Origin of the sequence: Aeromonas sp. 11P, assembly GCF_051920165.1 — a bacterium.
Lineage (GTDB): Bacteria > Pseudomonadota > Gammaproteobacteria > Enterobacterales > Aeromonadaceae > Aeromonas > Aeromonas veronii.
Map to the genome: position 1 here is coordinate 3,142,501 of NZ_JBQBDJ010000004.1, position 57,192 is coordinate 3,199,692.

At 60.6% G+C, this 57,192-nt stretch carries 46 protein-coding genes, 1 tRNA gene, 2 rRNA genes, 1 pseudogene and 1 riboswitch (2 of these 51 cut by a window edge); of the genes and pseudogenes, 32 read left to right on the top strand and 18 right to left on the bottom strand.

All coding sequences use genetic code 11. The features are described from left to right. The 4 genes from ACTG1P_RS14525 to ACTG1P_RS14540 all read left to right on the top strand — a co-directional run. Positions 1 to 1,732, top strand: a 23S ribosomal RNA gene (locus ACTG1P_RS14525) (it extends 1,158 nt beyond the left edge of the window). A 78-nt stretch (positions 1,733 to 1,810) separates the two neighbouring features. Next, positions 1,811 to 1,925, top strand: a 5S ribosomal RNA gene (gene rrf, locus ACTG1P_RS14530). A gap of 96 nt (positions 1,926 to 2,021) precedes the next feature. Beyond that, positions 2,022 to 2,098 (top strand) — tRNA-Asp (locus ACTG1P_RS14535). A gap of 585 nt (positions 2,099 to 2,683) precedes the next feature. Beyond that, on the top strand, positions 2,684 to 4,636 hold the full coding sequence (locus tag ACTG1P_RS14540) for a ligand-gated channel protein (RefSeq protein WP_440001560.1): 1,953 nt from the start codon (positions 2,684 to 2,686) through the stop codon (positions 4,634 to 4,636). A 66-nt stretch (positions 4,637 to 4,702) separates the two neighbouring features. Here the strand turns inward: ACTG1P_RS14540 and ACTG1P_RS14545 are convergent, their stop codons facing one another. The 3 genes and pseudogenes from ACTG1P_RS14545 to ACTG1P_RS14555 all read right to left on the bottom strand — a co-directional run bounded on the left by ACTG1P_RS14545 (position 4,703) and on the right by ACTG1P_RS14555 (position 8,348). After that, positions 4,703 to 6,091, bottom strand: coding sequence for a transporter substrate-binding domain-containing diguanylate cyclase (locus tag ACTG1P_RS14545; protein ID WP_440001561.1), 1,389 nt, complete (start codon positions 6,089 to 6,091; stop codon positions 4,703 to 4,705). Between the two features lie 140 nt (positions 6,092 to 6,231). Then, positions 6,232 to 7,592 (bottom strand): annotated as a pseudogene (locus tag ACTG1P_RS14550) (ATP-binding protein). Positions 7,593 to 7,625: 33 nt separating this feature from the next. Further along, positions 7,626 to 8,348, bottom strand: coding sequence for a response regulator (locus tag ACTG1P_RS14555; protein WP_005336534.1), 723 nt, complete (start codon positions 8,346 to 8,348; stop codon positions 7,626 to 7,628). Positions 8,349 to 8,547: 199 nt separating this feature from the next. On the opposite strand from ACTG1P_RS14555, the gene ACTG1P_RS14560 reads away from it, so the two are divergent. After that, positions 8,548 to 8,898, top strand: coding sequence for a hypothetical protein (locus tag ACTG1P_RS14560; protein WP_201996556.1), 351 nt, complete (start codon positions 8,548 to 8,550; stop codon positions 8,896 to 8,898). Between the two features lie 180 nt (positions 8,899 to 9,078). Here the strand turns inward: ACTG1P_RS14560 and ACTG1P_RS14565 are convergent, their stop codons facing one another. Both ACTG1P_RS14565 and ACTG1P_RS14570 read right to left on the bottom strand, forming a co-directional pair. Continuing rightward, positions 9,079 to 9,498, bottom strand: a complete 420-nt coding sequence (locus ACTG1P_RS14565) for a hypothetical protein (RefSeq protein WP_278171115.1) — start codon at positions 9,496 to 9,498, stop codon at positions 9,079 to 9,081. 99 nt (positions 9,499 to 9,597) lie between these two features. Next, a complete protein-coding gene (locus ACTG1P_RS14570) occupies positions 9,598 to 10,512 on the bottom strand; it encodes a LysR family transcriptional regulator (protein ID WP_440001562.1) in 915 nt (304 codons plus the stop codon). Positions 10,513 to 10,770: 258 nt separating this feature from the next. Between ACTG1P_RS14570 and ACTG1P_RS14575 the strand changes: the two genes are divergently transcribed. From ACTG1P_RS14575 to ACTG1P_RS14615, 9 genes are all read left to right on the top strand, one after another. Further along, positions 10,771 to 11,103, top strand: a complete 333-nt coding sequence (locus ACTG1P_RS14575) for a hypothetical protein (RefSeq protein ID WP_013723379.1) — start codon at positions 10,771 to 10,773, stop codon at positions 11,101 to 11,103. Between the two features lie 30 nt (positions 11,104 to 11,133). Continuing rightward, the gene (locus tag ACTG1P_RS14580; protein ID WP_440001563.1) at positions 11,134 to 11,820 is read left to right on the top strand and encodes a pirin family protein; all 687 of its coding nucleotides are present in this window, start codon (positions 11,134 to 11,136) and stop codon (positions 11,818 to 11,820) included. A gap of 39 nt (positions 11,821 to 11,859) precedes the next feature. Then, complete coding sequence (locus ACTG1P_RS14585) at positions 11,860 to 12,252, top strand: DoxX family protein (protein ID WP_440001564.1); 393 nt, start codon at positions 11,860 to 11,862, stop codon at positions 12,250 to 12,252. A 257-nt stretch (positions 12,253 to 12,509) separates the two neighbouring features. Next, positions 12,510 to 15,863 (top strand): exodeoxyribonuclease V subunit gamma, encoded by a 3,354-nt coding sequence (gene recC / locus ACTG1P_RS14590; protein WP_440001565.1) that lies wholly within the window; start codon positions 12,510 to 12,512, stop codon positions 15,861 to 15,863. Then, complete coding sequence (gene recB / locus ACTG1P_RS14595; RefSeq protein WP_440001566.1) at positions 15,863 to 19,483, top strand: exodeoxyribonuclease V subunit beta; 3,621 nt, start codon at positions 15,863 to 15,865, stop codon at positions 19,481 to 19,483. Before recC ends, recB begins: the two co-directional genes overlap by 1 nt. Beyond that, positions 19,480 to 21,558 (top strand): exodeoxyribonuclease V subunit alpha, encoded by a 2,079-nt coding sequence (gene recD / locus ACTG1P_RS14600; RefSeq protein ID WP_440001567.1) that lies wholly within the window; start codon positions 19,480 to 19,482, stop codon positions 21,556 to 21,558. The genes recB and recD overlap by 4 nt, the downstream gene beginning before the upstream one ends. Beyond that, complete coding sequence (locus tag ACTG1P_RS14605) at positions 21,555 to 22,340, top strand: hypothetical protein (RefSeq protein ID WP_440001568.1); 786 nt, start codon at positions 21,555 to 21,557, stop codon at positions 22,338 to 22,340. The genes recD and ACTG1P_RS14605 overlap by 4 nt, the downstream gene beginning before the upstream one ends. Before the next feature lie 458 nt (positions 22,341 to 22,798). Next, positions 22,799 to 23,425, top strand: a complete 627-nt coding sequence (locus ACTG1P_RS14610) for a hypothetical protein (RefSeq protein ID WP_440001569.1) — start codon at positions 22,799 to 22,801, stop codon at positions 23,423 to 23,425. 393 nt (positions 23,426 to 23,818) lie between these two features. Next, the gene (locus ACTG1P_RS14615) at positions 23,819 to 24,817 is read left to right on the top strand and encodes a sensor domain-containing diguanylate cyclase (protein WP_440001570.1); all 999 of its coding nucleotides are present in this window, start codon (positions 23,819 to 23,821) and stop codon (positions 24,815 to 24,817) included. Between the two features lie 84 nt (positions 24,818 to 24,901). Here the strand turns inward: ACTG1P_RS14615 and ACTG1P_RS14620 are convergent, their stop codons facing one another. After that, positions 24,902 to 25,528 carry a porin family protein gene (locus tag ACTG1P_RS14620; protein WP_201983759.1) on the bottom strand — a complete coding sequence of 209 codons (627 nt, stop codon included), beginning with the start codon at positions 25,526 to 25,528 and terminating at the stop codon, positions 24,902 to 24,904. 1,275 nt (positions 25,529 to 26,803) lie between these two features. Here ACTG1P_RS14620 and ACTG1P_RS14625 point away from each other — a divergent pair. Further along, positions 26,804 to 27,568: a helix-turn-helix domain-containing protein gene (locus ACTG1P_RS14625; protein WP_440001571.1), complete on the top strand. Its 765-nt coding sequence runs from the start codon at positions 26,804 to 26,806 to the stop codon at positions 27,566 to 27,568. A 49-nt stretch (positions 27,569 to 27,617) separates the two neighbouring features. Here the strand turns inward: ACTG1P_RS14625 and ACTG1P_RS14630 are convergent, their stop codons facing one another. Continuing rightward, complete coding sequence (locus ACTG1P_RS14630) at positions 27,618 to 28,382, bottom strand: UTRA domain-containing protein (protein ID WP_440002309.1); 765 nt, start codon at positions 28,380 to 28,382, stop codon at positions 27,618 to 27,620. A gap of 264 nt (positions 28,383 to 28,646) precedes the next feature. Between ACTG1P_RS14630 and ACTG1P_RS14635 the strand changes: the two genes are divergently transcribed. The 6 genes from ACTG1P_RS14635 to ACTG1P_RS14660 are packed head-to-tail and all read left to right on the top strand — an operon-like array spanning position 28,647 to position 33,911. Beyond that, on the top strand, positions 28,647 to 29,693 hold the full coding sequence (locus ACTG1P_RS14635) for an ABC transporter substrate-binding protein (RefSeq protein ID WP_069554147.1): 1,047 nt from the start codon (positions 28,647 to 28,649) through the stop codon (positions 29,691 to 29,693). A gap of 9 nt (positions 29,694 to 29,702) precedes the next feature. Then, complete coding sequence (locus tag ACTG1P_RS14640) at positions 29,703 to 30,536, top strand: alkaline phosphatase family protein (RefSeq protein ID WP_440001572.1); 834 nt, start codon at positions 29,703 to 29,705, stop codon at positions 30,534 to 30,536. Beyond that, on the top strand, positions 30,536 to 31,435 hold the full coding sequence (locus ACTG1P_RS14645) for an ABC transporter permease (protein ID WP_440001573.1): 900 nt from the start codon (positions 30,536 to 30,538) through the stop codon (positions 31,433 to 31,435). Before ACTG1P_RS14640 ends, ACTG1P_RS14645 begins: the two co-directional genes overlap by 1 nt. Beyond that, entirely contained in the window at positions 31,428 to 32,204 is a 777-nt protein-coding gene (locus ACTG1P_RS14650) for an ABC transporter permease (protein WP_005355251.1), read from the top strand. The genes ACTG1P_RS14645 and ACTG1P_RS14650 overlap by 8 nt, the downstream gene beginning before the upstream one ends. A 6-nt stretch (positions 32,205 to 32,210) precedes the next feature. Further along, entirely contained in the window at positions 32,211 to 33,218 is a 1,008-nt protein-coding gene (locus tag ACTG1P_RS14655; RefSeq protein ID WP_440001574.1) for an ABC transporter ATP-binding protein, read from the top strand. A 39-nt stretch (positions 33,219 to 33,257) separates the two neighbouring features. After that, on the top strand, positions 33,258 to 33,911 hold the full coding sequence (locus ACTG1P_RS14660; protein ID WP_440001575.1) for an HAD family hydrolase: 654 nt from the start codon (positions 33,258 to 33,260) through the stop codon (positions 33,909 to 33,911). A gap of 115 nt (positions 33,912 to 34,026) precedes the next feature. Here ACTG1P_RS14660 and ACTG1P_RS14665 read toward each other — a convergent pair whose 3' ends face one another. Next, positions 34,027 to 35,661 carry a sensor domain-containing diguanylate cyclase gene (locus tag ACTG1P_RS14665; RefSeq protein WP_440001576.1) on the bottom strand — a complete coding sequence of 545 codons (1,635 nt, stop codon included), beginning with the start codon at positions 35,659 to 35,661 and terminating at the stop codon, positions 34,027 to 34,029. 83 nt (positions 35,662 to 35,744) lie between these two features. On the opposite strand from ACTG1P_RS14665, the gene ACTG1P_RS14670 reads away from it, so the two are divergent. After that, complete coding sequence (locus tag ACTG1P_RS14670) at positions 35,745 to 36,185, top strand: DUF2214 family protein (protein ID WP_440001577.1); 441 nt, start codon at positions 35,745 to 35,747, stop codon at positions 36,183 to 36,185. 137 nt (positions 36,186 to 36,322) lie between these two features. Next, the gene (locus ACTG1P_RS14675; protein WP_440001578.1) at positions 36,323 to 37,222 is read left to right on the top strand and encodes a DMT family transporter; all 900 of its coding nucleotides are present in this window, start codon (positions 36,323 to 36,325) and stop codon (positions 37,220 to 37,222) included. A 64-nt stretch (positions 37,223 to 37,286) separates the two neighbouring features. Here the strand turns inward: ACTG1P_RS14675 and ACTG1P_RS14680 are convergent, their stop codons facing one another. The 3 genes from ACTG1P_RS14680 to ACTG1P_RS14690 form a co-directional block, all read right to left on the bottom strand. After that, positions 37,287 to 37,913, bottom strand: coding sequence for a glutathione S-transferase family protein (locus ACTG1P_RS14680; RefSeq protein WP_440001579.1), 627 nt, complete (start codon positions 37,911 to 37,913; stop codon positions 37,287 to 37,289). 107 nt (positions 37,914 to 38,020) lie between these two features. Then, positions 38,021 to 39,289 (bottom strand): O-acetylhomoserine aminocarboxypropyltransferase/cysteine synthase family protein, encoded by a 1,269-nt coding sequence (locus tag ACTG1P_RS14685; protein ID WP_064339193.1) that lies wholly within the window; start codon positions 39,287 to 39,289, stop codon positions 38,021 to 38,023. A 150-nt stretch (positions 39,290 to 39,439) separates the two neighbouring features. Then, on the bottom strand, positions 39,440 to 39,616 hold the full coding sequence (locus tag ACTG1P_RS14690) for a hypothetical protein (protein WP_005336463.1): 177 nt from the start codon (positions 39,614 to 39,616) through the stop codon (positions 39,440 to 39,442). A gap of 100 nt (positions 39,617 to 39,716) precedes the next feature. Between ACTG1P_RS14690 and sgrR the strand changes: the two genes are divergently transcribed. From sgrR to ACTG1P_RS14710, 4 genes are all read left to right on the top strand, one after another. Continuing rightward, complete coding sequence (gene sgrR, locus ACTG1P_RS14695; protein WP_440001580.1) at positions 39,717 to 41,393, top strand: HTH-type transcriptional regulator SgrR; 1,677 nt, start codon at positions 39,717 to 39,719, stop codon at positions 41,391 to 41,393. A gap of 181 nt (positions 41,394 to 41,574) precedes the next feature. Further along, positions 41,575 to 43,752, top strand: a complete 2,178-nt coding sequence (katG, locus tag ACTG1P_RS14700) for a catalase/peroxidase HPI (protein WP_440001581.1) — start codon at positions 41,575 to 41,577, stop codon at positions 43,750 to 43,752. A 263-nt stretch (positions 43,753 to 44,015) separates the two neighbouring features. Further along, on the top strand, positions 44,016 to 44,411 hold the full coding sequence (locus tag ACTG1P_RS14705) for an acyl-CoA thioesterase (RefSeq protein WP_005336457.1): 396 nt from the start codon (positions 44,016 to 44,018) through the stop codon (positions 44,409 to 44,411). Positions 44,412 to 44,455: 44 nt separating this feature from the next. Continuing rightward, positions 44,456 to 45,157, top strand: coding sequence for a hypothetical protein (locus ACTG1P_RS14710; RefSeq protein WP_440002310.1), 702 nt, complete (start codon positions 44,456 to 44,458; stop codon positions 45,155 to 45,157). A 36-nt stretch (positions 45,158 to 45,193) separates the two neighbouring features. Here ACTG1P_RS14710 and ACTG1P_RS14715 read toward each other — a convergent pair whose 3' ends face one another. The 3 genes from ACTG1P_RS14715 to tyrS form a co-directional block, all read right to left on the bottom strand. Then, the gene (locus tag ACTG1P_RS14715) at positions 45,194 to 45,943 is read right to left on the bottom strand and encodes a lipase secretion chaperone (RefSeq protein ID WP_440001582.1); all 750 of its coding nucleotides are present in this window, start codon (positions 45,941 to 45,943) and stop codon (positions 45,194 to 45,196) included. Beyond that, positions 45,940 to 46,851: a lipase family alpha/beta hydrolase gene (locus tag ACTG1P_RS14720; protein ID WP_440001583.1), complete on the bottom strand. Its 912-nt coding sequence runs from the start codon at positions 46,849 to 46,851 to the stop codon at positions 45,940 to 45,942. Before ACTG1P_RS14720 ends, ACTG1P_RS14715 begins: the two co-directional genes overlap by 4 nt. Positions 46,852 to 47,019: 168 nt before the next feature. Continuing rightward, a complete protein-coding gene (gene tyrS, locus ACTG1P_RS14725; RefSeq protein WP_440001584.1) occupies positions 47,020 to 48,285 on the bottom strand; it encodes a tyrosine--tRNA ligase in 1,266 nt (421 codons plus the stop codon). 146 nt (positions 48,286 to 48,431) lie between these two features. Between tyrS and ACTG1P_RS14730 the strand changes: the two genes are divergently transcribed. After that, positions 48,432 to 49,280, top strand: a complete 849-nt coding sequence (locus tag ACTG1P_RS14730) for a helix-turn-helix transcriptional regulator (RefSeq protein ID WP_440001585.1) — start codon at positions 48,432 to 48,434, stop codon at positions 49,278 to 49,280. A 12-nt stretch (positions 49,281 to 49,292) separates the two neighbouring features. Here ACTG1P_RS14730 and ACTG1P_RS14735 read toward each other — a convergent pair whose 3' ends face one another. Next, entirely contained in the window at positions 49,293 to 50,069 is a 777-nt protein-coding gene (locus tag ACTG1P_RS14735) for a substrate-binding periplasmic protein (RefSeq protein ID WP_224969295.1), read from the bottom strand. A 109-nt stretch (positions 50,070 to 50,178) separates the two neighbouring features. Continuing rightward, positions 50,179 to 51,426, bottom strand: coding sequence for a hypothetical protein (locus ACTG1P_RS14740; RefSeq protein ID WP_440001586.1), 1,248 nt, complete (start codon positions 51,424 to 51,426; stop codon positions 50,179 to 50,181). Between the two features lie 223 nt (positions 51,427 to 51,649). Here ACTG1P_RS14740 and ACTG1P_RS14745 point away from each other — a divergent pair, with 223 nt between their 5' ends. Beyond that, positions 51,650 to 51,967 carry a YnjH family protein gene (locus tag ACTG1P_RS14745; protein ID WP_236356118.1) on the top strand — a complete coding sequence of 106 codons (318 nt, stop codon included), beginning with the start codon at positions 51,650 to 51,652 and terminating at the stop codon, positions 51,965 to 51,967. 309 nt (positions 51,968 to 52,276) lie between these two features. On the opposite strand, the gene ACTG1P_RS14750 is transcribed toward ACTG1P_RS14745, so the two are convergent. Further along, positions 52,277 to 53,725, bottom strand: coding sequence for a catalase (locus ACTG1P_RS14750; protein ID WP_005355226.1), 1,449 nt, complete (start codon positions 53,723 to 53,725; stop codon positions 52,277 to 52,279). 161 nt (positions 53,726 to 53,886) lie between these two features. Between ACTG1P_RS14750 and ACTG1P_RS14755 the strand changes: the two genes are divergently transcribed. Both ACTG1P_RS14755 and ACTG1P_RS14760 read left to right on the top strand, forming a co-directional pair. Continuing rightward, complete coding sequence (locus ACTG1P_RS14755) at positions 53,887 to 54,393, top strand: GNAT family N-acetyltransferase (RefSeq protein ID WP_440001587.1); 507 nt, start codon at positions 53,887 to 53,889, stop codon at positions 54,391 to 54,393. 4 nt (positions 54,394 to 54,397) lie between these two features. Next, the gene (locus ACTG1P_RS14760) at positions 54,398 to 55,252 is read left to right on the top strand and encodes an AraC family transcriptional regulator (RefSeq protein WP_440001588.1); all 855 of its coding nucleotides are present in this window, start codon (positions 54,398 to 54,400) and stop codon (positions 55,250 to 55,252) included. A 79-nt stretch (positions 55,253 to 55,331) separates the two neighbouring features. On the opposite strand, the gene ACTG1P_RS14765 is transcribed toward ACTG1P_RS14760, so the two are convergent. Beyond that, positions 55,332 to 55,919: a superinfection exclusion B family protein gene (locus tag ACTG1P_RS14765; RefSeq protein WP_005336432.1), complete on the bottom strand. Its 588-nt coding sequence runs from the start codon at positions 55,917 to 55,919 to the stop codon at positions 55,332 to 55,334. A gap of 172 nt (positions 55,920 to 56,091) precedes the next feature. Continuing rightward, positions 56,092 to 56,199, top strand: a riboswitch (yybP-ykoY riboswitch). 87 nt (positions 56,200 to 56,286) lie between these two features. Here ACTG1P_RS14765 and ACTG1P_RS14770 point away from each other — a divergent pair. Further along, positions 56,287 to 57,192, top strand: the 5' portion of a protein-coding gene (locus ACTG1P_RS14770) for a sodium:calcium antiporter (protein ID WP_440001589.1). Its footprint extends 81 nt past the window's final position; the window shows 906 of its 987 coding nt (coding positions 1-906); its start codon is at positions 56,287 to 56,289; its stop codon lies off the right edge, out of view.

Genomic DNA, 57,192 nt, shown 5'->3' on the forward strand with positions numbered 1-57,192 from the left:
ACTTATGTGTGAGTGGTAGGGGAGCGTTCTGTAAGTCTGCGAAGGTGTATCGAGAGGTATGCTGGAGATATCAGAAGTGCGAATGCTGACGTAAGTAACGATAAAGGGGGTGAAAAGCCTCCTCGCCGGAAGACCAAGGGTTCCTGTCCAACGTTAATCGGGGCAGGGTGAGTCGACCCCTAAGGCGAGGCCGAAAGGCGTAGTCGATGGGAAGCAGGTTAATATTCCTGCACGACTTGTAATTGCGATGGGGGGACGGAGAAGGCTAGGTGGGCCAGGCGACGGTTGTCCTGGTGAAAGTGCGTAGGTGGTGTTTGTAGGCAAATCCGCAGACACAACACTGAGACACGAGACGAACACACTACGGTGTGGAAGCCATTGATGCCCTGCTTCCAGGAAAAGCCTCTAAGCTTCAGATTACAAGTCATCGTACCCCAAACCGACACAGGTGGTCGGGTAGAGAATACCAAGGCGCTTGAGAGAACTCGGGTGAAGGAACTAGGCAAAATAGAACCGTAACTTCGGGAGAAGGTTCGCTCTTGACAGTGAAGTCCCTTGCGGATGGAGCAGTTGGGAGTCGCAGTGACCAGATGGCTGGGACTGTTTATCAAAAACACAGCACTCTGCAAACACGAAAGTGGACGTATAGGGTGTGACACCTGCCCGGTGCCGGAAGGTTAATTGATGGGGTTAGCGCAAGCGAAGCTCTTGATCGAAGCCCCGGTAAACGGCGGCCGTAACTATAACGGTCCTAAGGTAGCGAAATTCCTTGTCGGGTAAGTTCCGACCTGCACGAATGGTGTAACCATGGCCATGCTGTCTCCACCCGAGACTCAGTGAAATCGAATTCGCCGTGAAGATGCGGTGTACCCGCGGCTAGACGGAAAGACCCCGTGAACCTTTACTACAGCTTGGCACTGAACATTGAACCTACATGTGTAGGATAGGTGGGAGGCTTTGAAGGCGTGACGCCAGTTGCGCTGGAGCCGTCCTTGAAATACCACCCTTGTATGTTTGATGTTCTAACGCAGGGCCCTGAATCGGGCTCGCGGACAGTGCCTGGTGGGTAGTTTGACTGGGGCGGTCTCCTCCCAAAGAGTAACGGAGGAGCACGAAGGTTGGCTAATCCTGGTCGGACATCAGGAGGTTAGTGCAATGGCATAAGCCAGCTTAACTGCGAGACGGACAGGTCGAGCAGGTACGAAAGTAGGTCATAGTGATCCGGTGGTTCTGAATGGAAGGGCCATCGCTCAACGGATAAAAGGTACTCCGGGGATAACAGGCTGATACCGCCCAAGAGTTCATATCGACGGCGGTGTTTGGCACCTCGATGTCGGCTCATCACATCCTGGGGCTGAAGTCGGTCCCAAGGGTATGGCTGTTCGCCATTTAAAGTGGTACGCGAGCTGGGTTCAGAACGTCGTGAGACAGTTCGGTCCCTATCTGCCGTGGGCGTTGGATGATTGAAGGGAGTTGCTCCTAGTACGAGAGGACCGGAGTGAACGAACCTCTGGTGTTCGGGTTGTCACGCCAGTGGCACTGCCCGGTAGCTAAGTTCGGAATCGATAACCGCTGAAAGCATCTAAGCGGGAAGCGAGCCCTGAGATGAGTCATCCCTGACCCCTTGAGGGTCCTAAAGGGCCGTTGGAGACCACAACGTTGATAGGTGGGGTGTGTAAGCGCAGTGATGTGTTGAGCTAACCCATACTAATTACCCGTGAGGCTTAACCATACAACACCCAAGAAGTGTTTCGAGCCTTGTAACGAATACGAAACTACTTACATCAGCTTTCACAGATTGAAGAATTTGCCTGGCGGCCATAGCGCCGTGGAACCACCTGATCCCATGCCGAACTCAGAAGTGAAACGCGGTAGCGCCGATGGTAGTGTGGCATTCGCCATGCGAGAGTAGGACACTGCCAGGCACCCAATTAAACAGCGATGTGAAGAATCACGTCACTGGCTGCGAGGATGACACCTCAACGAAGCGGCACAAGATTTAGCGCAAGCTAACCGAATGCGGAGCGGTAGTTCAGTCGGTTAGAATACCGGCCTGTCACGCCGGGGGTCGCGGGTTCGAGTCCCGTCCGCTCCGCCACTAATTTGAAAGGCCTTCCTGAATGGGAAGGCCTTTTTGCTATGTGCGATCTTGCCCATAAGTCCCACAGATTTGTACGCAAGAACCAACACAAAGCCCAGTCTCACGACCGGGCTTTGATGTTTTTAGCCTGCTGGTGAGCGGCCGACATCCCATCGCGATCACAATACCTTCCCCTGTTGGCGATCTTGCTACTATTTCCACCTCTGTATCGCAGCACATCCCATCTTGGCCATATTGTTCCGCAGCGAACTGATAGCGCTTGAGGATTAAATCAGGCCATCTTGCAACGGTACGTCATCGCTTCCACTTGTTTGTGTAATCCCTTTTTTGCCTATGGATTTATTCCATTAAAACAGTCTCTTATCAAGAATGAGCGATCCTGCTGCAGGAATACCACACAAATCAAATGATAATGATTATTGTTTGAATGATCGGGGCGGGGTCGTTACAATGCGGGCTGATTAATAAAGTGCTTTTCAAATGAGCCTTTTCTAATACTGCGTCTGGCCGGATGCCAGGGCGTTGTAACGAATGAAGTAAGGGAATACGCCACCTTCCTACTAAAAACGTTCAGGCTAAAACATGACAACAGTGAAACCGAACAAGCTTGCCTTGTTGATCTGCTCCCTTCTTGCGACCCAGGCCTATGCTGCCGAACAAGAGGTGATGGTCGTCACCGCTTCCGGCTTCCAGCAGAAGATTGAAGACTCTGCCGCCTCCATCTCCGTGATTACCCGTGAGCAGCTGGAGAAGCGGGCATATCGTGATGTGACTGATGCCCTGAAGGATGTTCCCGGTGTTGTGGTGACCGGCGGTGGCAGCAGCAGTGATATCAGCATTCGCGGTATGGGGTCGAAATACACCCTGATGCTGGTTGATGGCAAGAAGGTGGATAGCCGTGGCACTCGCCCGAACAGCGATGGTCCGGGTATCGAGCAGGGCTGGCTGCCGCCACTGCAGGCGATTGAGCGCATTGAGGTCGTCCGTGGTCCTATGTCATCCCGTTATGGTTCCGATGCCATGGGGGGCGTGATTAACGTGATTACCCGCAAGACCACCGGCCTGGCCTGGCAGGGATCGGTTCATGCTGATTCGACCTTCCAGGAGAACAAGGATGCTGGCAACAGCTTCCAGACCGATGCCTATACCGCAGGTTCACTGATCGATGGCGTGTTGGGGCTGCGTTTCAACGGTCAGCTCGCCCATCGTGGTGAAGACAAATTTACCCAGGGTTTTGCCGAGCAGGAGACTCGCAGTGGCACGGCGGTGCTCAGCTTCAAGCCTGACGACCATAACCGCTTCGATCTGGAAGCCAGTCGCAGTCTGCAGGATCGGGAGCGCACGGCCGGCAATTCACTGGCTGCGAAGGCTAAAGATAGCCTTAACCGCTACGAGCGCACCAACTATGCGCTGACCCATGATGGCCAGTATGATTTCGGCTCTTCCAGCAGCTATTTGCAGCAGGAGACCAACACCAACCCCGGCCGCAAGATGGAGCTTACCAACACCATCGCCGATACCCATACCCAGTTTATTCTGGGGGATCACTACCTGAGTGTCGGTGGTCAGTACCGCTATGAAGATTTGCACGACCAGGGCAATAACTTGAAAGTAGCCAACCCTGCCGAGCAGTTGACCCGCTGGAGCTGGGCGATGTTTGTCGAGGATGAGTGGTCACTCACTGACAGCTTTGCCCTGACAGGGGGCGCACGCATGGATCGGGATCAGAATTACGGCTCTCACTGGAGCCCACGTCTCTACGGTGTCTGGCATCTGGATGAGAGCTGGACCCTGAAAGGGGGCGTCTCGACCGGTTACCGCTCCCCTGACTTGCGGATGTCTGCGGCCAACTGGGGTCAGGTCACCGGTGGTGGCAGCCTGGATGGCATGCTGGTCGGCAACCCGGATCTCAAACCCGAGACCAGCGTGAGTGAAGAGATCGGCCTGCTGTGGAACGGCCATCAGGGCTTCAATGCCGGGGTGACTCTGTTCAACACCGACTTCAAGAACAAAATCTCCGAAGTGCGCCGCTGTACCGACAAGACGCAGCCAGCCTGTACGCTCAATGGTCACAGCTATGACTTCATCAGCGATCGGGTCAACGTCGACAAGGCGAATATGCGCGGGGTCGAGGGGATGATGGATTGGGCCATCAACGAGGATTGGTCGGTCAGCTCCAGCTACACCTTTACCCAGTCCGAGCAGAAGAGTGGCCCACTGGCGGACCATGCTCTCAACCAGATGCCCCGTCACATGTTCAACGGCAGCGTAGACTGGCAGACCACCGAGGATCTCAGCCTCTGGTCACGGGTCAACTTCCGTGGCGAGACTTCCGAGTACCTGAGTCGGGTGAAGATGGCGGAGGGGACCCCGTCCTACACCTTCTTTGACATGGGTCTGGTCTACAAGGCCAACAAGCATCTGGATCTGACTGCCGGGGTCTACAACCTGTTCGACAAGACGGTGGATTACAGCAGCTATGGTACTGTGCTGGATGGTCGCCGCTACAACCTGGGCGTGACCTACAACTTCTGATTGGGAACCTGTCATGCGGCCGCCATCTTCTGATGGCGGCCGTTTTTATTGCGCGTCCGTCAGGGGCTATGCCTGATAGGGAGCGGCTTGCCAGGTATTGCGCCCCAGTCCCTTGGCCTGATACATGAGGGCGTCAGCCTGCCGTAGTAGCTGGTCGGCATCAGCCTCTCTCTCTGCGGCTACCCAGACTGCCCCGGTGCTGATGGAGAGGGTCACCTCGCCGCTGCTGGTGTGCAGGGTTTGCCGGTTGCTCTCCAGGCAGATGCGCTTGGCCCATTGCTCTGTCTCTGCCAATGTGGCCAGCGGCAGCAGCAGGCAAAACTCTTCGCCGCCGATGCGGGCCAGCAGGGCCTCTTCGGGCAACAGGTTGCTCACAGTCGTGGCCAGCTTTTCCAGCAACAGATCCCCGATGCCATGACCAAAGCGGTCATTGGTCTCCTTGAAGTGATCCACATCGAACAGCAGCAGGGCACAGGGATCCCCGTTTGCCAGTCGTTGCTCCATGGCGGGCATAAATGCCCGTCGATTGAGCAGGCCGGTCAGGGGATCGGTACTGGCTTGTTTCTCCAGTCTGGCATTGGCGCGACTCAGCTCTGCCGTGCGATTGGCGACAGCCCGGCGCAGTTGCACGATATAGGCCACCATGATGAGTCCCGCGGCCAGCAGTAGCCAGGGACCGAGGTGGATGGGATAGACGGTTTCGACATGCATCCATTTGCGGATGATCCGCTCCCGATCGCTCTCTTTGAGCTGGGCGAACCCCTCTTCCAGCCGGTTTAACAGGGCAAGGTCGCCCTTTTTCACCGCAAAGCGGATCTGGTCGGTATAAAGGTGGCGAACCGGAATAAAGCGGGTGGGATCGTCCGAGGTATAGATGTAGAAGTTGGCGACCTGCAGATCGGCGATAAAAGCCTTCAATTCCCCTTTGAAGGCCGCAGCCAGCATGGTGTCATTGTCATTGAAGGTCTGCAGTCTGGTGCCGGGGAAGTAGCGCCTGGCGTAATACTCCTCGTAGCCACCGGCCACCACGCCGACCGTTTCATTGAGCAGGTAGTAATGTACATCGGTGCCGCGCAGTTCGCTCGAGAAGAAGAGTTGGGAGTCGAGCTGGGCGAGGGGTTGACCATAGTCGAACAGCTTGTCTCGCTCCGGCGACCAGAGCAGCCCGGCGTGAACGTCTGCTTTCCCCTCATGGAGCAGGTCGAGGGAGCCCTGCCAGTCGACCAGCCTGAACTCGATCTTCTGGCCGGTCACCCGGGCATATTCACGCCACAAATCGATCAGCAGGCCATCCGGCTGGCCCGACTCATTGATATAGGAGAAGGGCTGCCAGGCTTTGGAGTTGGTAATGATGATCGGTTCTTCCGGGGCTTTGGCCCAGGCAGGCAGGGAAAGGGCGAGCAGCAGGAGCCCCCATCTGATACTGACTATGACTCCTGTCCTGGAAGAGGCCATCCTTGCTCCAATCCGCTGCCGTATACCGTTCCGTGGTCACCGATTATCACCGCCTTTCTGATCGAAGAACAAGCGCTCAAATGATGAAGTTTGCATGATGCAAATGGCGCCATGAAAAGGCTGGCGTATAGAGTAACTACTTACAGCGGCAGGCTGATCCGCGCCTCCAATCCCCCTTGTGGCCGATTGAGCAGGGTCAGTTCGCCACCATGCTGATGGACCAGAGTACGGGCAATAGAGAGCCCCAGCCCCACGCTGCCGGACTCGGTGTTACGCGCTTCGTCCAGCCGCACGAAGGGTTTGAACACATCCTCGAGCCGCGCCGGATCGATCCCCGGCCCGTTGTCGCAGACCCGGATCAACAGCTCCTCCTTGCGCCGCTCCAGCGACACTTCGGCGCTGCCGGCATATTTGATGGCGTTGCCGATCAGGTTCTGCAGCACCCGGCGCAGGGTGTTGGCCCGGCAGGCGTAGACCTCTTTGCCCTCCGCCAGACAAGTGACCGGCTGGCCGGTATCGGCATAGTCATCGCACAGGCTGACCAGCAGGCTGACCAGATCCAGCTCGCGGGTAGCCTCCTGCTGCCCCTCCTCGCGAGCAAAGCTGAGGGTCGCCGCCAGCATCTGCTCCATCTGTTGCAGGGTTTGCTGGATGCGCTCCTTGTCCTCGCCATCGGCCAGAAACTCGGTGCGCAGCCGCAGGCTGGTGATGGGGGTGCGCAGATCGTGGGAGATGGCCGCCAGCATCCGGGTTCTATCCTGCACGAAGCGGTCGAGCCGGGTGTGCATCCGGTTGAAGGCCTGAATCGATTCGCGGATCTCGGTCGGCCCCTCCTCTTTCAAGGGCTCAATATCCTCGCCCCGTCCGAGCCGCTCCGCATTGCCTGCCAGCTGCTTGAGCGGGCGGGTGGCACGGCGAAACAGCAGCACCATCAGTCCGATCACCAGACTGGCGACCAGCATCAGGTTGAAGGTGGTCTGCCACGACCAGCTGCCCGCCTCCTTGTCGACCAGCGAGCTGAACTGCAGCCAGCCCCCCTGCGGCAGTTCGATGGAGCCATAGAGCCGCATATCCCGCGGCGGGGGCGGCCCCTTGCGATCCCGCATCATGCGGGCATGATGTTCCCACGCCTTGCTGCGCTGAGTATCCTCTTTCAGCTCGGCGCTGATCTCGACCGTGAGGCCGGGGGGATAGTTGAGGCGCGAGCGCACCAGCTGCTCGAAGCGGGGGCTGCGGTTATCCGGTTGCAGCGGTTCGTCGGAGAGGCGCAGCAGCAGGGTCTCGCTGCGGCTCGCTTTGAGGATCTCGTCATAGAGGGACGGGGGGAGAGGGAGAGCAGCCTGACCACAGAAATTATCCGCTGCATGGCGTTGCGGCTGTTGACGAAGCCGAGCGCCTCCTCTCGATCCGTGCGGTAGATCTGGATACTGAGCAGCTGGATCAGGATCAACCCCGCCAGCGCCACCAGAATGATCTGGCCGGTCAGCCCCTTGGGCCACATCCGTGCCCACAGTCGTCGCAAGGTGCCCACTGCTTAAACCTGCGTCACGTCGGCGGAGAACATATAGCCGCCACCCCAGATGGTCTTGATCAGCTCCGGATTCTTGGGATCCCGCTCCAGCTTGCGGCGCAGGCGGCTCACCAGGGTATCGATGGCGCGATCGAAGGCCACCGCCTCGCGGCCACGGGCCAGATCCAGCAGTTGATCCCGGCTCAGCACCCGTTGCGGGCGTTCCAGAAACACCTTGAGCAGATCGAACTCGGCAGTGGAGAGGCTTAAGCCCACCCCATCCTCATCGACCAGCTCCCGACGATTGACGTCGAGCAGCCAGCGATCGAAGCGCAGATCACGGGTCAGGGTCTCGGCGGCGGGCTGGGTCTCGGCCTGGGTGCGGCGCATCACCGCCTTGATGCGCGCCAGCAGCTCGCGCGGATTGAAAGGCTTGGCCAGATAGTCGTCAGCCCCCATCTCCAGCCCGATGATGCGGTCGGTCTCTTCCCCCATGGCGGTCAGCATGATGATGGGCAGGTTCGATTTGACCCGCAGCTCACGGCAGAGGGTGAGACCATCTTCACCCGGCATCATCAGGTCCAGCACCAGCAGGTCGAACTCCCGCTCCTCCAGCAGTCGCTTCATCTCCTTGCCATCCCGGGCGCAGCTGACCCGCAGGCCGTGCTGTTCCAGAAAGCGCTTCAAGAGATCACGGATCTCGCTGTGGTCGTCGACCACCAGAATGTGGGTGTTGCCCTGGTTCATGAATACCTCCCCTGCTTGGCGTTGGCCCGAGTATACGAAAATCCGGCCGGCGGTTTGTGTCAAAGTGTGCCAGATCCGCACGATGCCACACTCTGCTACAAAAAAGGGCGATGCTGGCAAAGTTCAGACACCGGTCGGGTGTTTACTTGAGGGCAAGGCAAGAGCGCCGAACCAGAATCATCCCTACAGGAGATAGACCATGAAAAAGCTGACCAAAACCCTGCTGACCGCCACCCTGATCCTTGGCCTGCCGCTGGGTGCCTATGCTGCCAGTGAAGCGGCCCCCACCGGCCAGCCCGGTGCCATGGTGGACTGCCCGATGGATGGCGGCGGCATGATGGGTGGCAAACACCACGGTGGCCGCCACGACAAGATGGCTCGTCTGCAGAACATGACCCCGGAGCAGATCCAGGCCAATCTGCAAAAACGTTATGACCGCATTGAAGATCCGGCCAAGAAGGCGGAGTTCATCAAGAACCTCAACGAGCGTGCCACCGGCATGACCAAGCACGCCGAAGCGATGAAGCAGTTTGCCGAAGCGAACCAGTAACAGCACCAGCTGTTATCAACCCAAGGGTGGCCGAGGCCACCCTTTTTGTGTCTACTGGGTTGAGCAGCAGAGCTTGCTTGAACGCTGGTGATTGCCAATAAAAGAGGGGGAGCCTGATGCTCCCCCTCTTGCTATCTGTGTCGGTGCGGGTGTGCAGCCCACTCCACCGGACGAGCGGACTTAGCCCTGAGCCTTGTCGGTCAGCTCTACTTTCTTGACGGTTTCGCCTTCGAACTTGATGACCACGTTTTTCTTGGCGGCGTCGGTATCTTTCAGCAGGGTGGTGGTGGTTTCTGCCAGCAGCGGAGAGGCCTTCTTCAGGGCATCCAGATCATAGCTCCACACTTCCAGACCGGCTTCGGTTTTGGTAGAGGCAGGGGCGCCCAGCTTCTCTTTGACTGCCTGCTTGTTGGAGCCGCCTTCCTTGATATCCAGAGCCTTTTTGATGGCTTCGTTGGATGCGCTGTCCATGGCACCGGATACAGCAGTGCTGGCCGCATCCTTGACGCTGCTGGTGACGCTGTCGGTCAGCGAATCCATCAGGCCGGCATTGGCAAACAGGGGCAGGGTGGTGAGGGCAACCAGCAAACTCTTTTTCATTTTCTACAGCTTCCATGGGTTCAATGAGGCGGCTATGAAATCAGCAAAGATATTGGGCGTCAAGTGAGGCATGCAATTAACATTTCTGTTAACTGGATCTCATTTTTCACCGACCGTAAACAGTTTTGGTATCTCCCGCACCAGCCAGCTTTTGGCCTTGCCCATGGTGTCTCGCCGCCAGGCCAGCACGACCTGCAGCTGATGGCGATACTCGGGGCTGATCACCTTGAGCCGTCCGGCCCGGATGTCCTCCTCAATCCAGCTCTGTGGCATGGTGCCGACCCCGATCCCTGCCAGCAGGGCATCCCGTTTCTCCGTCATGGTGCTGACAGTGAGGCGCGGCTGCTTGTCGAGCAGGCGGTAGGTGAGAACCGGTTTGCGCAGGGCTGTGTCGGCCACCGCGATGGCGCGGTAGCGGCGCAGGGTCTCGTCGGCCAAGGGTTCGGGCTCCTGATGCAGCGGATGATCGGGATGGGCGACGTAGAGCATCACCTCCTCTTTCAGCACCTGATGCTTGATGCCGGTCATCATGATGTCCGGGTTGATGGAGGAGATCAGCAGGTCGGCGCGGCCATCTTCCAGACACTCCCAGCTACCCGCCAGCACCTCGGCCCGCAGCCGCAGTCGGGTATCGGTCTGTTCGGCCAGCTTCTCCACCAAGGGGTAGAGGGCCTGCACCGGGACCAGCGCATCGACGGCGACTGTGATGTCGGTCTCCCAGCCACGGGCCAGCGCCCGGGTCTCGCCCACCAGATGCTCGGCTGCCTCCAGCAGCACCCGGCCGCGCTCCAGCAGCATGCGTCCCGCCGGGGTGAACTTGGTGCGGTGGCCGCTGCGGTCAAACAGCATGGCATCCAGTTCGTCTTCCAGCTTCTGCACCGTATAGCTCAATGCCGAGGGCACCTTGCCCAGCTCGTCGGCCGCCGCCGCAAAGCTGCCGCGGCGGTCGATGGCATCCAGCACCCGGATTGCCTCCAGGGTCAGCGCCCGCTCCTTGTTCGATTCCTTGGCCATTCCTCACCTTCAATTTTTTTGAATATTTTTGCCAGTTTATCTCGCTAACAAGTTAGGTCATGTCACTTTAATATTCAATCAACGCTTAGGCAGGAACGTCGAGCGGCCAAATATGCGGGTAGTTCCGCACTGTGACACACCAAATCGGTCTGTCTGATGTCGGTGAAAGAACAACACACTATTTGAATAACCTCTTGCATGGATGCATTGATTCTGGCCGAAAAGGCCTTGGCAATGACATATAAAACAAGAGAGTGAATGAACATGAAAAACGTAATCAAGATGCTGGCCGTTGCAGGCCTGATGACCACTGGTTTCGCCCAAGCTTCCGTACCGGCTGACTTCAATGCCATGCCCGGCGTGCTGTTTGTGAACTGGAACGCCACTGCCGCAATGGATGGCAAAGCCAATCCGATGCTGGAAGTGCGTGACGAGTCTGGCGATCTGCTGGCATCAGTCCACGCCAACCTGACAGGCACCCAGCAGGTGCGGATCCCGAGCCGTACCCAGGGCAACCTGACCGTCAGCCTGGCTGACCAGAGCAGCGAATACCGTATTCCGTTCGGTATCGGTAGCGGCAAACAGCGTTAATCAACCGTCCCGGTAGGTGAGGAGCAGACCATGATGCAATTGAGAGCCGCAGAAGCGCGGGGCAAGGCCAACTTTGGCTGGCTGGACGCGCGCCACAGTTTCTCCTTCGGTCACTACTATGACCCGGAGTGGATGGGGCACTCGGTACTGCGGGTGATCAATCAGGATCTGGTTGCGCCGGGTGGCGGATTCGCCACCCACCCTCACGCCAATATGGAGATCCTCACCTGCGTGCTGCAAGGCACCATAGAGCACAAGGACAGCCTCGGCCATGCCGAGCAGATCCCGGCAGGGGATTTCCAGCTGATGAGCGCAGGCAGCGGGATCCGCCACAGCGAGTACAACCCCTCGCAGACGGATCCTCTCTCCCTGTTGCAGATCTGGATCGAGCCGAACGAGTTCGGCACGCCACCCGGATATCAGCAGAAGAAGATCGAGTCCAGACCGGGCATGACGCTGGTGGCGTCACCGGATGGCGAGGCGGGATCGCTGCGGATCCGCCAACAGGCCCGCGTATGGCGGCTGGAACTGGCCCCGGGCGAGACGCTCGAATGGGCACTGGTTGGCCGACACGGTTACCTGCAGATGATTTCAGGGGAGCTGACCGCCAATGGTCTGGCTGCCCGACCCGGCGACGGGGTACTCAGTCGTGATGAATATCGGTGGGAGCTGGTTGCGACCAGTGCCAGCCAAGCTCTGTTATTTGACCTACCCTGAAGCAGTCAGCGGTGATGTGACACAAACGAGGAAGATGAAATGGACAAGATGAAAGATTTGGCGCTGCTGGCGGGTCGTGTACTGCTGGCGCTGATGTTCGTGATGGCGGGCTGGGGCAAGATCGGCGGTTACGCCGGTACTCAGGGTTATATGGAAGCGATGGGGGTGCCGGGTTTTATCCTGCCGCTGGTGATCCTGCTTGAGCTGGGTGGTGGCCTCGCCGTCGTGCTGGGTCTCTTTACCCGCAGCCTCTCCGTGCTGCTGGCCGGTTTCACCCTGATGGCCGCCTTTATTTTCCACTATCAGCCTGCCGAACAGATGCAGATGCTGATGTTTATGAAGAACGTCTCAGTGGCCGGTGGTTTCCTGGCGCTGGCGGCAGCCGGAGCAGGGGTTTTCAGTCTGGATGCCCGTCTCGGCAAAAACTGGTAACAGCCAGTCAGTTTGAGTTTTCCAATGCCTTTTGGCCGGTGCCCTGCACCGGCTTTTTTCTGTCTGCGTTTTCCGAGGCGGTGAGGCAGCTGCACAAATCTGCGGCCCCCCTCATGGTTCAACGGTTTGCCCGCCTGCTGGCCACAAGTGCCTTTTGCATCTTATCCTCCGATCCCCGACAATTCCCTCTCTTGTGAAGTGACGGAAATGGCTCGCCTTTTCCCTCGCCCCCTCTCATCCACAGGCGGGAATTGCTCATGTTTACCCTCTACCACTCCAATCAGCTGGATCTGCTCAAAGAGCTGCTGGTGAGCCGCATCCGGCAGGCCCCTCTCTCTCACCCCTTCGATCGGGAGCAGATCCTGGTGCAGAGTCCGGGCATGGCCCAGTGGCTCAAGCTGGAGCTGGCCAAAGCCTTCGGCATCGCCGCCAATATCGACTTTCCGCTGCCCGCCAGCTTTATCTGGGAGATGTTCACCCGGGTGCTGGCAGATGTGCCGCGCCAGAGCCCCTACAACAAGGGTTCCATGAGCTGGCAGCTGATGACCATTCTGCCTGCCTTGCTGGATCGCCCCGCCTTTGCCCCGCTCGCCGCCTATCTGGGCGGCGGAGAGGACGAGGATCCCGCCAGGGATCCCGAGCAGGTGCGGTTGTGGCAGCTTTGTCAGAAGGTGGCGGATCTCTTTGACCAGTATCTGGTCTATCGGCCGGACTGGATCGCCCGTTGGGAAGAGGGGCAGGGATTGAGTCAGGAGCTGGCCGGGGTGAGCGGTCAGGATTGGCAGCCCGAACTGTGGCGAGAGCTGGTGGCCCGCACGTTGGCGCTCTCTCCTAGCGGTTACCACCGTGCCAACCTCTACGAGGAGTTTATCCACGAGCTGGAGCGTACCGCCGATCTGCCGGGCAAGCTGCCACAGCGGGTCTTTGTGTTCGGCATCTCGGCGCTGCCGCCGCGCTATGTGGAGGCGCTGCTGGCCCTCGGCAGCCGGCCGGAGGTGGAGGTGCACCTGTTCGTCACCAACCCCTGCCGTTACTACTGGGGGGATCTGCTGGATCGCAAAACCCTGGCTCGGTTGGAGAACAAGCTCAAACCCGGCACCGATATCGAGACATTGCAGGGCCCCGCCAACCCGCTGCTCGCCTCCATGGGCAAGCTGGGGCGCGACTACCTGCACCAGCTGATGGAGCTGGAGGTGCCGCAAATCGAGGCCTTCGTCGATATCGACGAGGTGGATGGCAAAGGCAATGTCAGCCTGCTGCGCGCCATCCAGAAGGATGTGCTGGAGCTGGCCGAGCGAGGCGCTGGTCAGTTCGATCTCGACAGCAGCCATCACAAGAGCCCCATCGATCCGGCGGATGGATCCTTGCAGATCCACGCCTGCCACGGCCCGATGCGCGAACTCGAGGTGCTGCACGACCGGCTGCTGGCGCTGTTCGAGCAGGATCCGACCCTCACCCCGAAAGATGTGGTGGTGATGATGCCGGATGTGAACAGCTACGGCCCCTATATTCAGGCGGTGTTTGGCGCGCGCGGTCAGATCCCGTTTGCGGTCTCGGATCGGGCGGCGAGTCAGGAGAGCCCCTTGCTGCAGAGCTTCCTCGCCTTGCTCAGGCTGCCCAACGCCCGCTTCGGGGCGGGGGAGCTGCTCGCCATTCTCGAGGTGCCCGCCGTGCTGCGCCGTTTCGAACTGGATGACGACGAGTTCAACCAGCTGCGGGTCTGGGTGCAGGAGACCGGCATCCGCTGGGGGCTGGATGACGGTTACCCAGTCCGCTTCGATCTGCCGCCCATGTCCGGCAACAGCTGGCTGTTCGGCCTGCGCCGCATGCTGCTCGGCTTTGCCATGGGGGATGGTGAGCCGGTGGCGGGCATCTTGCCCTACGCCGATATCGAGGGGCAGCAGGGGCTGGCACTCGGCAAGCTCGCCTGGTTCGTCGACTCGCTGGCCGAGTTTTTGCCCCGCCTGCAACAGGCGCAGCCGCTGGCCGAGTGGAACGCCTGCCTGCTGGCGCTGCTGGAGCGCTTCTATCTGGCCGACGAAGATGAAGAGCGTCAGCTTCAGCTGATTCGCAGCCAGCTGGCCGAGTGGCAGACCCGGCTCGGCGAAGCCCGCTTCGAGCAGCCCATCACCGCCGATCTGTTGCAGGATTACCTCGGCAGCGTGCTGGGGGAGTCCCGCTCCAGCCAGCGCTTCCTCGCCGGTCAGGTCAACTTCTGCACCTTGATGCCGATGCGCTCCATCCCCTTCAAGCAGGTCTGCCTGCTCGGCATGAACGATGGCGTCTACCCGCGCACCCTGGCCCCCATGGGGTTCGATCTGATGGCGGTGGCGTCGCGGCGGGGGGATCGCTCCCGTCGTGATGATGACCGCTACCTCTTCCTCGAGGCGCTGCTGAGTGCCCAGCAGGGGCTCTATATCAGTTATCAGGGCTTCAGCGCCCAGGACAACAGCGACAAGGTGCCGTCGGTGCTGCTGGCGGAGCTGATCGACTATGTGCGGCAGGGCTTTGTGCTGGCGGGGGATGAGGATCTCGATGACGAAACCTCCGGCAAGCGGCTGCTCAACCACCTGATGGTGGCGCACCCGCTCACCCCCTACAGTCGCGACTACTTCTACCCGGCGGCGGGTTCACGCCTCTTTACCTATGCTGCCGACTGGCTGCCCGCTCTCAATCCGGTGCGCGGCGCGGCCAACTTCCAGAGCGGCGAGCTGCCTTTGCCTCCCGAATGGGGCAAGGAGCAGGGGCTGGAGCTGGCGGAGCTGCTGCGCTTCTATCGCCAGCCCACCAAATATTTCCTCAACCGCCGTCTCAAGGTGTGGTTTGAGCTGAACGAAGCCAATATCGAGGACAGCGAGCCGTTCGAGCTGGATGGTCTGCAACATTATCAGCTGAAAGATCTGCTGCTCGATGCCCATCTGGCGGAAGGTGAAAGTACCGAGCGTCGCGAGCGGTTGCAGCTCACCGGCCTGTTGCCGCAAGGGTGGTTCGGCAGCCTGCTGCTGGACGATCTGGATGCCGAGATGGGCAAGCTGGCTGATCGGCTGCGGCCATGGGTTGCTGCCAATGAGTCAGAAAAGCAGGCGGTGGAGATCGATATCTCCCTGACTCAGGGTCAGCTGCAAGGGTGGATCGACACCCAGAAGGGGCGCTTGCTGGTGGTCAAGCCCGGCAGCTTCAACGGCAAGGATCTCCTGCTGGGCTGGATCCAGCACCTCTGCCTCTCATTGAGCGGCGCCCCCGGCGACACTCTGCTGTTCGATGCCAAACAGAGTCTGCGACTGCCTGTACTCGCTGCCGACGAGGCGCGTCCCAAGCTGGCGGCGCTGGTGGCGTGCTGGGCGCAGGGGATGAAGCGGCCGCTGCCCTTTTTCCCCAACACCGCCTGGGATTGGCTCAAGGCGATCGAGAAGGATCCCGACAAGCCGGAGGCGGCCGACAAGGTGGCTCTCACCCGTTTCAACGGCGGCTGGATGATCAATGGGGAAGGGCAAGACCCTTACGTCGCCCGCTGCTTCCCCGAACTCGATGACGAGGTGCTGGGTCAGTTGCAGGCGCTGGCCCGCGAACACCTGACCCCGCTGCTCAAGACCCTGGAGGAGCTGAAATAATGGCTAACCCGCTCAATACATTGCGTTTTCCCCTCCATGGTGAACGACTGATCGAAGCCTCCGCCGGTACCGGCAAGACCTACACCATCGCCGGTCTCTACCTGCGCCTGCTGCTGGGCCACGGCCCGCTCATCGAAGAGGGGGCTGATGCCGGTCAGCCGAGCGCCCACGAGCGACCCCTCTCGGTGACCGAGATTCTGGTGGTGACCTTTACCGAAGCGGCCACCGCCGAGCTGCGCGGGCGGATCCGCGGTCGCATCCACGAGGCGCGGCTCGCCTTTATGCGCGGCAAGGTCGTCGATGAAGACAAAGACCCATTGTTAGCTGAGCTGCTCAAGGAGGTGGAGGATCACGAGCTGGCGGCCCGCCGCCTGTTGGCTGCCGAGCGGCAGATGGACGAGGCGGCGGTCTTTACCATCCACGGTTTCTGCCAGCGGATGCTCAAGCAGAACGCCTTCGAGTCGGGCGCCCTCTTTGAAACCGAATTTCTCACCGACGACAGCCAGCTCAGGCTGCAGGCGGTGAGCGACTACTGGCGCGCCGAGTTCTATCCGGTGGATAAACCCCTCGCCAGCGCCGTGCGCGCACTCTGGCCGAGTCCCGCCGCCCTGCTGCGGGAGATGGGCAGCTGGCTCGACAACAGCGAGCTGGAGATCCACCCCGCGCTGGGGGATGAGACCCTCGCCGCTCGCCATCAGGCGGCCATGAGTCGCATCGCGGCAGTGAAAAGCGAATGGCTGGCGCAGACGGACGAGATCCGCCGCCAGACCGACGGCCAGATCAGCCGCTACACCGGCAAGAACTACGAAGGGTGGCTTGCCAAGATAGCCGACTGGGCACAGGACGAGGCCTGTGGTTACGCCATTCCCAAGGAGCTGGAGCGCTTCGGCCAGACGGTGCTGGAGGAGAACCTCAAGAAGGGGGGCGCGGTGCCGACCCTGTCACTGTTCGGCCAGATCGATGAACTGCTGGCGAGCCGCCCCGGTATTCGGGATCTGATCCTGCAGCGGGCGGCCAAAGTAGTGCGCAGCCGGATGCAGGCCAGCAAGCGCCAAGCCCATCAGCTCTCGTTCGATGACCTGCTGAAAGATCTCGACGGGGCGCTCGGCTCCAGCCTTGGCGAGCGGCTGTGCGAGCGCATTCGCGCCACCTACCGGGTGGCGATGATCGATGAATTTCAGGATACCGATCCCCAGCAATACCGCATCTTCCATCGCCTCTACGGCGGCCACACAGATACGGCGCTGTTGATGATCGGCGATCCCAAGCAGGCCATCTACGGCTTTCGCGGCGCCGACATCTTTACCTACATTCAGGCGCGGCGAAATGTGAGCGCCCACTACACCCTCGGGCGCAACTGGCGCTCCAGCAGTGCGCTGGTGGGGGCGGTCAACGGCCTGTTCGAGCGGGCCAAGGATCCCTTTATCTACGAGGCGGATATCCCCTTCCTGCCGGTGGAGGCGCAGGGCAAGAGCAAGGCGCTGCTGCTCGATGGCGTCACCGCGCCCGTGCTCCACTGCTGGCAGCTGAGCGGCCAGCCCACCTTCAATCGGGGGGATTACCAGAGCAAGATGGCCCGGGCTACCGCCGCCGAGATCCACCGCCTGCTGACCCAGGCCCGCGAGGGCAAGGCGCTGATCGGTGACAAGGCGGTGAAGGCCGGGGATATCGCCGTGCTGGTGCGCACCGGAGCCGAGGGCAAGCTGGTGCAGCAGGAGCTGGCGCGGCTCGCCATCGCCTCCGTCTATCTGTCGAACCGCGAGAGCGTGCTGGAGCAGACGGAGGCGCGGGAGATCCTGCTGATTTTGCACGCCTGCCAGAACCCGAGCGAAGAGCGTAGCCTGCGGGCCGCGCTCGCCACCGGCCTGTTTGATCTCGATGCCAAGGCGCTCGATGGGCTGGCCAGCGACGAGCGGGCGTGGGAGAGCGCGGTGCAGGAGTTTATGGAGTACCGCAAGATCTGGCATCGCCGTGGCGTGCTGGCGATGTTGCGGGCCCTGCTGCACCGGCGCAATCTTGCCTCTTCGCTTTTGGCGAGCCCCTATGGCGAACGGCGGCTGACCAACTTCCTCCATCTTGGCGAGCTGTTGCAACAGGTGAGCAGCGAGCTGGACGGGGAGTACGCCCTGCTGCGCTGGCTGGGGGAGGCGGTGAGCCGCCCCAACGGGCAGGATGCGGAGCAGGTACTGCGCCTCGAATCAGAGCGGAAATTGGTGCAGATCGTCACCATCCACAAATCCAAGGGGCTGGAGTATCCGCTGGTGTTCCTGCCCTTTATCTGCAGCCACAGAACCGCCGAGACCCCGCTCTATCACGAGGCGGATGAGGCGGGCAATCGCACCATTCTCGATCTGACCGGCGCCGACTCGTCGCTCGCCGAAGCGGACAGGGAGCGCCTTGCCGAAGATTTGCGGCTGCTCTATGTGGCGCTGACCCGGGGCGTCTACGCAACCTGGCTGGGGCTGGCGCCGGTGCGGGCGGGGGCGGGCAAGTCGGAGAAGACCGACCTGCACCACACCGCCATCGGCTACCTGCTGCAAAAGGGCGAAGAGGGGGATGCGCAGACACTGGCGACCGCCCTCATCGAGCTGGCACAGGCGCTGCCCGGGGTGGCCGTCGGTGAGCCCTCGCTCACCCGTCCGGCCCCGCTGCCGCCAGAGGAGGAGCAGTTGGGTGAGCCTAAGGTGCGCCACTTTAGCGGTTCCCTTGAGCGGGACTGGTGGATCAGCTCCTACTCCGGTCTGGCGGCGCAGGGCCACGGTCACAGCAAGGGTGTCTTGGCCAACCCCGGCTTCGATGACGAGGTGGTAACCGAGGCAGCCGCGCTGGCTGCCGAGCAACCGGAGGAGGCACCCCAGCCCTCCATCTTCACCTTCCCGAAGGGGGCGCGTCCCGGCACCCTGTTGCACAGCCTGTTCGAGACCATCGACTTTCAGAGTGCCGCTGGCGAGCCGCTGGCAGAGCATATTGCCACCCTGTTGGCACAGGATGGTTTTGACGAGAGCTGGGCTCCCGTGCTGCAACAGCAGGTGGAGGCGGTGCTGGATACCCCGCTGGAAACGGGCTTTGGCGAGCCGGTGCGGCTACGGGATCTGGCCCCCGAGCGCAAACAGGTGGAGCTGGAGTTCTTCCTGCCCATGGGGCGGGTGACGGCCCCGGCGCTGACGGCCCTCTGCCAGCAGCACGACCCGCTGTCGCGGGGCAACAAGCCGCTCAGCTTTGCCACCGTGCAGGGGATGCTCAAGGGCTTTATCGACCTGGTGTTCGAGTGGCAGGGTCGCTGGTATCTGCTCGACTACAAATCGAACCACCTCGGCATGAGCCCCGCCGATTACAGCCGTCCGGCGCTGGAGCGGGCGATGGCCGAGCATCGCTACGACCTGCAATACCAGCTCTACTCGCTGGCGCTGCACCGGCTGCTCACCCTGCGCCTGCCGGGCTACGACTTCGAGCAGCATTTTGGCGGCGTCTTCTATCTGTTCCTGCGCGGCATGCCGCAGGGGGGCATTTTCCATACCCGCCCGAGCCGTGAACTGGTGCTGGGGCTGGATGAGTTGTTTAGAAATGGTGATCGCTCTGGCGGTGTTTCATCAGCAGAATTAAACGAGGTAGAGGCATGAGCGGCACCATGATCAGCACCGCAGCCAGCACAATGATGGTTGAACGGCTCAAAACACTGGCGCTGGCTGGCCGTATCCGCCAGCTGGATCTGCAATTTGCCAGGCTGGTGGCCGACCTGGGCGGCAACCCCGAGCTGGTGCTGGGGGCTGCGCTCACCTGCTTCGAACTGGGGCGTGGCCATGTCTGTTTGCCGCTGGAGATGCTCGCGCATTCCGGTAACGAAAAGGGATCTTTGCGCCCGTTCGGGCTGGATCCCCAGCAGAGCCGGGATCTGTTGGCTGATCTGGCGGATCCTGCCCGCTGGCCCGCCCTGTTTGCGGCAAGCCCGCTCGTGGGTACGGAACAGGATGACGGGCTTGCCCCGCGCTGGCCGCTGCGGCTCTGGCACGGGCGGCTCTATCTCACCCGTTACCACGATCACGAGCAGGGGGTGGCCCGCCATCTGCTCGCTTTGAGTGAACGAGCCGAATGGCCGGAGATAGCCCCGGCTCTGTCGCGGCTGTTTGCCCGCGACTATGGGTTGGTGTTCGCGGCGCTGCTGAAAGCCCGCCTCGCCCCCGACTTTTCGGCCCGCCACTTTATCGAGAAGTATCTCGATCTGGTGTTCCCGAACGAGGTGGATTGGCCCGCCATCGAAGGGCTGCTGGCCAGCGCCCAGGCGGCGAGCGATCTTGGCAAGCTGGATGCGCTGGTGCCCGAGGCGCTCTGCTGCAACGGCCAGAAGCTGGCGGCGGCCACCGCGGCGGCACGCCCCTTTGCGGTGATCTCGGGTGGCCCCGGCACCGGCAAGACCACCACGGTCGCCAAACTGCTCGCCATTCTGGTGGAGACCGGCCTGCAAGCGGGCAAGGCGCCGGCGATCCGGCTGGTGGCCCCCACCGGCAAGGCGGCGGCGCGCCTGACCGAGAGTATCGGCGCTGCCCTGCAGGCCCTCGATCTGCCCCCCGAGTGGGTGGAAGCGATCCCCACCGAAGCGGGCACCTTGCACCGGCTGCTCGGGGTCATTCCGGGGCGCAGTCAGTTCCGCCACCACGCGGGCAACCCGCTGCACCTCGACCTGCTGGTGGTGGATGAGGCCTCCATGGTCGATTTGCCGATGATGGCGCGCCTGCTCGATGCGTTGCCGAGCCACGCCCGCCTGATCCTGCTCGGCGACAAGGATCAGCTTGCCTCGGTGGAGGCGGGGGCCGTGCTCGGCGATATCTGCAGCTTTATCGAACAGGGCATCAGCCCCGCGCAGGCGGATTGGCTCTCCCGCCAGACCGGCTACCGCTTGCAGGGCACGCCTGCCGGTGCACCGGTGCGCGACAGCCTCTGTCTGCTGGCCAAGAGCTGGCGCTTTGATCAGCACTCCGGCATCGGTCAGCTGGCGCGCGCCTGCAACAGCGGCGATGCCACTGCGGTGGAATCAGTCTGGGGCATGGGCTTTGCCGATATCAGCCTGCACCCCTGGGCGGGGGAGGCCTACGACGCCCTGATTGCCCAGGGGGTCGCCGGTTATGGTGCCTATCTGAAGGCGGCCCGCGCGGGGGAAGCGCCCGCCGCCGTATTCAAGGCATTCAACAGCTTCCAGATCCTCTGCGCCTTGCGCGATGGCCCGTTCGGCGTGCTGGGGCTAAACGAGCGGCTCGAACTGGCCCTGTCACGGGCTGGCCTTATCGCCCGCGATGGCGACTGGTATGCCGGTCGCCCTGTGATGGTGGTGCGCAACGACCACGGGGTCGGCCTCTATAACGGCGATATGGGGCTCTGCCTGCCCGATGAAACTGGGCGGCTCAAGGTGTGGTTTGAGCAGCCGGACGGTACCCTGCGCGCCCTGTTGCCCAGCCGCCTACCGCCCCACGAGACTGTCTACGCCATGACTATCCACAAATCCCAGGGCTCGGAATTTGCCCATACCGTGCTGGTGCTGCCCGACAGCCCCAGCCCGCTGCTGACCCGCGAGTTGGTCTATACCGGCATCACCCGCGCCAAGGCGCGGCTCGATCTCTACGGCGATCGCGCCCTGCTGGCCCAAGCGGTACGGAAAAAGACCGAGCGTTATTCCGGATTGGCGGAGAGGTTGGGGGAGTGAGCAATTGGACGGCGGTAAAGGGATTTACCGCGATTGGCTTACGATTAGCCAATCAAATGCAAACATGCGGTACTTTTAGGAACGTATCACTTCTGGAAATGTTTAAAATGAGAAATTTTTGGGAAAATAAATTACCACGGCTTCGCTCTTATAATCGTCATTTATTTACATTATTTTTAGTGAGCTTTTTGGTTATTGGGGCATATTTGAAGTTTGGTAGCACAAATGAACTCCCCGCTTGGATTCAGGCTGGTGGTTCGGTGTTAGCGATCATTGCATCCTCTTGGATTGCTAGTCATGACAAGGTGTCAAGACAAAAGGATAGAAGGAAAGACGTTTTAGCAGTCGCAGAAGCAGCACACCATTTCTCTAAAAAAATTAGAGACATTATAGATTCTTCCTGTTCTAAAGAGGGGATGGTGAATGTTGAGATATATAACGTTTATCACGATAGCGTGGTAAATTCCTATGCTAAAGCATTAGGAAATATACCATTTCATGAAGTTGGATCATCTACTGCAGTGCAAGCCTTATTAGCTATGCAGGTTCAGTTTTCAGAGCTTCTTGGTTCATCTATAGAGAAGTTATTACAAGGTGTTAATAGTAATGTTGACTTTCAAAAGGGAGCATCTGCATATGATCACTATCCTGAGCCTCAACGTACTGAAATGATAGAAAAGCTTAAGGAAGTGCACTTCAAGGTACTGTCTCACAATGTTAAGGTTCACCTTGATGTCATAGAAAAGAGTTTCTTAACTTTGAAAAATGAAATGATAATATAATTTTATTGAGGTGCTTTTAAATATGGTGAATATATTTACGCACCCAAGTTAAATATATTCTTTGGATTGGTTATGACTTATCTCGTATGTTGGGCTTTGCAGTCTCACCACCAATTAACCGACAGTGTAGGTTGTGGCTGAGCCTGCGAAGCCCAACGTTTACCGTGTAATCTCGTTTTTCCTCCCCTCATCCCCGACCCTTCTCCCGCAAGGGGAGAAGGGAGGTTTGGCCCGGTGGTTGTATCTCGAATTTGCACGCGATTGCCAACGCCATATCCCCGATGCTGCTTTATCCCCTCTCCCTCTGGGAGAGGGCTAGGGTGAGGGGAGCAGGTTTACACAATGCCCACTTCGTAAAATCGGGTAGGGTGCAATGAACGAAGTGAATTGCACCGCCCATATTTATCTTGCAAAATGGTGGGATACTTTTCGTTTTTAATAATAAATCAGGCAGTAAAATGACAATTCATAGTTTTAAAAGCGAACGGCACAAAAACATGCTGCTTGGGGTTGGCTTTATATTTCTGGTTGTTCTATGGTTGGCAAGTATCTTATTCAAGACAAAATTATCAGATAAAACACTTATTGCTGACTGGGTTCCTGAGTCGCTCACCTACATTACTATCAGTGCGTTATTTGGATTGGTTGGTGCGATAGTAACTGCTTTTCGATGTTCCAGACGTAATGCCTTAAAATATATTGCAAAAGCGTTTGGTAATTGCTTCTTTATGATGCTTATAACGTCATGGTATGGCTATGATATGTACGTCTATTATTATCCAGATAAAGTGGTCAGTTATGATACGGAATATAAAGTGGTTCATCCCGGACCATCCAAAGGAAAATACGGCCGTTGTGAGGCAGGCTTAAAAATAAAAGATAAGCATACAGGGCATTGGTTTGATCTTTGTTACAGTGATAGTGAGCTTGATAAGGCGCAGATTCGGAATTATGGTGAGGTATGGGTGAAAACTCGGGTTAACGAGGCGGGGTCATACCTGGAGAGCTACAAGGTATATCCAGACAAATCTTATTTTTCTATCCCCTCACCGCCAACCGCTCTTCAGCAAGTAAATAAGGGATAATCTCGTTCCCGCGCCCAGATTAAGCTTCTCTAATCGAACCGGTGTGGTTAGCGATCATATTTCCGATGCTGCTTTATCCCCTCTCCCTCTGGGAGAGGGTGAGGGGAGCGGGTTGGCACAATATGCTGCACTTGGTCACCCCTCTTGCGCCGCCCGATTATTCCATCCCCCAAATGACGGAATCGTGAGTTAAATCCGGTAAATGGGGCGCGCTTGAGCCACACTTATGGCCACCCTGATTCAGCCTGTGCCGTGAGTGGCCGATAACCGGGGAAACGGTGGTGCGGTGGGGTTCTGGCTGACAGATCTGTTGCAATATGCCAAGGTGAGCGCCTCACGACAACAGAGCGATTCCCCGTGGTGGCGCGGGGCGGAAGAACAAGGATAACTGCTATGGTGCAGGACAGTGACACGATCAGGATCTCGGATGTCAGCGAGGCCGTGGTGCATGGCATTCTGGAGGTGACCAGCGATGGCATCTGGGATTGGCATGCCAATACCGGTTTTGTCTATCGCAACCCGGGCTGGTACCGGATGCTGGGTTACGAGCCTCACTCCCTCGGCAATACCGTCTTCACCTGGGAGAGCGTGATCCACCCCGACGATCTGGCGGCGGTGATGGCAAAGTTTGATCTCTGCCTGAGCGGCAGCGTCCATGAGTATCGCGCCGAGTATCGTTGTCGCTGTCGGGATGGCAGTTACCTCTGGATTGAGGATTGTGGCCGCATCATTGAGCGCAATCCCGACGGGTCTGTGGCGCGGATGATCGGCGCCCATCGCGATATCCACGCCAGCAAGTTGTTGCTGGAGCAGCTGGAGCGGCGCAATCAGTCGCTGGAGCAGCAGGTTGCCGAGCGCACCGCCGAGCTGGTGCGACTCAACGAGGCGCTGCAACAGAAAGCCGAGGAGAACCGTCTGCTGGCAGAGACCGATGCCCTGACTGGCGCCGCCAGCCGCTATCGGCTGGAGCGGGCATTACAGCTGGAGTGCGAGCGGGCGCGACGCTTCCATCAGCCGTTTACGGTGATCGCCATGGATGTGGACAACTTCAAGCAGATCAACGACAGCTATGGCCACAACGCCGGGGATCAGACCCTGATCAACATAGTGGCGCTGGTGCGTCGTCATATCCGCGAGATCGATCTGCTGGCCCGCTGGGGCGGTGACGAGTTTATGGTGCTGCTGCCCAACACCGGCCGCGAGGATGCGCTGGTGGTGGCGAGCAAGTTTCAGGCATTGATGGCGAGCGAGCCCATCTGCCCCCATGCGCCCGCTACCATGAGCTTCGGGTTGGCGGAGTATCAGCAGGATGAGCAGAAGGAGAGCCTGATGGTGCGCGCCGATCGGGCGCTCTATCAGGCCAAGCAGCTGGGTAAAGACCAGATCTGCTAACGCGGGGTACGGAAAAAGAGCAGTAAAAAGGGCCGCAGGTTTGAAACCGGCGGCCCTTTTGCATTGTTACTGACGCGGCGCGACTTAGAAGTGGTAGCGCAGACCCAGCTTGAAGGTATCCAGTGAGTAGTGCTCGTCACCCAGGCTCAGGGCGTCGAACTGGCGCTCGTAACCGATACCGGCAGAGAAGTGGTCGTTGAAGGCGTAGTCCAGACCTACTTCCAGATTGGGGTGCACCTTGCTCTTGGTTGCGCTCTCGTTTACCTGACCGCTGAAACCGAGGAGGGTGGCGTTGCCGACAACTTCCACTTCGGTGCGAGTGTAGGCGATACCCGGTTTGGCATAGGCGCTGAAGCCCCAGGCCAGCGGCTGGCTCAGCTTGGCGGCCAGGCTGATGCTGCGGGTTTCGATGGTGGTGTCGGCAAAGCCGGTTGCAATCGGGGAGGTCACCCAGGTCAGCTGATCCATCTGCTGGGCGTGCAGGCCACCTTCAACCGCCAGCCAGGGTTTGAAGCTGTAACCCACGATCAGGCTGCCGCCGTCGAGTTGGTCGTCGATCACTTTGGCGTCATAGGCGTCTTTGGCAGAACCATCGAGATCCATCTTGGAGGTGGTCAGATCCAGACCTGCATACCAGCCTTCGGCATGGGCGCCGCCATTCATGGCCAGAGCAAGCAGGGAGAAAGCGGCAATTTTATTAAACTTGTTCATGGATAAATAACCTTGTGTTGCGTGAACTGCGTGTGATTTATATTGCTCAATCCATGAAGCTTTTTATATTTCCGTCATTGCTCTGCTTTCACAGAGGGGCCGCAGTATAGTCAGCACATTTCTGAATAACAAGAGAGTGATTTCCCCATTCTTCTAAATATGACTGGCGGCCATCAGGGTCATTTTGTTTAATAAATGGTGTTATTAGAGTTTTAGCTTTATTGAGGTTTAAATAATTAACTGGTGAGGCAAATGACAGGCTGTGAGTTCGGTTTTGATTCTATGTGATTGATTTGTATCGGCATTAAATTTTCATTCGAACGTGGCCATGATGAGCTGTCTAAAAATTGGCATCTCAGATGTCACTGATTGGCATCAGGCTCTTTTAGATGATTTTTTGAACGCATCACAAGGTGAAACCGTGAGAAAAAAATCTATCTTCTTGCCTGTTTTTTGCTCATTTTTAGGTTTGGGATTGTTCCCATTATGATTTTTGGTGGTCTTTTGAGGCTGTTTTTGCGTGGGCCATGTTGCCCACCAGATATGCGGATGGGCGCTTTTGGGTGGCTTTCTCTTCACCCGGCCGCTGTTGTTGGTGTGGGCATGAGGTGTGATAAGCAGATATGGGGCGTGCGGTATGATTAATTTTGTTTGCTTATATATACAAGCCATTTAAAAGATAGGTTTTTGGATTTTTAAATAACTTTCTTATATTCGTTTTTATATTGGCTTAAGCTTTCCAAGCAAGCCATTTAAATATATTTAATGGCAATGAAACGCTATTGGTGATCGTTTAGGACACCCTGCCAGAACGGTCGTGGTGGCTGGCGCATCAGTGGGCGGCGGGTGGCCGGTGACACTTCCCCTTGCCGGGGCCCTTGACCTGACCTGCGAATTCAGGGAAAAGAAAAGGGCGGTGCTATCAGCGCCGCCCAATGCCAGGAAAGAGAAAAAACCTTACGGTTTAAAAGATAAAAATTTGGAAGCAAACAATCGATTTCTCAACCAGGAAGGGTCTTGAATTCGATACGTTTCGATTATGCGCGATGTTCTATGCAGCACTAGCAAAATGTTTGCGGGTTGAAAGATATGCACTGTCTGGTGTCAGATTTTGCGACCTTGCTGCTTAACTGGTCTGTCCTGATGGGCGTTGTAGGCGATTTTTTCTCTAGGCTGTTTTTTCGGTGTCAATATCTGAGCCTTGAAGGTAAAAATAGGTCAGAAGCTGACTCGGCATAACCATGCAATGAAAGTGCGATAACAAGGAAGAGTGGCATGACCTACAGCCAGACCCTGGTCAACAATATTCTCGACACCCTGAAGAAGACCCTGACCGACAAGGGGATCCGCTATCAGACCCTGGCAGAAGCCATGGGCGTCTCCATCGCGACCGTGAAACGGATGATGAACAAGCCCTCGCTGCCGTTCGATACCCTGCTGGAGATCTGCCATCTGGTGGGGCTCTCGTTCGAGGAGTTGCTGGATCGCACTCAGGACGCCCAGAGCCGCCGCGCCGTCTTTACCCAGGAGCAGGACGAGGCGTTTCACAACGAGCCGGGGCTTTACGCCTTTCTCGCCAATATCTTCTGGCGCGACAAGACGCTGATCGATCTCAAGCGGGAGTACGGCCTGACTGATGCCTCCTGCTACCTCTATCTGCGCAAGCTGGAGAAGCTCGGCATTTTGCAGCTCGGTATCGACAACAGTTACCACTTCCTCATCAGCGAGCGGATCAGCTTCGAGCAGCACAGCCGCTTCGCCCGCCAGCAGGCGCGGCAGGCAATGTCGGTGCTGGGGGAGTATCTGGTGGAGAACATGCACAAGTCGAACAACTATATGGCGCTCTGCCAGCTGCACCTCAACGAGGGGGAGGCGATGGCGCTGATCGACCGGATGAAGGAGTACTGGCATCAGGAGATCAAGCTCAACCGCCCCGCCATCGGCCAGCAGGAGCACGCCAAGACCTACACCATGTCGCTGCAACTGGCCGACTGCGGCTACCAGAGCTTTGACGACATGATCCCCAATATCGACAACTGATCCCGGCGGATCTTGCGGGATCCGCATCTGCTCATGAGCCTGAACGTGGCTACTCTGCCAGTTGCACGGGCTGCGCTTTGGCGATGATGGGTTGCAACGCCCGGGTATCGAGGCAGATGCGGATGGCATCCGGCCGCCAGTGCTCGATATCGCAATCCACCAGACCACCCCGCTCGTCATAGTTGACCCGCACCAGCCGCAGCACGGCGCTCCCCTCCGCCAGATTGAGGGCGCGGGCGATGGCACCGCGCGCCGCCGAGGGGGTGATCTCGAGACTCGCCCCGCCCTGGCCTATGCCATAGCGCTGCTGATAGAGCTCGGTGAGGGAGCTGGCCAGCGGCGCGCTGGCGATATCGGGAAAGCGGCTCGCCAGCAGGTGGTGGCTTACATGCAGCACCGGGCGGCCGTCGATCAGCCGCTGGCGGCGGATCTCATAAAGTGGAGTGAAGGGTTCCAGCCCCATCCAGCGACACAGTTCGCTGCTGGCGAGCTCGCTGCCGTGGGCCAGCACCCGGGTTTCGGCGGTGCGCTGCTGCTCGCCGATCCACTGGTGAAAGTGGGTGTGGATGGCGGGATCGTAGGTGAGGCGGGGCGGTGCCACAAACCAGCCGCGCCGCTCGGCCCGGTAGATAAGGCCGTCCGCTTCGAGGCTGGAGAGCGCCTCCTTGATGGTGATGCGGGTGGTGGCGAAACGCTCGCTCAGGGCCCGTTCGGCGGGCAGCTGCTGCCCGGCCCCCAACTGGCCGCTGCCGATATAGCGGCGCAGAGTCTGGCAAATCTGTTCACACTTGGAGGAGGAGCGGCCATCGGCCATGCTCTGTTCGTTCACTCTCTGCTCGCTCAATCTCGGCTCGGTCACACGCTTGTCCCTGTTGCTTATTCAGAAGGCGGGTGGCTGGCTAATCCCTTACTGGAATAGTCCAGCCTCACTCGGGTTCAGAGTTGTAACTGCTGTGGATGACAGCGCCATGACAGGGTGATTGTCATCAAACTGCCATTAAAGCGCCCCGCCACCGTCACAATTCCCCTCTAGCATCCCTCTCGAACCTTAACTGACCTAGTCCAGAGGGATGGGATGATGAAAAGCGTGATCGCAAGTGCACTGGCCATGGTGGCCATCAGCCAACCACTTTTTGCTGCCGAAAATATCGCGGATCTCGAAAAGGCCGCCCGTGGTGAAGGCCAGCTCCACAGCATCGGCATGCCTGACAGCTGGGCCAACTGGAAGGATACCTGGCAGCAGCTGGGCAGCATCTACGGCATCAAGCATCAGGATACCGACATGAGCTCGGCGCAGGAGATCGCCAAGTTCGCCGCCGAGAAGGCCAATGCCACCGCCGATATCGGCGACGTGGGCGGCGCCTTCGGGCCGGTTGCGGTCAAGCAGGGTGTTACCCAGCCCTACAAACCCTCCACCTGGGCCGATATTCCCAACTGGGCCAAGGATGCGGACGGTCACTGGATGCTGGCCTATACCGGCACTATCGCCTTCCTGATCAACAAGGATCTGGTCAAGGCCGCCCCCACCAGCTGGCAATCCCTGCTGGGTGGCGACTACAAGGTGACTCTGGGTGACGTGGGCGTTGCCTCCCAGGCCAACAACGGCGTGCTGGCGGCAGCCTATGCCACCGGTGGTAGCGAGAAGAATCTGAAACCTGCACTGGAGCTGTTCGGTCAGCTGGCCAAGCAGGGCCGCCTATCCCTGAACGATCCCACCATCGCCAATATCGAGAAGGGCGAGGTGGAAGTGGGTGTGCTGTGGGACTTCAATGCCCTCAACTACCGCGACCAGATCGACCCCAAGAAGTTTGATGTGGTGATCCCGAGTGACGGTTCCGTCATCGCCGGTTACACCACCATCATCAACAAGTGGGCCAAGAACCCCAACGCCGCCAAACTGGCGCGGGAATACATCCTCTCCGATGCCGGTCAGATCAACCTGGCCCGTGGCTATGCCCGCCCGATCCGCAGCAACGTTGCGCTGCCGGATGATGTGAAGGCCAAGCTGCTGCCAGCCGAGCAGTATGCCAATGCCAAACCGGTGCAGGATCACGCCGCCTGGGAGCAGAGCTCCAAAGCCCTGCCGCGCCAGTGGCAAGAAACCGTCATGATCAACATGCAGTAAGGGAATCCAGTGCAACACAAGGTGATAGTGGTACTTGTGGATGGTCTGGCAGCCGAGGTAGCCCACACCATGGGCTACCTCGGTGGCATGGTGGAGGCGGGGCGGGGCCTGCATACGACCCTGAATGCTGCTCTGCCGTCTCTCTCCCGACCCCTCTACGAGTGCATCCTGACCGGCGTGCCACCGGTGGTGAGCGGCATCACTCACAACGGAGTGAGTCGCCTCAGTCAACACGAATCCATTTTCCATCTGGCTCGCACCGCAGGTAAACGCACCGCGGCGGCGGCCTACTACTGGGTGAGCGAGCTTTACAACAGGAGCCCCTGGCTGGCGGCCCGCGATCGCTTTACTCACGACGAGCAGTTGCCCATTCAGCACGGCTGCTTCTACTGGGATGACAACTATCCCGACAGCCATCTGCTGATGGATGGGGAATGGCTGCGCAGCCAGTACGATCCCGATTTTCTGCTGATCCACCCGATGGGGGTGGACGATGCGGGCCACAAGTTTGGCCTCGATTCCCGCCAGTACCGCAATCAGGCGCGCCGGATGGACAGCCTGCTGGCCGATCTGCTGCCCCAGTGGCTGGCGGAGGGGTATCAGGTGGTGATCACCTCGGATCACGGCATGAACAATGACCTGAGCCACGGTGGCACCCTGCCCGAAGAGCGCACTGTGCCGCTCTGGCTGTTTGGCGATGCCTTTATCGAGCGCTGGCCGGATGGGGTGGTGATCGCCCAGACCCAGCTCTGCGCCCTGATGGCGGATCTGTTGGGTATTGCCCACGACAAGCCAGCGGCGCCGCCGCTGCTCAAGGCGGCCTTTATGCGCGAGGTGCACTGATGATGCCTGCAACCACCGAGATCCTGCTGGATCAACCCGTGGCAACCAAGCACAAGGTGCGCCGCCACTGGCTGCCGGCGCTGGTGCTGCTGCCGTTTGTCCTGTTGATGATCCTGTTCCAGCTCGCCCCCATGGTGTGGGTGCTGGTGGGCAGCTTTCAGACCCCCGATGGCTGGGGCCTCGACTACTATCGGGAGATTTTGAGCTCCCCCTTCTACCTGCAATCGTTCGGCAACTCGCTGCGCATCGCCGGCATCGCCAGTCTGGCGGGGCTTGCCATCGGCACCCTCGGGGCGGCGGCGCTGCGTCACAGCGGCGAGCGGGTCAAGCGGCTGCTGCTGGCCTTTGTCACCATGACCGGCAACTTCAGCGGGGTGCCGCTGGCATTCGCCTTTATCATCATTCTCGGCATCAATGGTGCTGTGACCCTGCTGCTGAAATCCTGGGGATTGATCGACGGCTTCAACCTCTACTCGGGGTCGGGCCTTATCCTCATCTACACCTACTTCCAGATCCCGCTCGCTCTGCTGCTGCTCTACCCGGCGTTTGACGCGCTGCAGGATGAGTGGCCGCAGGCTGCCGCGCTGCTCGGCGCTAGTAAGGGGCAGTATGTGTGGCACGTGGCGCTGCCGGTGCTGACGCCTGCGCTGCTCGGCACCCTGATCATCCTGTTTGCCAACGCGGTGGGGGCCTATGCCTCTGCCTACGCCCTCACCACCGGCAACTTCAATCTGGTGACCATCCGGGTGGCCAGTCTGGTCTCCGGCGATATCTTCCTCGAGCCCAATATGGCGGCGGCGCTGGCGGTGATCCTGATGGTGCTGCTGGGGGTGGTGACGGCTGCCAACCAGTGGCTGCTGAAAAAGAGCTATGTGAACAAGGGGCAATCCCATGCATGATTTGACGCCGCGCTGGCCCAAGTGGGTGCTGGGTGGGCTGGTCGCCACCCTGCTGCTGCCGCTGCTGGCCACCTTTCTCTACTCCATCTCCACCCGTTGGGGGGCGACCCTGCTGCCGGACGGCTTTACCCTCGACTGGTATCTCAAACTGTGGGGCGACCCGCGTTTTCTGGCGGCGTTTGGTCGAAGCCTGTTGGTCTGCTTCGCCACCCTGCTGCTGGGCACCCTGGTGCTGGTACCGACCGTGCTGGTGGTGGCCTACTACTTCCCAAAGCTGGATCCCTGGATGAACCTGCTGATCCTGCTCCCCTTCGCGGTGCCACCTGTGGTCTCGTCGGTGGGGTTGCTGCAGATCTACGCTGACGGTGTGCTGCCGATTATCGGCACGCCGTGGATCCTGATCGGCACCTGGTTCACCGTGGTGCTCCCCTTTATGTACCGTGCGCTGGCCAACAGCCTGCAAGGGGTACCGCTCAGGGATTTGATGGATGCCGCCCATCTGCTGGGGGCAAGTAGTCGGCGCGCCTTTCTGTTGGTGGTGATCCCCTGTCTGCGCAAGGGGCTGCTGGCGGCGCTGTTTCTCTCCCTCTCCTTCCTGCTCGGCGAGTTCGTGTTTGCCAACATGCTGGTGGGCACCCGCTACGAGACCCTGCAGGTCTACCTCTACAACATGCGTGCTACTTCGGGCCACTTCACCAGTGCGCTGGTGATGAGCTACTTCCTGCTGACCCTGCTGCTCACCTGGGCGGCCAACAGATTTCATCGGTGAATCAACATGTTCCATCTAGAAGTGAATCAACTGCACAAATCCTACGGCGATACCAGAGTGTTCGAGGGGATCGAATTCGGCATTCGCAAGGGGGAGCTGGTGACCCTGCTCGGCCCCTCCGGCTGTGGCAAATCGACCCTGCTGCGGGCGCTGGCCGGGCTCACCCCGGTGGATGGTGGTCAGGTGCGAGTGGCCGGTGAGGAGATCACCTGGCAGGCGCCCCAGAAGCGCGGCATCGGCATGGTGTTCCAGAGCTATGCGCTCTTCCCCAACATGACGGTGTGGGACAACGTCGCCTTCGGCCTCAAGATGAAGCCTCAGCCGGGGCGGGATCTCGCCGCCAGCGTACAGGAGGCGCTGGAGCTGGTGGAGCTGATCGGCTTCGAGCGCCGCTACCCGGCCGAACTCTCTGGCGGCCAGCGTCAGCGGGTCGCACTGGCTCGGGCGCTGGTGGTGCAGCCGCGGATCCTGTTGCTGGACGAGCCGCTCTCGGCGCTGGACGCCCGCATCCGCCGCAGCCTGCGCCAGCAGATCCGCGAGATCCAGCAGCGCCTTGAGCTCACCACCATCTTCGTGACCCACGATCAGGAGGAGGCGCTCACCCTGTCGGATCGGATCTTCCTGATGAACAAGGGAACCATCGTCCAGAGCGGCACGCCGGAGGAGATTTACACCCGTCCCGCCAGTGAGTTTGTGGCGGGCTTTATCGGCAACTACAACCTACTTGGCGCCGAGCAGGGCAAGTCGCTGTTCGGCCCCCGTTTTCAGGGCAAGCTGGCGCTGCGACCAGAGTCCATTACCCTGCTACCCGCAGGGGCGACCAGCAGCGAACCCAGCCTGCCCGGCATCGTTCGCCAGCAACAGCTGCTCGGCAACGTCATCCGCTATCAGGTGGAGTGCGAGGCGGGGCTGTTGACGGTGGATTGCCTCAACCGTTCGGTGGGCGATCTGCTGGCCACCGGTAGCGCCGTGACCCTGGCGGTGGCCCGGGATCAACTCTGTGAGGTAGCATGACGCCTCGTTTCATTTTCGTTGTTACCGCAAGGAGCCCTCATGGTACTGGCACTGTTTGATCTGGACGAGACCCTGATTGCGGGGGATTCCGCCAGCCTCTGGCTGGAGTACATGGTGGCCGAGGAGCTGGCTCCGGCCAGCATGATCGCCGAGGAGCAGGCCATGATGTCCCTCTACCATCAGGGCAAGATGGACATGCACCAGTACATGGCCTTCACCCTGCAACCGCTGGCTGGCAAGACGCGCCAGTGGCTCGACTCGCTCTCTACCCGCTTTGCCGAGCAGGTGCTGCGCGAGCGCCTCTACCCCGAGGGGTTGGCGCGCATCGAATGGCATCGGGAGCGGGGCGACGATCTGGTGCTCATCTCCGCCTCCGGCGAGTATCTGGTGGCCCCCATGGCGAAGATGCTGGGGATGGATCACTGCGTCGCCATCCTGCTCGATGAGGAGGAGGGGATGCTGACCGGCCAGACCCGCGGCACCCTCAGCTTTCGCGAGGGCAAGGTGGCCCGCATCAACCAGCTGTTTGCCGGCAGGGACCATCTCTGGCAGGGGAGCTTTGGTTACAGCGACTCCCACAACGATCTGCCCATGCTGCGGGCGGTGAGCCATCCTCATGCGGTCAATCCGGCCCCCGCGCTGCGTCAGCAGGCCGAGGAGCTGGGCTGGCCGGTGTGGGAGTGGCAGCGCTGAGTCGTGCGTCACACGGGCTTAACGTGCGGCAAGACGCACGAAAAACAAAGAGAGAGGCTGGAGCCTCTCTCTTTGTTTTTACTGACGGCGTTGTGGTTGGTGCTGGCCGCTGTAGCTACCCCTCGTTGGTTTGTTGTCGGGGTTCGCCAAAGGCGGGAATATCCTCCTCGGCACTCTGGTGAGGGGCGTGGCGCAGCGGGAAGCAGATACGGTTTTTCCCCTCCCGCTTGGCCTGATAGACCCCCTTGTCGGCCAGCTCCACCAGCTCTTTGGCCGAGAGTCCGGAACGGCTGAAGGCCACCCCGCCGCTGATGGTGATGGTGAGATCGGGTTCGCGCCACTCCAGCTGCTCCACCCCGAGCCGGAACGCTTCCAGCAGTGAGGGAAGCATCGGCTGCTCTTCGCCGTAACGGAAGATCAGCACCAGCTCCTCGCCGCCATAGCGGCAGAACCAGCCCCACTCGTGGAACAGACTCATGCCCAGCTTGCTCACCCGCTTGAGTACCACATCCCCCGCTTGATGGCCGTGGGTATCGTTGACCCGTTTGAAATCATCCAGATCGAACATCACCACCCCGAAGGGAGCGCCACTGTTGAGCTGCTTCTGCAGGCACTCGTCGAAGAATCGACGATTGTAGAGCCCGGTGAGCTTGTCCTGATGGGCTTGCAGGCGGATCTGGGCAAAGTCCTGACTGGCGGCATCCATCTCTTCATAGACCTTGGCCAGCTCCAGCATGCGGCGGCCGTTGTAGGCGATACCGCCGGAGCGGCTGGCGCGGATCAGCAGGGTGATCTCCCCCAGCATGCGGCGGAAGTAGCGGGACCAGAGCAGGGCCAGCAGCAGATAGAGAATGCAGGCGACGGCAATCATCAACTGCACGTTGATGGAGACGCTGTCGATCACCTGCTGCATGCTGGCGGTGGGCTCAACGCTGAGCAGGATCCAGCGCTGCTCGGGGATGCGGTAGTAGGAGACCATCAGGCCGCTGGCATCATCGAGGAAAAAGCCCAGCGGCTGTTGCATCCGGGCCAGCCAGTCGGGGTGGGCGAGGGGTTTGAATACCCGTTCGCGATCCGGATGGGCCAGCACCAGTCCGTCATGGTTGAGCAGGATCTGATAGCCATTGCCCAGATGGTGACTCTGATCATGCCGACTGTTTAGCCAGCTGGCGAGGGGGGTGAGCTGGGTATCCAGCGAGAGTACGCCAACCCGCTTGCCTTCCGGATTGAGGATCTCCCTGGCAATGGCCATGGTGAGGGTGCCAAGCGTGTAGTCGTAATAAGGATCAGTCCAGACAATCTGTCCGGGATGGCTGGCGGCCAGCAGATACCAGGGGCGGGTTCTGGGATCGAACTTCTCGTCGGCCTGCCAGGAGGGGTGGATCAACATCTTGCGATGCTCGGTGCCCACGTAGACGTAATCGAGCTCCATCACCTTGTGATAGGCCTGCCAATGTTGCAGGTAGCGCTCGCCGTTAAGGATCTCCGGGCCGCTGAAATCCTGATAATTTACCTGCTGATAAATGAGCGTAAACTGGCGTTTGAGGGTCGCCAGATAGGGTTCGATCAGGGTATGGAAATACTGGGTGTTGCGAGCAATCAGGTTCTGTTGCTGCTCGTGGCGCAGGGTACGCTCCATATGCAGGTAGTAGATGCTGCCAAGCAGCAACACAGGGATAAAGAGCAAGAGGAGGCCAAGCCGCATGCGGGTGATCAAAGACCAAGTGTTCTTGGGCTTGCCGGGGGACATGAATAAATCCTTTTCAGCTCGGGTGACACCAGCATATATGATGCCGTGCTGCTCGTCTAAAGGCAGAAAATGAGATTTTTCCGATGTTGAACCACACTCTGCTCTTCATGGCCCATTACGGCAGCATAGCTGTGCTGATCCTTGCCCTCTGTGTTGAGTATCTGATCTTTAGGCGCGGCCTGAATATGCTGCGAGTGCGCCGCCTGCTGCTGGCAGATGGGGTAGCAGCGCTGGCGCTCTTTTCCATCTTTGCCACCGGATGTCTGCTGGCCCTCGAGCATGCCAGCTCGGTGGCGGAGATCTTTGCCCATCCTGCCCACTGCCTCAAGATGTGGCTGTTTCTGCTGATTGTTGGCTCCCTCGTTTATCCCAGCCGCCTCTTCTATCGCTGGCGTCGCGCCCTGCGTCTGGGCAAGGCGCCGATGATCTCCATCCAGCAGCACTTCCGGGTGGTGTGGATCCTGCGGGGCAATCTGCTACTGATTGCCCTGTTGGCCGTGTTCACCAAGCCCTCGCTGCTGTAACACTCGCGGTGCTCAAAAGCAGTGCGATGCAGAGCGTTGAGAGCGAGAGCGAAGACAAAGAGTGGAGACAAGAGGATAGGGAGGCGGGTATCTTGGATCGGATAACCCGTCACGCGCCGATTTAAGGAAGAATCGCCATGCGCTCCAATCTGATGTTGCTGATGGCCGCCACCATCTGGGGTATGGGTTTTGTCGCCCAGCGCCTCGGGATGGATCACATGGGGCCCTATACCTTCAATGGCCTGCGCTTTCTGCTCGGCGCCCTCTCCCTGTTGCCGCTGCTCTGGTGGCTCAAATCCCGACAACCTGTTGCCGTCACGGGCGACCATCGCCAGCTGCTGATCGGTGGTGTGCTGGCCGGACTGGTGCTGTTCTGTGCCGCCTCCCTGCAACAGGTGGGGCTGCTCTATACCACGGCCGCCAAGGCCGGTTTCATCACCGGGCTCTACATCATTCTGGTGCCGGTACTGGGGCTGCTGCTGCGCCACAAGAGCGGGCTCAATACCTGGATTGGTGCCTTGATTGCCTTGACGGGCCTCTATGTATTGAGCGTCACCGACGAGTTCACCATCGGCTTTGGCGATCTGTTGCAGGTGGTCGGCGCCCTCTTCTGGGCCATTCACCTGCTGCTGGTGGATCACTACTCCAATCGGGTGGCCCCCATCAAGCTCGCCGGCGTGCAGTTTGTGGTCTGTGGCCTGCTCAGTCTCGCCACCGCCTTTGTTATTGAAACTCCGACTGTTAGCGGCGCCGTGGCCGGTTGGCAGGCGCTGCTCTATGCCGGGCTGGTCTCGGTCGGGGTCGGTTATACCCTGCAGGTGGTGGGGCAGCGGGGCGCTCATCCGGCCCACGCCGCCATCATCCTCAGTCTGGAGACCGTCTTCGCCGCCGTGGGTGGCGTGTTGCTGCTGGGTGAGACGCTGGATGAGCGCGCCATTGCCGGTTGTGCCCTGATGCTGGCTGGGATGCTCATCTCCCAGATCCGGCTGCGCTGGTGGTGGAAGTCGCGCCGGGACAAGGTGCCTGCGACCAAGTAAACCGCGCTCTCTGCATAACAAAAACGCCCCGACAGTCGGGGCGTTTTGCATAGTGGCTGTTCGGTCAGGGGCGCTGATCCAGCTCGCGCTCCAGCTCTACCGCCTTCTGACGGGCCGGATGGGTATTGAGGCGCTGCCAGTAGGCCTGCAAATGCGGGAAGTGGGCCAGCTGACCGCTTTGCGCCAGCAGATCCACCAGAAAGGAGTTCATGATGTCGGCGCCGGAGAGGCGCTCCCCCACCAGATAGTGGCGATTCGCCAGTACCTCATTGAGGTAGCCCAGCACCTTGGCACACTCTGCCTTGGCGTAGTCCGGCAGGAAGCGCATCGGGCTGCCATCCTTGCGCACGAACATGTCGAGCAGCAGCGGCAGAATGCCGGAGCTCTCGGCAAAGTGGAGCCACTGCAGATATTCGGGATAGTCGGGGCTATCTGGAGCCGGTGCCAGCCGATCCGGGGCGTAGCGGGCAATCAGGTACTCGGTGATGGCGCCCGATTCCGCCAGCACCCGGCCGTCGAACTCGATGACCGGCGACTTGCCGAGGGGGTGGATGGCTTTTAGCTCGGGCGGTGCCAGAAAGGTGGCGGCATCGCGCTGATACGCCTTGATCTCATAGGGCTGGCCCAGCTCTTCGAGCAGCCAGATGATGCGTTGGGAGCGGGATTTGTTCAGGTGGTGCAGGACTATCATAACGACCTCGATTCGGTGGCAGGATGGGGTGTACGAGCAGGCGAGGGGGGTGGTTCACCGATTGGCTAAAAAAGAGCGGGTTGATGCCCGCTCCCTCATTGACTGACTTATGCCTCCAGTGCCTGATCCAGATCCGCCAGAATATCCTCGATCGCCTCGATCCCCACCGACAGCCGGATCATCTCCGGTTTCACCCCGGCCTTGGCCTGCTCCTCCTCGCTCAGCTGGCGATGGGTGGTGGAGGCCGGGTGGCAGGCCAGCGACTTGGCGTCGCCGATATTGACCAGCCGCTTGAAGATCTTCAGCGCATCGTAGAAGCGCACGCCCGCTTCATAACCATCTTTCAGACCGAACGAGAGGATGGCCGAGGGGCGGCCGGCCATGTACTTCTCTGCCAGCAAATAGTGCGGGTGGCCCGGCAGACCGGCGTAGCTGACCCAGGCCACCTTGGGATGGTGCTTGAGGTGGTGGGCGACCCGCAGGGCGTTATCCACGTGGCGCTCCATACGCAGGCTCAGGGTCTCCAGCCCCTGCAGCAGCAGGAAGGCGTTCATCGGCGCCAGTGCCGCGCCGGTATTGCGCAGCGGCACGGTACGCACCCGCCCGATAAAGGCAGCCGGGCCAAAGGCCTCGGTATAGACCACCCCGTGATAGGAGGGTTCGGGTTTGGTCAGTTGCGGGAAGCGCTCGGCGTGATCCGCCCAGGGGAACTTGCCCGAGTCGACGATGACGCCGCCCAGCGAGTTGCCGTGGCCGCCGACATATTTGGTCAGGCTGTGCACCACGATATCGGCGCCATGTTCGATGGGCTTGCAGAGCACCGGGGTGGCGACCGTGTTGTCGACGATGAGCGGCACGCCACGGGCGTGGGCGGCCTTGGCCAGCGCGGCCAGATCGACGATGTTGCCCGCCGGGTTGCCGATGCTCTCGCAGTAGACCGCCTTGGTCTTGTCGTCGATCAGGGCGGCGATGGCCTCGGCGCTGTCATCCTTGGCAAAGCGTACCTCGACCCCGAAACTCGGCAGCATGTGGGCGAACAAGGTGTAAGTGCCGCCATAGAGCTGGGGTGTGGAGACAATGTTGTCACCGGCGGCGGTCAGTGCCTGAATGGCGTAGGTGATGGCGGCAGAACCCGCCGAGACCACCAGCGCGGCGATCCCCCCTTCCAGCGCGGCCATCCTCTGCTCCAGCACATCGTTGGTGGGGTTCATGATGCGGGTGTAGATGTTGCCCGGCACCGCCAGATTGAACAGATCCGCCCCGTGCTGGGCGCTCTCGAACTCGTAGGCCACCGTCTGGTAGATGGGCACGGCGACCGCTTTGGTGGTGGGGTCGTTGGAAAAGCCGTGGTGCAAGGCCAGGGTCGCATCTTTCATCACACACTCCTTGTTGGATGTTGCTTATGGCAGTTATAGATGGATAGACGTCCAATCTATCAGGCCCGTGGCCGATGTAAACAGCAAGATCCGGCAAAGCAATGTCGCCCGCAGGGGATGCGCGTCCCGAGTGGCGGGCACGGCTCGCACTCAGAGACGGCGGCGATACTCCTTGTCATCGATCTGGTTCATATCCCACTGCATCAGGCGGTTGAGCTGCTGCATGGGATCCTCGATGAGCGGCAAAGGGCGTGGCAGGATCCGCTTGAAGTAACGGCGCAAGGTCTGCTGGATCCGGTTCGGTTTGAGGGGGTTGGCGTGGCTCATGATGGTGCTCCTCTGCTGTGGTTCTCACGTTCATCAGCAGTATTGAGCTAAAATGCGGAAGTAAAAACTGATGGCTTACAGCAACAGGATTTCCTCTTTTATGCCGACCGGTCGCCTCTACCAGCAATTTCAACGACTCGCCCAGCTGCTTGGCACCGACGAACGTGAGATCAGTCTCGCCGAGGTGGCGGATCTGCTCTGCTGCACCCCGCGCAACGCCCGCTTGCTGCTGCGGCGGATGCAGGATCAGGGCTGGCTCAGCTGGTCGGCGGAAGCGGGGCGGGGGCGGCGCTCCCGGCTCACTCTGCTCGACAGTCAGGAGAGCCTGACCCGGCGCCGCTTGCGGGATCTGCTCAGTCAGGGCCAGCTGGCGCAGGCGGTGCGGCTGGCCGAAGATCGGCTCGATCTGCTCACCCCGCTGCTGATCGAACAGCTCGGTCAGGCTACTCGCGAGGGGCGTCAGATCCTGCGGGTGCCCTACTACCGACCGCTGCCGCAGTTGCTGCCCACCGGCCCGATGCGCCGCTCCGAAATTCACCTGAGCCGCCAAATCTTCAACGGTCTGACCCGGCGAAATGAGGAAAATGGGGAAATCGAAGGGGATCTGGCCCACCACTGGGAGTGTCTGGGCCACTGCCACTGGCGCTTTTACCTGCGTCCGGCGGTGCGCTTTCACCACGGCCGCGAGCTGGTGGTGGAGGATGTGATGGAGAGTCTGCTGGCCCTGCGGGATCGCCCGCTGTTCGCCCATCTGGCTCGGTTGGAGAGCCCCTGGCCGCGCACGCTGGATCTCTATCTCGACAGCCCGGATCCCTGGCTGCCCCACCTGCTGGCCGAGCCGATGGCCACCATCTTGCCGCGGGAGCTCAAGGGGGAGGCGGGCTTTGCCCTGCAACCGGTGGGCACCGGCCCCTACCGGGTGGCCGCCAACGATCCCCTGCATCTCTGCCTTGCGGCATTCGACGACTACTTCGGCCTGCGGGCCCTGCTCGACGAGATCGACATCTGGATGCTGCCAGAGCTGGCGGAGAGACTGGAGACCCACCTGCAGCTGGGGCGCGACAGCCCTGAGCTCGGCACCATGCGCGGCGAATCGGAGCTGGAGTCGGGCTGCTACTTCCTGCTGCAGGACGATCGTTCCGGATCCTTGCAGGATCCCTCCCTGCGCCAGTGGCTCGGCCAACTGCTCAATCCGGTGGCTCTGATGGGGCGGGTCGCCCCCGAGTTGCAACGGGGCTGGACCAGCGCCCTCGGTCTGCTGCCCCACTGGCGCGAAGCGCTGCCCGCGCCCTTGCCCACACCGACGCAGTTGCCGGGAAGACTGGTGCTCGCCTGCTTCAACCAGCATCTGGAATTCAACGAGTGCGCCAACGCCATGAGCAGCCTGCTGGCCGAACAGGGGATCCAGCTGGAGGTGCGCACTCTCGATTACGGTCGCTGGGTGAGTGGCGAGGATGAAGACGTGGATCTCTGGCTAGGCACCCTCAACCTCGAACATGCCGGCCCCTTTGCCCCCTACGCCTGGTTGCAGGGCACTCCGTTGCTGCGCAAGGTGTGGAGCAGTCAGCATGAGTTGTGGCAGGGGTTGATGCAGTGGCGGGCCAGCGGTGCCGAGCCGGGGCCGCGAGCCCTGCTGGCAACTGTGCAGCAGCAGGGCTGGTTTGTGCCGTTGTTTCACCACTGGCTGGAGCTGGAGAGCCGGGTCGGCGTGCACGGGGTGCGGATGACGGCGCTCGGCTGGTTCGATTTTCGCAGCGCCTGGTTGCGGCCAGAGTGAGCTTGCCCAGATGAAGGGGTATTGTGACCTTTGAGAATCCGCATCGTGAACCCGTGAAATTGGTCATATTTTTCTGATTATTATGTGAACGGCTACACAGCGGACAGCGGTTCAGTGGACATTCAATTCCAAAGTGCCATGCTGGTTCAGGTTATGGAAAGCAGAGCAAATGAGGAAAAAGATGAGCAACAATTCAGAACGTTCCCAAGGAAAATGCCCGGTCATGCACGGGGGAACCACCTCCGTCGAGACGTCCAGAATGGAGTGGTGGCCGAAGAGCCTCAACCTCGACATTCTTCACCAACACGATACCAAGACCAATCCGCTGGGGGCCGGTTTCAACTATCGGGAAGCCTTGAAGGGGCTCGATATGGCGGCCCTCAAGCAGGATGTGACCGCCCTGATGACCGACAGTCAGGAGTGGTGGCCCGCCGACTGGGGCCACTACGGCGGCCTGATGATCCGCATGGCCTGGCACTCGGCCGGGACTTACCGCATCGCCGATGGTCGCGGCGGTGGCGGCAGCGGCAACCAGCGCTTTGCCCCCCTCAACTCCTGGCCGGATAACGCCAACCTCGACAAGGCCCGCCGCCTGCTGTGGCCCATCAAGAAGAAGTACGGCAACAAGATCAGCTGGGCCGATTTGATCATTCTGGCGGGCACCGTGGCCTATGAGTCCATGGGGCTCAAGACCTTCGGCTTTGCCTTTGGCCGTGAGGATATCTGGCACCCGGAGAAGGATATCTACTGGGGAGCGGAGAAAGAGTGGCTGGCGCCCAGCGGCAAGCCGGGCGGTCGTTACTCCGGCGAGCGGGATCTGGAAAACCCGCTGGCGGCGGTGATGATGGGGCTTATCTACGTCAACCCGGAAGGGGTGGATGGCCAGCCCGATCCCCTGAAAACCGCGCAGGATATGCGAGTTACCTTCGCCCGCATGGCGATGGATGATGAAGAGACGGTGGCGCTGACCGCCGGGGGTCACACCGTCGGCAAGGCTCACGGCAACGGCGATGCCAAACAGCTTGGCCCCGAGCCGGAAGGGGCCAGCCTTGAAGAGCAGGGGCTGGGTTGGATCAATCACCACAGCCGCGGCATCGGCCGCAACACTGTGACCAGCGGCATCGAAGGGGCCTGGACCACCCACCCGACCCAATGGGACAACGGCTACTTCGATCTGCTGTTCAAGTACGACTGGTGGTTGCAAAAATCTCCGGCGGGGGCCCATCAGTGGGAACCGATCAATATCGCCGAAGAGGATATGCCGGTGGATGTGGAGGACCCCTCGATCCGCTGCAAACCCATGATGACGGATGCCGATATGGCGCTCAAATTCGACCCCGAGTATCGCAAGATTGCCGAGCGTTTCCGCGATGATCCGGCGGCCTTCTCCGACGCCTTCGCCCGCGCCTGGTTCAAGCTGACCCACAGGGATATGGGGCCGAAGAGCCGTTATGTCGGCCCCTATGTGCCGACAGAAGATCTGATCTGGCAGGATCCGGTGCCAGCCGGACGCGTCGATTATGACGTGGCGGCGGTGAAGGCCAGGATTGCCGCCAGCGGCCTCTCCATCAGCGAGCGGGTCACTACCGCCTGGGATAGCGCCCGCACCTTCCGAGGCTCTGACAAGCGGGGCGGTGCCAACGGTGCCCGCATCCGGCTGGCGCCGCAGAAGGATTGGCCGGGCAATGAACCGGCGCGGCTGGCGAAGGTGCTGGCGGTCTATGACAAGCTGGCGACCGAGTGTGGCGTCAGCGTCGCGGATCTCATCGTGCTGGGGGGCAACCTCGCCATCGAGCAGGCTGCCCAGGCCGCCGGAGTGACGGTGAGCGTGCCGTTTGCGCCGGGCCGGGGGGATGCCACTCAGGCTCAGACCGATGTGGCCTCGTTCGAGGTGCTGGAGCCGTTGGCCGATGGCTTCCGCAACTGGCTCAAGCAGGACTATGTGGTGACGGCGGAGGAGCTGCTGCTGGATCGCGCCCAGCTGATGGGGCTCACCGCCTGCGAGATGACGGCGCTGGTCGGCGGGATGCGGGTGCTCGGCACCAACCACGGCGGTACTGGGCACGGGGTCTTTACCGATCGGGTCGGGGTACTCAGCAACGACTTCTTCGTCAACCTGACCGACATGGACTACCAGTGGCTGCCGAAAGCGAGCAATCTCTACGAGATCCGCGATCGCCGCAGCGGTGCGCTGAAGTGGACGGCCACCCGGGTGGATCTGGTGTTCGGCTCCAACTCGGTGCTGCGCGCCTATGCCGAGGTCTATGCCCAGGATGACAACAAGGAGAAGTTTGTCTGTGACTTCATCACCGCCTGGAACAAGGTGATGAATGCGGATCGCTTCGATCTGCTCGGCTAGCCCCGAGCCGTTTGGTTATCTGCACCCGCCCCGCACACCCAAGGTGTGCGGGGCTTTTTACTGCCAGCTTTTCTGTGCAGCCCTACAATCCGCCGCGCTGCGACACCCGCTGGCCGGTCGCGCAGGGCCGCTGGCATCCCTGTGCTTGGGCCAGCAGTATCATGTAACATGCTGATCCGCTGGTGATGCCCGGCGGCCACCCATTGGCCACTGATGTCCCATGAACGGACAAGGACAGAAACAAAGAGACAAGGAGTCAACCCATGCTGGAAATGCAGATCCAACCCCGCTTTCAGGAGACGGATGCCCTCGGCCATATCAACAATACGGTGCCGGCGGTCTGGTTCGAATCGGCGCGGGATCCCCTGTTCCGGATCTTCTCCCCCGATCTGGATGTGCATAACTGGCATCTGATCATCGCGGGCTATACGGTGCAGTTCAAACGGGAGCTGTTCTACGGCCAGCCGGTCACCATCAAGACTGGCGTGCGCCGCATCGGCACCAGTTCCTTTACTGTCTGGCAGGAGGCCTGGCAGGGCGGCGAACTGGCCGTCACCGCCGAAACGACCCTGATCCATTTTGACTACCGGGCCCGCCAATCCCTGCCCCTGAGCGATGCTCACCGGGAAGGGCTGCGGGCCTGGCTGACAGAGAGTTAACCACGGGCCGGATGGCCCATCACAGGAGTACTATGTACAACTCAATGCGCAACACAGCGATCGCGCTGACCCTGGGATTCTGCTCCCTCCCTTCTCTGGCCGCTTCTCTCGCCGAGCAGTTTACCCTGATGGAGAAGGGGGCCGAGAGCGCCCTCGATACCCGTCAATTCAGTCATGACGGCGTCGATATCAAGGCCTGGATCGATGGCGCCCCCGTCATCATCGCCGTGCCCATCATGAACGAGCTGGGCAAGCTGGAAGGGGAGAGCCGCTACTACTTCAAGGGTGGCAAGCTGTTCGGGGTCAAAGAGCCCGTCGCCCAGTTCGCTTTTGACGACAGCGGCAAGCTGACCCAATGGCTGGACGAGAAGGGGCAGCCCGCCGAGTTCGTCAGCAAGATGAGCATGCAGCAGCGTCAGGAGTGGCTCACCAAGCGAGCCGCCGAGCTGAGCAAGCTGTTTGTGGTGAGCGCGGCCGAGCAGAAGGCGGCCAAGGGGGGCGTCAAGCTGAAGGGGGCGGATCTCGCTCACTGGCTCTGCAACGGCAAACTGATGGATCTCGCCCACGGCGACAAGGTGATCTTCGAGCAGGATAAGCTGAAGATTGGCGAGCAGGGGATCGAAGGGGAGGTCTCCCTGCGTCAGGATAAGGGGTGGCAGGAGCTGAGCCTCAAGTGCGAGGTGCAGGGCACCCAAGTGACCCGCCTCACCTGGCAGCCGCTGCCGGGTGCCAACAAGCCGCAATAAGCGCAATAGCAAGGGGGCCCATCACGGGCCCACTTCTCATTCGGCTTGTGGCTCCCCCATTTTGAGCCGGGTGAGCGCCTCGACCCGGCGCCACTGTCCGGGCTCGAACCAGCGGGCCAGCAGCTCCTGCTGCTGTTCGGCCCGGGCCTCGTTCGGCAGTTGTCTGAGCTCGGCCAGAAAGCCGCTGAGCTGCTCCTCGAACCCCTGCCGGTTCTGCTCCAGCTGGCGCATCCGATCCACCGCTTCCGGCCCCCCCGTCTCCAGCAGCAGAGCCTCCCGTTTGGCCGGGTCCATCTGCGCCAGCTCTTGCAACTCCTCAAGCAGGCGGCTGTTGGCCTCCGCCTCGCGAAACCAGCCCGGTTGCTCCGCCAGCCAGAGATCCAGCTCGCTGGCCAGCTGCGACTTGTCGCTGTCTCTTGCTTCCGCCAGCGCCCTGCGGCGCAGGGTCAGCTGCTCCATCAGTCGATCCTCGGCAAACAGCTGGGCCTGCTCGGCCGGGGTAAAGCTCTGCTGGCGCAGTTGCTCCCGCTCGTCAAACAGGATCTGCAAGCTGGCGAGGGAGATTTCGGTGGGCACCGTCAGGCTGCTCTGGGCGGAGACAAAGGTGCGATAGCGCGCCTGCAGGGCATCGGCGGCCTCCTGCTCGGGATCGTGTGGGTGGCTCTGTGCATGCTGGCTGGCTTGAGCCTGTGATGAGTCTGCCGTCGGTGCTGTGGGCCAGAGCAACACCCCGCCAAGCAGCAGGGTGATGGCGCAGGGCACGACGAGCAGGGTGGCTATCTTCATAGTCCCAGCTCCTTGAGACGGTTGGCATGCTGGCGATAGAGGGTGACCGGATCGGTCTCGAACAGATGGTGGATGCCGAAGGACTGGTTCACTTCGTCCAGATGGTTCATCCGGTAGTCGGTGCCGATCACCTTGCCGAGGTGGCTGCTGCAGACCCCGACCAGCCCGTCATTGGGCTCCTTGAAGAAGGCGCCGGTCAGTGCCAGCGCAGGATCCACCGGATCCAGCAGATTGGTCAGGTTGCCGCGTCCGCTCCAGGAGAAGTAGTAGACGCCGTTGGTTGCCTGCATCGGCCCCTCGCCGCAATAGCGGTTGGGCAACCCCTCCGGGTAGCGCTGGTTGAACTGGCTGGCCCCCTTGCTGGTGAGGGCATCGAGAGCGGCGACCGGATCTTGCGGCAGCTGGCTCCCGCCCGAGAGCAGTGAAATCATGCCGGAGAGGGCGTGGGCCGCGGCGGCCGCCAGCTTCTCGGCGGCCGAGCCGGGCGCGGCATTGGCCCGCACCAGATCGGCAATCTCGGAGCCATAGTTGACCCCGCCGACGCTGGTGGCGGAGGCGACCAGCTCGGGGGCGACCGAGGCGACATAGCGGATGGTGGGACCGCCGTGGGAGTGGCCGATCAGGTTGACCTTCTCGGCGCCGGTAGCTGCCAGCAGCAGCTCGACCTGGGCGAGCAGTTGCTCCCCCCGTTGTTCTGAACTGGCGGTGGCCGATACCTGAGCCACGTAGACTTTGGCACCATCCCGGCTCAGGGCCTGGGGAATGCCATAGAAGTAATCGACCCCGAGCAGCTTGTCGAAACCGAACAGGCCGTGCACCAGCACTATGGGGTAGCGGGTCTGGGTGTATCCGCTGGCGTGTGCCAGCATGGGCAGGGTGCAGAGCAGCACCAGAAGCCATCTCTTCATCATCAGCATCCTTGTTGAATCGTGAGGAACAGATTGTGTGGCGTACTCCATGTTCGCCGTTGCCAGTATGGTGGCTGCTGACGGGAGAGGCTGTGAGGGGGATCGCAACTCGGGAGTCAAAAGGAATTCAGGGTGCGGGCGGGGAGGCTATGCTCCCCGCCCTGCGGCTTATTGCCACTCTACCAGGTGATACTGCTTCTTGCCCCGGCGCAGCAGCAGGTAGCGACCAAACAGCCGATCAGTGGCGCTCAGCTGATCATCTTGCTTGAGCACACCATTGAGGCTGATGGCGCCTGCCGCCAGCAGTTCGCGGGCGATGCGTTTGGAGTTCGCCAGACAGCAGCTGACCAGCAGGCTGACCAGATCCGTCTCGCCGCTGACGGTGCTGCTCGGCATGCCATCCTGCGCCAGCTGGGCCAGATCGCTCTCGCCGAGGTGGGCCACGTTGCCGCTAAACAGCAGCTCGCTGATGCGCTGCACCGCCGCCAGCGCCGCCTTGCCGTGTACCAGCTCGGTCAGCTCGTTCGCCAACACCTGCTGGGCCTGCTTGCGCCCCTGCCGCTTGGCATCTTCCGCTTCCAGTGCATCAATCTCGCTCAGCGACATAAAGCTGTAGTAGCGCAGGAAGCGGTAGACATCCTCATCCGCGGTGCCGAGCCAGAACTGGTAGAAGGCGTAAGGGGAGGTGAGCGCCGGATCGAGCCAGACCGCGCCCCCTTCGGTTTTGCCGAACTTGGTGCCGTCTGCCTTGGTGATAAGGGGCAGGGTCATGCCGTGTACCTGCGCCTGATGGAGGCGACGGGTGAGATCCATGCCGCTGGTGATATTGCCCCACTGGTCGTTGCCGCCAATCTGCAGGGTGCAGCCGAGCCGCTGGTGCAGCACTGCAAAATCGTAGGATTGCAGCAGAGCGTAGGAGAACTCGGTAAACGAGATGCCCTGATCCGGGCGGGCCAGTCGCTGGCGCACTGACTCCCGTGCCAGCATGGCGTTGACCGAGAAGTGCTTGCCGATATCCCGCAGAAAATCGAGGGCGGACATCTGCCCCATCCAGTCGCCATTGTTGACCAGTTGCGGGGCCGACAGGCCATCATCGGCGGGCAGCAGCGCCCTGATTTGGGCAGACAGGCTGGCGACCCAACCCTGCACGGTATCGGCACTGTTGAGGCTGCGCTCGGTCGCCTTGAAGCTGGGATCGCCGATAAGGCCGGTCGCCCCGCCCACCAGAGCCACCGGGGTGTGGCCCGCCAGCTGGAAGCGGCGCAGCATCAAGAGCGGCACCAGATGACCGATATGCAGGCTGCCGGCAGTGGGATCGAACCCGCAATAGACGGTTCGTGGGGTGGAGAGATGATCGGCCAGGGCCGCCGGGTCGGAATTCTGGGCCACAAGGCCGCGCTCGGTCAGCTCATCGAGCAGGTGGGGGTTGATCATGGGTTCTCCAACAGCAGGGGGAAAAGCCGTCATCCTCACCGTTCTGGCTGGTGGCGGATATGTCCCCTGAGGGATAGTTTTGCCACTCTCGTGCTAGCATTCAGCCATAGCGGGGAATCGCTCCCCGTCACCGGAAACGTGCCACCATGACCCAGCCATTCACCACAGATGCCTTGACCCGCAGCATGACCGAGGTGGTCGATGCCCTGCACAGCAGCGCCTTTGCGGCGGCGCTGGTGCGGCTGATCCAGCAACAGGTGGCGTTTGATTGCGCCCTGCTGCTCGGGGTGGGGCTGCGCCCCGTCTACCTCTACGACAACCTCAATCATCAGCGGGCTCTGTTGTTTGACCGCTACCTCACCAGCCACTTCAGTCAGGATCCCTTTATGCAGGCGCTGGAGCAGGGCTTGCCTGCCGGCGTCTGGACCCTGGCGCAGGTCTCCCAAGGGCGGCTCGATCCCGAATATCGCCACCACTTCTATCAGGCCACCGGCTGGCAGGAGGAGGTGGGGCTGATCCTGCCGGTGCGGGACGGGCTGACGCTGATGCTGTTTCTCGGGCGGCTCGACAAGCGCAGTACCCTCAGCCGTGACGAGCTGGCGAGGCTGGAGCAGCTGTTCCCGCTGGTGCATTCGCTCTGTCGTCAACAGTGGCGGCAGAGCCAGCCGCTGCTGGCCCAGAGCACTGCGCTGCCAGACAGCGCCAGCCTCCGGAGTGCGGTGGAGCAGGCTATGTCGAGTGTCGGGGGCGATAGGCTTACCCGGCGCGAGCGGCAGGTGGCGGAGTTGCTGCTGCAGGGGCTGGATACGGAGGCGATTGCCGCGGAGCTCGGGATTGGCAGCGGCACGGTGAAGAATCACCGCAAGCATCTCTATGGCAAGCTGCGGCTCGGCTCGCGGGCCGAGCTGTTCAATCTCTTTCTGAACCACCTCATTACGGCGCCGGTGGAGGCATCACAGGCGTCATCGGCGGGAGATAGAGAGAGCCCGCCATAGGGCGGGCCGGAGTTACTCGATGCGCGGGATGGTGGGAGTGGTTTCGGGCAGGATACTGAGCAACTGGTAGCGCTTCATCAGCTGCTTGTATTCATCCCCCTGCCTGACCTTGTCCAGCGCCTGTTGCAGGCGGGCAACCTGTTGCTTGTCTGCCCTCAGGTTGAAGGCGAAGCAGTTATCCTGCTCTTCAATAATCGCGACGGTGACAAAATCCTCGCTGGGAAAACCCAGCTCCTTGGCCTGATGGCGCAACATCACCTCGTTGCCCGCCACCAGATCGGTGCGCGCCATGATGAGCTGGCGCACCACCTGATCCATGCGCTCCACCGACATCATATTGCCCGGGCTGATCCCGCGATTGAGCAGCAACTGCTCCCCGACATCCGCCTGCATCACGCCGATCTGCAGCTTGGCGAGATCCGCTTTGCTGGCCACTTTGGGGGCATCCTGCTTGCGGCCGACCAGCGCGACCCTGGAGTGGCTGATGGGGCAGACCCAGAGGAAGTGAGGATCCCGCTCCTTGGTATGGGCCGTGGTAAAGAGCACGGCCTCTTGCTGCTGGGTCAGCAGATACCAGCCGCGGGCCCAGGGCAGAAAGTGGATGGGTTGCTCCGGCTCCCCCATTTCGCGCCACATCAGGCGCAGCAGCTCGACTGCCAACCCCACAGGCTGACCATTTTTATCCTGGCCATTGAGCGGCATGTTCTGCTCCGAATAGTAGATAAGTGCCGGAGCCGGGAGCGCGATAAACAGGGCGAGAGAAGCGAGAGCAGGGAGTAGACGACGCATGATGCACTCCTTGTGCGGGCAGTTACCTAACAGTCTATGTGGCCTTTTCCATAACGTCATGATCCGGTAGCGGGATAAAAAACAGGCCACCTTGCGGTGGCCTGTCGGTTTATTTGAGCAGGGCTTCCATCTCCGCCTCTGCCTTGGCGCGAGCCTTGGCTTCCGCCGCTCTGGCGGCATCGGCGACGCTCTCTCCGGTCGTATGAGAGGCTGCGCTGACGGCCTGTTTGGCCGGAGCGGCAACAGCCTTGGTGGCTTCTTGCGTCGCGGTTGCTGTGGCGCTGCTGAGGGCCTGTTTGGCCGGAGCGGCAACAGCCTTGGTTGCCTCTTGCGTCACGGTCGCAGCGGCACTACTGACAGCTTGTTTGGCTGGAGCGGCAACGGCCTTGGTAGCTTCCTGCGTCACGGTGGCAGCTGCGCTACTGACGGCTTGCTTGGCAGGAGCGGCAACGGCCTTGGTAGCTTCTTGCGTCGCGGTCGCAGCGGCGCTGCTGACGGCTTGCTTGGCAGGAGCAGCAACGGCCTTGGTGGCTTCTTGGGTCGCGGCCGCAGCGGCGCTACTGACGGCTTGCTTGGCAGGAACGGCAACGGCCTTGGTGGCTTCTTGCGTCACCGTGGCAGCAGTGCTGCTGACTGCTTGCTTGGCAGGAGTGGCAACGGCCTTGGTGGCCTCTTGCGTCACTGTGGCAGCAGTGCTGCTTACCGCCAGTCCGGTGGCTTGCCTGGTGGCCTGCCCTTTGGCGTTGGCGGCTGCGCCGCTGATGGCCTGGCTGGCGCTGTTGGTCAGCGAGCCGGTGACGCCGCGAGTCACTGTGCCCAGCGCGCTGCCAAGGGAGACGGGGGAGGCGCCACTCTGACTGGTCGCTGTACCGGTCAGGGCATTGGCCGCTGGGGTGAGCTGGTTGGTGGGGGTCTGCCAGCCCTGCATGGCGGTTGGCCAGGTCGGTGCCGTGCCTGCCAGATTTTCGCCGAAGGTCAGGGTGGTGCCATCCCCTTTTTGCAGCAATACCGACATCTGGTTGGTTTGCGAGTTCCACACCATCCCCGCCTGCTTGGCGATATCCGGCACGGGCGCATACTCGGAGACCACATAGAAAAGCGGCCCCTCCTGCTGTAACTTGTCGGCAGTCTTGAGCAACTGCATGGTGCTGTCGTAGTTGGGACCAAGGATGGCGGTCATCCGATCCTTGATCAGGGGTTGTTCGAACAGATTGACCTCGTTCGGGTCAAAGCCGACCAGCGGCTTGAGCAGGGCCCACATCAGTTGGCTGGTGGGGCTCATCATCAGCAATGGGGCAACGCAGGCGGACAACATCAGGCTCAGGCAGGCCGCCTGAAGCAACGGCATGATACGCATTGGGATAATATCCAAATAACGATTTGATAAATAAGGTTATATTTTGTCAGGACGTGACAAATTCACCGGAAGTTTGCGCGTGGCAGCGAGAGACTGCCCGCAGACGCTGGCAGGCTACCATATTGGTTCCACAATGCCAGCAGGCAGTATGATTGTCAGTCAAGTAAACCCCGGGGCTGGTCGACTCTTCGAGAATGCCTTCCATCGAAACAGGATCCCGCTCATGAAAAATGTACTGCTCTGCCTGCTGGCCTCCCTCTGGCTCGCCCCCGCTCTGGCCGCGTCCAAAACCATTGTGGTGGGCGAGTCTGCCAGTCCCGAGCTGGTGTTGCCGCTGGGCTCATTGCCCGAGCGGGTCTGCTGGTTTGCGGATCAGAAATATTCCGAAGGGGCCCGCATTCTGCAGGGAGATATCTGGCTGGAGTGCGGCCCGCAGAACGACCTCGAGAGCAATGGCCCGCTGGCCTGGCGCTCTCCTGCGGTGGTGTTGCCTGCCACCCGGGGAGCAAAAGATCAGAAGACGATTTCCGTGGGTCAGTGAGGCTTTTCTTGATCCAGCTAAAGACATGGACGTGATCCCTGTCGCATAATGCAGCTCCTTTCTTCTCTTGGCTGGAACCTAAGAAATGGCTCGTCGCTCTTCCAATGCACAACGTCGTCGCAGTAGCTGGTGGTACAAACGCCTGTTGGCAAGGGAGCGGGAAGAGCGTGAAGCGCGTTCCGTCCGGGATTGATACAGCATTGAAAAACGGAGCCTCGGGCTCCGTTTTCTATTTATCACCGTCAATATCACGATAACGGGGGCCATCAGGCCCCCGTTTTGTTTTTGCAGATGTTGCCTGCTTGCGGCTTAGCGCTGCAAGGCGGCCAGTGCCAGTTCGACCCGCTTGGCGTATTCGGGGTCGGCCTGCTCGAAGTGTTTGAGCTGGGCTGCGACGATGGCGTCATCCTCCACATTGATAAGGGAGCGGGCCAGGTTGGCGGCGAGCCGCGAGCGCTGCCCCTCGTCCATGATGCGGAACAGGTTGCCCGGCTGGCTGTAGTAGTCGCTGTCGTAGTCGCGAAAATCGTAGTGCAGGGCAGCCCCTTCCAGACTCAGCGCCGGCTCGTGCTGCTCGCTCGGCTGTTGGGTACCGAAACGGTTCGGCTGATAGTTGGGGCTGGCGCCGCCGTTGCTGTCCGCCCGCATGGCACCGTCACGATGGGCGCCGTGATGGAACGGGCAGCGTGGGGCGTTGACCGGCAGCAGACCGTGGTTGACGCCGAGGCGATAGCGCTGGGTGTCGCCGTAGGAGAATAGTCGCCCTTGCAACATGCGATCCGGCGAGAAGCCGATACCGGGCACCACGTTGGCCGGGGTAAAGGCGGCCTGCTCCACATGGGCGAAGTAGTTGTCCGGGTTCTGGTTAAGCTCCAGCACGCCCACCGGGATCAGCGGGTAGTCGCTGTGTGGCCACACCTTGGTCAGGTCGAACGGGTGGATGTTGTAAGTCTGGGCTTCGGCCTCCGGCATCACCTGCACATAGACCTTCCAGCGCGGGAAGTCGCCCCGCTCGATGGCATTGAACAGATCCGCCTGACTGGTCTCCCGATCCTGCCCGACGGCGGTGGCGGCCTCTTCATCGGTGTAGAAGCTGTGGCCCTGCTCGGTCTTGAAGTGGAACTTGACCCAGAAGCGTTCGTTCGCGTCGTTGATAAAGCTGAAGGTGTGGCTGCCGTAGCCGTTCATCTCCCGCAGGCTCTTGGGGATGCCGCGATCGCTGAACAGTATGGTGACCTGATGCAGGGATTCCGGATGGCGTGACCAGAAGTCCCAGGCGGCGGTGGCGCTGCGCAGGTTGGTGCGCGGATCCCGCTTCTGGGTGTGGATGAAGTCAGGGAATTTCAGCGGATCGCGGATGAAAAAGACCGGGGTGTTGTTACCCACCAGATCCCAGTTGCCCTGCTCGGTATAGAACTTGAGGGCGAAGCCGCGCACATCGCGTTCGGCATCGGCGGCGCCCTTCTCACCGGCTACGGTGGAGAAGCGCAGGAACACCGGGGTCTGCTTGCCGATAGCGCTGAACAGATCGGCCTTGCTGAACTGGCTGATGTCGTGGGTCACGGTAAAGGTGCCGTAGGCGCCCGAGCCTTTAGCGTGAACCACCCGCTCGGGAATGCGCTCGCGGTCGAAGTGGGCGAGTTTCTCCATCAACCAGATGTCTTGCATCAGGATGGGGCCGCGCGGACCGGCGGTGAGGCTGTTGTTGTTGTCGACGACGGGGGCGCCGTTGGCGCTGTGCAGGGTTTTGTCAGTCATGGCTTCTCTCCTTGTTGATATGGGGTCAGCCTACGGATCTGCGCCGTGCTCGGCCAATGGGCCTTTCCTCGCCCTTTGATAGGCAAGACAAATGGGTGCGGGTAGGGGATGTGTAACTGCGCCGGATGTTGCATGATGGTGGCTTCGAGAAGGAGCCTCATATGCAGATTACTATCCGTCATGCCGAACCCGCCGATGCCCCCGCCTTGCGGGATCTCTATGCCATGCCCAATGCCCAGGCGGGCACTTTGCACCTGCCTATGCCACCCCTTAGCCAGTGGCAAAAACGGTTGGAGAACGGTGATGTGGTCGCCTTGGTCGCCTTGGTGGCGGAGGTAGAGGGGCTGCTGGTGGGCCAGATCTCCTTGCATGTGGAGCCCAATCCCAGACGCAAGCATGTGGCCGGGATCGGTATGGGGGTTCGGGATGACTGGGCCGGCAAGGGGGTTGGCTCTGCCCTGATGGCTGCGGCGCTGGATCTGGCCGATAACTGGCTCAACCTGCACCGGATTGAGCTGACCGTCTATACCGACAATGAGGCCGCACAGGCGCTCTATCGCAAGTTCGGTTTCACTCAGGAGGGGCTGGCTCGCGACTATGCCTTCCGCCAGGGGCGTTATGTGGATGCGCTCTATATGGCCAGAGTCGCGGGGGGCGCCAGTCGCTAACGGTATGGTTGATTATCAAGCCAGATTGCGCCCGGTGATCCGGGCGCTGGAGCAGAATCCCGAGCTCTGCCTCAGTGAAGCCGCCAAGCTAGCCTCGCTCTCCAGCTATCACTTTCATCGGGTCTTTACCGCCGTCACTGGCGAAACCCCGGCCGAGATGCAGCGTCGCCTGCGGCTGGAGCGGGCCGCCCGCTCTCTTTGCTACAGCCGGGATCCGGTGACCGAGATTGCCTTCTCGGCCGGTTTTGCCAGCTCGCAAGCCTTTGCCAAGGCGTTTCGCAAGCAGTTTGCCATGACGCCGGGGGCGTTACGCCAGCAACCCTCACTGCTGCAACTGAGCAAGAATGGACACGCGGCCGCCCGGGTCTCTGATTATGCTGAAGGCCGTTCCAGTGAAAGGAGGCTACAGATGAAAACCGAACAGATGGCGCCGCGCACCCTGGCCTATATCAGGGTGACCGGTCCTTACGGCACCGGCTACGAGCCGGTGTGTGACCAGCTCTACCAGTGGTCTGCCGAGCAGGGGCTGGCCGAGGGGGAGTGGATCTTCATTTATCACGACAACCCTGAAATCACCGTGCCCCAGCAGTGTCGCACCGATATCTGCGTCACCGTTCCGGCGGGCACCAAAGGCAGTGGCAATGTGGAGATCCAACAGTTGGCGGGTGGCCGTTATGGCCAGTCACGTTTCACCGTGACCGACCCGGCCCAATATCCCGCGCTCTGGCAGCAACATATTGGTGAGGTGGTGGCGGCCGGTTGGGAATTTGACGATCGCCCCTGCTTCGAGCTCTATCACAGCTTCGATCCGGTGACCAAGGTGGCCGATGTGAGCTTCTGCTCCAGCCTGAAGGGCTAGCCAAAAACCTGCGGGATCATGCAGAAACGAGAGAGCCGGACAGTGTCCGGCTCTTTTGCATCTGGCGGTTGGGCGGCGGTTAGCGCTGGAACCCCTTCTGGGCGAACTTGGGACGGGCGTTCATGATCTGCTCCACCTGCTCGTCGCTCATCTTGCCGCGCGACAACCCCAGCACCTTGTAGGTGAGCAGCGGTCGGGCGGGCAGGGCGATCATCAGGGCGCGAATCTGGTTCTCGTCATCCTTCTCCCGGGTCGGCTTGCCGTAGGCGTAGGTGAGGACGCCGGCATCCATCAGGTTTTTGACGGCGGGCTCGGTGATCGGCAAGTTTATGACGCTTTTACGCTGCAGCACGAACTCGCGCAGCACCGCCTTCTCGTTGAAGTCGAGGAAGCCGATCATCTGGGCCAGCTGGTCCTGCTGACGGCGTGCCTGCCACTCTTCGCACGCCCACTCCCAGGCGATCAGGAAGCCCTGACTGCAGAAGTAGGAGATGGCGATCAGCATGCCGACTCCCAGCCAGGCCGCATGATCCGCAGCCCACTGGCTGACGGCCCCTTTCATCAGCCCGGCCGGAAACAGCAGAATGATGCTGCAGCAGAGCAACAACCAGACCATCAGCCAATTGAGGCGGTTCAGTTGATAGAAATGTTGGATCCACCGTTTCATTGTTCATCCTTCCCAAACTGTTGTGGATAGTGAACTACCTACAGCAATCGGTGTGCCAACAGCGCAATAGCGGCGGGGAGGGGGCGCTGGCGAGGTTACATTCCCTTACAACTTATTGAATGAGTTGTCATTAATTTGCCTTGTGAGGCGGCGGTCGAGTTGGTAAAACGTCCCCTCAGTCAATGGGGAGTAGCAACCCGTCCGCATTTCGGGCCGGGCCCATGTCAACACTCTTGGATCCTCGCATCCATGGCATGGGCGGCGATAGGCACTATCGCTCTGCAAGACCTTTGGCCTCGATATGCACGCCAGCCGGGCGAGCCATGTCGGGTCCATCGGTTATTCTGCTCGCCTGGCGGTATCTATTATGTTGATTACCCTGCTGTTATTTCTCGTCTCTGCGGTCACCATCTACCTTGCCTGCGAATACTTCGTCAACGGCATCGAGTGGACCGGCCACCACTTCAAACTCTCCCAAAGCGCCACCGGCTCCCTGCTGGCGGCACTGGGTACGGCGCTGCCCGAGTGTATCGTGACCCTCACCGCCCTGCTGATGGGCAACACGACTGCCCAGCAGGAGATCGGCATTGGCGCCGCCCTTGGCGGGCCGCTGGTGCTGGCGACCATCGGCTATGCAGCGGTCGGTGTTACCCTGCTGCTTTGCATGGGGCGTACCGAACGCGCCATCGATGGCGAGGTGCAGCGCGAGATTGGCCGGGATCAGCGCTGGTTTATGGGCATCTTTCTGGTGGCGACCGCGCTGGGGCTGGTCGCCTTTACCGGCAAAGGCTGGCTGGCTCCGCTCTTTGTGCTGGTCTACCTCATCTATGTAAGGCGCGAGCTGAAACAGAGTGACAGCCACGAAGTCGAACTGCCGGAGCCCCTCAAGCTGGCCCCAGATGCCGGGATCCCGCCCCTTGGCAAGGTACTGCTGCAGACGCTGGCTGCGCTGGTGGTGGTGGCGTTGGCGGCGCAGCTGTTTGTTCATCAGCTGGAGAGCATGGGCGAGCTGTTTGGCCTCTCGCCGGTACTGGCGGCCCTGCTGCTGAGTCCGGTGGCGACCGAGATGCCGGAGCTGATGAACGTGCTGATCTGGGTGCGACAGGGCAAGAACCGGCTGGCGCTGGCCAATATCTCCGGGGCCATGATGATCCAGGGCACTATCCCCAAGGCGTTCTGTCTGCTGTTTACCCCATGGCTGCTGGATGGCGCCATGATGGCCTCCTCGTTGGTCACGCTGCTGGCAGTGGGCTTGCTCTGGTGGGGGTTCCGA

Coding starts and splice junctions, on each gene's coding strand:
- ACTG1P_RS14540 (WP_440001560.1), top strand. CDS start 2,684: ATGACAACAGTGAAACCGAACAAGCTTGCCTTGTTGATCTGCTCCCTT.
- ACTG1P_RS14545 (WP_440001561.1), bottom strand. CDS start 6,091: ATGGCCTCTTCCAGGACAGGAGTCATAGTCAGTATCAGATGGGGGCTC.
- ACTG1P_RS14555 (WP_005336534.1), bottom strand. CDS start 8,348: ATGAACCAGGGCAACACCCACATTCTGGTGGTCGACGACCACAGCGAG.
- ACTG1P_RS14560 (WP_201996556.1), top strand. CDS start 8,548: ATGAAAAAGCTGACCAAAACCCTGCTGACCGCCACCCTGATCCTTGGC.
- ACTG1P_RS14565 (WP_278171115.1), bottom strand. CDS start 9,498: ATGAAAAAGAGTTTGCTGGTTGCCCTCACCACCCTGCCCCTGTTTGCC.
- ACTG1P_RS14570 (WP_440001562.1), bottom strand. CDS start 10,512: ATGGCCAAGGAATCGAACAAGGAGCGGGCGCTGACCCTGGAGGCAATC.
- ACTG1P_RS14575 (WP_013723379.1), top strand. CDS start 10,771: ATGAACATGAAAAACGTAATCAAGATGCTGGCCGTTGCAGGCCTGATG.
- ACTG1P_RS14580 (WP_440001563.1), top strand. CDS start 11,134: ATGATGCAATTGAGAGCCGCAGAAGCGCGGGGCAAGGCCAACTTTGGC.
- ACTG1P_RS14585 (WP_440001564.1), top strand. CDS start 11,860: ATGGACAAGATGAAAGATTTGGCGCTGCTGGCGGGTCGTGTACTGCTG.
- recC (WP_440001565.1), top strand. CDS start 12,510: ATGTTTACCCTCTACCACTCCAATCAGCTGGATCTGCTCAAAGAGCTG.
- recB (WP_440001566.1), top strand. CDS start 15,863: ATGGCTAACCCGCTCAATACATTGCGTTTTCCCCTCCATGGTGAACGA.
- recD (WP_440001567.1), top strand. CDS start 19,480: ATGAGCGGCACCATGATCAGCACCGCAGCCAGCACAATGATGGTTGAA.
- ACTG1P_RS14610 (WP_440001569.1), top strand. CDS start 22,799: ATGACAATTCATAGTTTTAAAAGCGAACGGCACAAAAACATGCTGCTT.
- ACTG1P_RS14615 (WP_440001570.1), top strand. CDS start 23,819: ATGGTGCAGGACAGTGACACGATCAGGATCTCGGATGTCAGCGAGGCC.
- ACTG1P_RS14620 (WP_201983759.1), bottom strand. CDS start 25,528: ATGAACAAGTTTAATAAAATTGCCGCTTTCTCCCTGCTTGCTCTGGCC.
- ACTG1P_RS14625 (WP_440001571.1), top strand. CDS start 26,804: ATGACCTACAGCCAGACCCTGGTCAACAATATTCTCGACACCCTGAAG.
- ACTG1P_RS14630 (WP_440002309.1), bottom strand. CDS start 28,382: ATGGCCGATGGCCGCTCCTCCTCCAAGTGTGAACAGATTTGCCAGACT.
- ACTG1P_RS14635 (WP_069554147.1), top strand. CDS start 28,647: ATGAAAAGCGTGATCGCAAGTGCACTGGCCATGGTGGCCATCAGCCAA.
- ACTG1P_RS14645 (WP_440001573.1), top strand. CDS start 30,536: ATGATGCCTGCAACCACCGAGATCCTGCTGGATCAACCCGTGGCAACC.
- ACTG1P_RS14650 (WP_005355251.1), top strand. CDS start 31,428: ATGCATGATTTGACGCCGCGCTGGCCCAAGTGGGTGCTGGGTGGGCTG.
- ACTG1P_RS14655 (WP_440001574.1), top strand. CDS start 32,211: ATGTTCCATCTAGAAGTGAATCAACTGCACAAATCCTACGGCGATACC.
- ACTG1P_RS14660 (WP_440001575.1), top strand. CDS start 33,258: ATGGTACTGGCACTGTTTGATCTGGACGAGACCCTGATTGCGGGGGAT.
- ACTG1P_RS14665 (WP_440001576.1), bottom strand. CDS start 35,661: ATGTCCCCCGGCAAGCCCAAGAACACTTGGTCTTTGATCACCCGCATG.
- ACTG1P_RS14670 (WP_440001577.1), top strand. CDS start 35,745: ATGTTGAACCACACTCTGCTCTTCATGGCCCATTACGGCAGCATAGCT.
- ACTG1P_RS14675 (WP_440001578.1), top strand. CDS start 36,323: ATGCGCTCCAATCTGATGTTGCTGATGGCCGCCACCATCTGGGGTATG.
- ACTG1P_RS14680 (WP_440001579.1), bottom strand. CDS start 37,913: ATGATAGTCCTGCACCACCTGAACAAATCCCGCTCCCAACGCATCATC.
- ACTG1P_RS14685 (WP_064339193.1), bottom strand. CDS start 39,289: ATGAAAGATGCGACCCTGGCCTTGCACCACGGCTTTTCCAACGACCCC.
- ACTG1P_RS14690 (WP_005336463.1), bottom strand. CDS start 39,616: ATGAGCCACGCCAACCCCCTCAAACCGAACCGGATCCAGCAGACCTTG.
- sgrR (WP_440001580.1), top strand. CDS start 39,717: ATGCCGACCGGTCGCCTCTACCAGCAATTTCAACGACTCGCCCAGCTG.
- katG (WP_440001581.1), top strand. CDS start 41,575: ATGAGCAACAATTCAGAACGTTCCCAAGGAAAATGCCCGGTCATGCAC.
- ACTG1P_RS14705 (WP_005336457.1), top strand. CDS start 44,016: ATGCTGGAAATGCAGATCCAACCCCGCTTTCAGGAGACGGATGCCCTC.
- ACTG1P_RS14710 (WP_440002310.1), top strand. CDS start 44,456: ATGCGCAACACAGCGATCGCGCTGACCCTGGGATTCTGCTCCCTCCCT.
- ACTG1P_RS14715 (WP_440001582.1), bottom strand. CDS start 45,943: ATGAAGATAGCCACCCTGCTCGTCGTGCCCTGCGCCATCACCCTGCTG.
- ACTG1P_RS14720 (WP_440001583.1), bottom strand. CDS start 46,851: ATGAAGAGATGGCTTCTGGTGCTGCTCTGCACCCTGCCCATGCTGGCA.
- tyrS (WP_440001584.1), bottom strand. CDS start 48,285: ATGATCAACCCCCACCTGCTCGATGAGCTGACCGAGCGCGGCCTTGTG.
- ACTG1P_RS14730 (WP_440001585.1), top strand. CDS start 48,432: ATGACCCAGCCATTCACCACAGATGCCTTGACCCGCAGCATGACCGAG.
- ACTG1P_RS14735 (WP_224969295.1), bottom strand. CDS start 50,069: ATGCGTCGTCTACTCCCTGCTCTCGCTTCTCTCGCCCTGTTTATCGCG.
- ACTG1P_RS14740 (WP_440001586.1), bottom strand. CDS start 51,426: ATGCGTATCATGCCGTTGCTTCAGGCGGCCTGCCTGAGCCTGATGTTG.
- ACTG1P_RS14745 (WP_236356118.1), top strand. CDS start 51,650: ATGAAAAATGTACTGCTCTGCCTGCTGGCCTCCCTCTGGCTCGCCCCC.
- ACTG1P_RS14750 (WP_005355226.1), bottom strand. CDS start 53,725: ATGACTGACAAAACCCTGCACAGCGCCAACGGCGCCCCCGTCGTCGAC.
- ACTG1P_RS14755 (WP_440001587.1), top strand. CDS start 53,887: ATGCAGATTACTATCCGTCATGCCGAACCCGCCGATGCCCCCGCCTTG.
- ACTG1P_RS14760 (WP_440001588.1), top strand. CDS start 54,398: ATGGTTGATTATCAAGCCAGATTGCGCCCGGTGATCCGGGCGCTGGAG.
- ACTG1P_RS14765 (WP_005336432.1), bottom strand. CDS start 55,919: ATGAAACGGTGGATCCAACATTTCTATCAACTGAACCGCCTCAATTGG.